Raw genomic sequence first — 56830 nt, 5'->3', positions numbered from 1 at the left:
CATCGCGTGGGCGACGGACGAGACCGCGCCCGACCGCCGGGCTGCGGCGATCCGCGAGGCCCTCGGCCGGTGGTGCGGGCCGCCCGCCGACCGCGCCGTCCACGAGCCGCAGCACGTCGAGAACGTGACCGGCGACGACCGCCCCTGGAAGGAGCGAAGGTCCTGACCACGACGACGGGGCCCGGCCGCCGCCGCGGCCGGGCCCCGTCGTCGTGCGGACGCTCTGCCGGTCAGTAGCGGCGTTCCTCGCGGCCGTAGCCGAGTTCCTCGGCCACGTCGGCGACGTTCTCGTACTCGCGTTTCGGCAGCGTCCGCAACCGCTCGACGGCCTCGTCGGGCGCGCCGCCCTCGGCGGCGTGCCTGACCAGCTCGTTCGGCCGCGCCGGATACCGGACGCCGGCCAGCATCCGGGCCAGGGCGCTGCGGCCCTCGACGTCCCGCGCGCTCATCCCGGGCGGTGAACCCTCGCGGTTCCCCGCGGACGCCGCGGTCGGGTCCGCGGGATAGTCGTCGGAGAACGGCTCGGTCTCCTTGAACTCCTCGGCGTGCGTGGGATGGCCGCCACTGACCATGCCGTGCGTCTCGCGGCTGAGCTCCTCGTCCAACTTGGCGCCGTGCTTGTCGCTCTTGTCTGGCATCGTTTTCGTCCTCCCCGCGCGTCTTCCGTGCCGGTGAGCGAAACGTTCCCGGGCGGGTGTGCCCAAACATCACGGCCGCCCGGTGGCCCGTTCCGGGGCGCGTCCGCTCAGGACTGCGACAGGCGCATCATCCGTAGGACGCGGCGTACCAACGAGGTCGACTCGTCCCCGGCGGAACCGTTCCGCTCCGGCTCCTCCTCCGCGGCGGTGGCCGGGACGGGAGCCGGGTCGTTCGCCAGCTCGTAGGTGACCGGCAGGGACCGCAGCCCCCGCATGAGGGGGGACGAGCGCCACGGAAGCTGGTCGGCGGGCAGCGCGAGCCGCAGCCCGGAGAACCGGTCGAACAGCCGCTCCACCGCGATCGTCGTGATCGTGGTGGCGAGTTCGCGGCCGAGGCAGGCGTGCGGGCCCGCGCCCCACGCCAGGTGCGCGCGGGAGCTGTAGATCGAGTCGGGCGCGGAGGTCCGGGTGAACGCCGGATCCAGGTGCGCGGCGGCGGGCGACACCAGGACCGGGTCGCCGGCCGCGATCTCGAACCGGCCGAGGCGCACGTCCGACCTCGCCCACCGGAACGCCAGATTCGCCATCGGCGGGTTCGCGGCCGCCGCCCGGTTGATCGCCTCCTGGATCATTCCCGCCGACATGCTGTCGCGGGCGCCGGTCTCGCCGATCAGGATCTCGGTGATGGTGTTGCAGATCAGCGTTCCGGTCACATCGCCGACCAGGCCCGTCATCATCGCCATCTCGCGGGTCAGCTCGGCGGCGGTCAGGTCGGGCACGGCGGCCAGCATGAACGACGGCAGGTCCTCTCCCGGGACGGCCGTCCGGTCCGCGCACACCCCCGCGACCCGGGCGACGAGGCGTTCCGACGCCTCGTGCGCCTCGGGCCCGGCGTCCAGGATCCGCCACAGGTCGATGATCAGCTCGTCGTCGCCGTCCGCGCCCTCGCCGAGCAGCCGCCCGATGACCATCAGCGGGAGCGGACGCGCGTACTGCGCCGACAGGTCGGCCCCACCGGTGCGTCCCCCCTCCGCGATGACCGTGATCAGCTCGTCGGCGTACCGGCGGACGGCCCGCTCCAGCTCCTTGGCCTCGTCGCGGGTACGGTTCTGGAACGGGCGCAGGGCCGCGCTCCAGGCGCCGCGCAGCCGGGTGGAGTCGGCGCCGTCGCGGAACGCCGAGCTGTCGGACTCGACGACCGGCAGCATCGGCCAGTCCGCGGGGACGGCGCCCTCCCGGTACGCGCGCCAGGTGTCGACCCTCCTGCTCCAGATCCCCCGGGTGTCGCGCAGCACGTCGAGGGTCTGCGAGTAGCCGATGACGAGCCACGACGGCACCCCGAGCACGTCCACCGGCGCCACCGGCCCGTACTCCTCGCGGAGCCGGGCGAAGAAGACGGCGGGACGGGACTCGTAGTCGCGGTTCAGCAGCGGCTGGACGGCGAGCGCCTCCAGCGGCGGATGACCGGGCTCTGCCTGCGGTTTCTGCGGATCCACGGGCACAAACCCTAGGAGAGATCGACCATTGTTGGCCGGTTTATACGGAATCTCCCGTGATGATCTTCACTGCGTGTGCGGATGGCCACGTTCCGCGGGGTATGTGAGGCTAGGGGTGCCCTACAAGAGCTGGAGGTCCGCATGACCGACTCGTCCGGAGAACCCGAACACGGCGAGGACGACGTGAAGCGCAAGTTCCGGGAGGCCCTGGAACGCAAGCGCGAAGAGGCGGGCAAGAACGACGGCAAGTCCGGCAAGGGCGGCTCCAAGGTGCGCGGCACGCACGGTCGTGCCGACCACCAGCGGCAGTTTCGCCGGAAGAGCGGCTGACCCGGACACGGTCCGCCGCGACGACCCGCGACCCCCGCGCGACGGGCGCGGGGGTCGACACGTCCTGCTCAGGTGTTGTACAGCCCCTTCGCGTAGGTCGCCTCGGCGTAGTAACGCTCCAACTCCTCAAGGGTCTGCTCGGGCTGCTGGACGTCCTTGATGATGCGGGCGTGGGACGGCAGCGCGTCCGGCTCCCAGGTTTCCGGCTTCCATAGCTTCGAGCGCATCAGCGCCTTGGCGCAGTGGAAGAAGATCTGCTCGATCTCGACGATCAGGGCGAGCGCCGGGCGATGCCCCTGGACGATCATCTCGTCGAAGAACGGCGCGTCCCGGACGAGGGTGGCCCGGCCGTTGATCCGCAGGGTCTCGCCGCGCCCCGGGATCAGGAACAGCAGCCCGACGTGCGGGTTGCTCAGGATGTTCAGGAACCCGTCGGCGCGGCGGTTGCCGGGCCGGTCGGGGATCGCGATCGTCGTGTCGTCGATGACGTGGACGAACCCGGGCGGGTCGCCCTTCGGTGAGACGTCGCAGTTGCCCTCGGCGTCGCTCGTGGCGATGAGGCAGAACGGCGCGCTGGCGAGCCAGTCCAGATCGCGGGCGTGCAGCCTGAGGCGCTCCTTCTTGACGGCCCGTGGCATCGGCGCGCCGAGGATCTCGCGCAGCTCTTCCGCGGAGGCGATCGCGGTGACGTCGGGGGCGACCGTCATCGCCACTCCTTTCGCCGGAGATGGGAAGCTCAGCGTAACTCGGCGATCTTCGGCGGCCCGGTGCCGGGACGCGCCGGCGACCGTGTCGTGGTCTTCCGCGACGACCACGACACGGCCGCCGGACCGCCGCGCCGGGGCCGCCCGACGCGCTTCGGGCGCCCGGAGGAAGAGCGCGGCGGCATCCCCGCCGGGGTCGTCCGTCCGGACGGCCCCGCCCCCGTCACCCGATACAGACCCGCGACCCGAAGAAAACTCATCGCTCCGGGGCGGCCGTTCCCGACCGGCGTCCGGCGGTTCAGCCGTGGCGCGCGTCGCGGTCGGCGGCCCGGCGCGCCTCCCGGGCGGCCTCCCGTGCCTCCCGGGCGGCCACCTCGGCGCGGGCCCGGTTCTCCTCGGCGCGCTCCGCCCGGCGGTCCGCCGCGTCCCGTTCGGCGACGGCCTGCTCCAGTTCGTGGCGGAGGCGACCCACCCTGGCGGACGCATCCGCGGCCTCCCGTTTCGCCGCGTCCGCGCGCTCCTCGCGCTCGGTGAGCTTCCGGTCGGCCTCGTCCGCCCGCCTCCGCAGGGTCTCGGCCCGCCGTGCCCGCGCCGCGCTCGTCCGGGTGACGTTCGACCTGGCCCGCTCGGGCGCCGCCTTCTTCTTCGGCTTCGCGTCCGGCGGTGGCTTCTCTTCGGACGCGGGTTCGGGTTCTGCCGGTGGCTTCCCTTCACGCGGTGCCAGGGGGAAACCGGCCGGGACGAAGCCGGTGTGGCTGCGCGGCTGCGCCAACCGTCCCGCGCGCACCTCGTCGGCGATCCCGGCGTCCACGGTGGCGGCCTGGAGGGTGTCCTCCACCTCCCGGACGGCCTGCTCGCGCAGCGGGTTGCCCGCGTCCGCCGCGAGGTCGCCCGCCGTCCGCACCAGCGACCCGACGAGCCGGGCCCGGCGCTGTTCCAGGTCGCCGAGCCCGCCGCCCGACCCCCACGCCGCGCGGATCTCGTCGCCGACGTCCAGCAGCCGCCCCAGCTCGTCCGCGGCGGAGCGGGCGAGCAGGTTCACCGCCCACGCCGACAGCGTCGGGCGCCGCAGCGCGCCGACGCGCTTGGCGAGCGGCGCGTCGCCCGCCGCCTTCGCGTCCTCGACCAGCCGCTTGCGCGTCGCCACGAACTCGGCGGGCCGGACGCCGTAGAGCTCGTCGGCCGCGCTGGAGAAGTCCACGACCGGATCCCTACCCCGACCGGGCGCGAAACCAGCAGGTCGGGGCCGGTCTCGACGGAACGCGCCCGGTCCCGTCGTCCGTGTCAGCGGGTGTCGAGGAAACGGTCCAGTACTCGGGTGCCGAAGGCGAGGGCGTCCAGGGGGACGCGCTCGTCCACACCGTGGAACATCCCGAGGTAGTCGAGTTCCGGGCCGAGCAGCAGCGGCGCGAAGCCGAAGCTCGTGATCCCGATGTCATGGAACGCCTTGGCGTCGGTGCCGCCCGCCATCACGTAGGGGACGGGACGGGCGAGCGGGTCCTCGGCGCGCAGGGAGTCGGCGAGCGCGGCGAACGTGGGGCCCGCCGGGTCCGCGACCGGGGCCTCCTCGTAGTTGATGAACTCGCGGGTCACCTTGGGGCCGAGGAGCCGGTCCACCGTGGCGAGGAACTCCGCGCCGGTGCCGGGCAGGTACCGGCCGTCGACCTCGGCGGTCGCCATGCCCGGCACGACGTTGACCTTGTACCCGGCGTCGAGCCGCGTCGGGTTCGCCGAGTTGCGGATCGTGCCGGTGAACAGGCGGCCGACGCCGCCGAGCCGCGCGGCCTCCGCGTCCAGCCGGTCATGGTCGATGGTGGTGCCGAGCGCGTCCGCAAGGCCGTCGAGCAGGGCCCGGACGCCCGAGGTCAGCCGGACCGGCCACGTGTGGGCGGCGATGCGCGACACCGCGTGCGCCAGTTCCGCGACGGCGTTGTCGGGCGCCGGCTTGGACCCGTGCCCGGCGGTGCCGCGTGCCGTCAGCCTCATCCACATGGTGCCGCGCTCACCCGTCGCGATCGGGTAGATCCGCGTCCCGCCCGCGTCCACGCTGAACCCGCCCGACTCGCTGATCGCCTCCGTGCAGCCCTCGAAGAACGCGCGGTGCTCGCGGGCGACGTAACGGGAGCCGTAGTCGCCGGTGCACTCCTCGTCGGCCAGAAACGCCAGCACCAGGTCCCCCCGGGTGCGCCGTCCCTCCCGCAGCCGCCGCCGGACGGTCGCCAGGGTCATCGCGAGGCTGCCTTTCATGTCGACCGCGCCGCGTCCCCACACGCACCCGTCGCGCACCTCGCCGGAGAACGGTGGGACGGTCCACTCCGCCGGATCGGCGGGCACCACGTCGAGATGCCCGTGGATCAGGAACGCCGGGGCGGACGGATCGGTCCCCGGGACACGGGCCAGCACGCTCGCCCGGCCCGGCGCCGATTCCACGATCATCGGCCGCACGCCCGTCTCGTCCAGCAGCCCCGCGACGTACTCGGCGGCGGGCCGCTCGGGGTGAGCCACCCCCTCACCACGATTCGTGGTGTCGAACCGGATGAGCTCGGCGCAGATCCGTGCCACCTCGTCCGCGGGGGTGGGCGTCGTCGCCGTGAGCCGGGTGGACGCCGTGGTCTTGAGCGGGTCGTCGTGCATCTTCACCCCGTCGGTTCCCCTTCGTGTCGAAGGTCTTATCTTCTTTCGCCGCTGGACGCTGTCAAGACGAGGGCGAACGTCTCGATCTGGTTTCGACTCCGTCAGTACCGTAGCCGTACAGTCACTCTGAGTATCGCGTTGGCGGCAGTCTAGGGAGGCAGGCGGTCGACGGTGAGTGTGGCGGGGAGGGGCAGTGTGGCGGGGAGGGGCATGGCCGGTCAGAAGGGGGCTGGGCGGGGACTTCGCGTCGGGGGCGGGGCTCTTGCACTGGTGGTGGCGTTTCTCGGGTCGTCGGGGTGTGGTGGGAACGAGGCCGGGGCGAGTGCGGGCACGTTCACGGTGGGGCATCCCGAGCCCGACCACCTCGTGCCCGCCGACACCACGAGCAGCTACTCCTTCGACGTCATCAGTGAGCTGTTCGACAACCTGATGACGCTGGACGCGGGCGGGAAGGCCGTTCCGCTGGCCGCCGAGTCCGTCACCTCCGACGACCAGAGGGTCTGGACGATCAAGGTGAGGTCGGGGCGGCGGTTCCACAACGGGGAGGCGGTGACCGCGCGGAGCTTCGCCGACGCGTGGAACAACGCGGCGTACGGGCCCGGGGGCATGGCCGCCAACGCGTACTTCTCGTACATCGAGGGCCACGAGGAGATGAATCGCGGGAACGCCGCCAAGACGCTTTCCGGGGTGGAGGTCGCCGGTCCGTACCTGTTGAGGGTGACGTTGGACGAGCCGTTCGGCCAGTTCCCGCTACTGCTCACGTATCCGGCGTACGCGCCGATGCCGAAGGCCGGGTTGAAGGACCTGAAGGCGTTCGACGAGCATCCGATCGGCAACGGCCCGTACATGATGGACGGTGACTGGAAGCGCAACAGGGAGATCGAGCTCGTCCCGTTTCCCGGGTACGCAGGGCCGCGCAAGCCCCGGAACAAGGGGGTGACGTGGAAGAGCTACTCCAGCGCCGACACCGCCTACACCGATCTGCGGGCCGGGCGGATCGACGTGCTCCAGACGATCCCGTCCGCCAAGGTCCCCGAGGCGAAGCGGCTCCTCGGCGACCGGTTCCTGGCCCGCAGGACCGGCACCGTCGACTACCTCGGCTTCCCGTTGTGGGACAGGCGGTTCGCCGACGCGGACCTGCGCAAGGCCATCTCGATGGCCATCGACAGGGAGGGCATCGACAAGGCCGTCTACAACGGCGACTTCTTCCCCGCCGATTCGCTGCTTCCCGCCATCGTCGACGGGCACCGTCCGAATGCGTGCGGCGAACTGTGCACTTACAACCCGGGCAAGGCGAGGTCGTTGTTCGAGAAGGCGGGCGGGTTCAGGGGCACGCTGGAGTTGTACTTCTCCAACGCGCAGCCGACGTACGCCCAGTGGATGCGGATCGTCGCGAACTCCCTGCGCGACAACCTCGGGATCCGGGACATCCGGTTCCGGCAGGTGCCCGCGTCCGACTACTTCTCCATGCTGCGCCAGCGGAAGGAGAAAGGCCCGTACCGGCAGAACTGGGAGGCCGACTATCCGAGCCCGCAGAACTACCTGGAGAATATGCTGGGCTCCGACAACAACCGGATGGGCTGGACGAACAAGGAATTCGACGACCTCATCGCCAAGGCCAAACGGGCGGCCGACCAGCGGGAGGCCCTCGGGTTCTACAACCGCGCCGAGGACATCGCCATCCGCGAGATGCCGCTGATCCCGCTGTGGACGTGGGCGGGCCAGGCCGGCCGGTCGCGGAACGTCGACAACGTGACGATCACTCCGTACGCGACGGGTCTCATCGCCACCGAAGTGACGGTGAGATAGCCGACGATGTGGCGGTTCGTCCTTCGGCGGCTTCTTCAGGCGGTCCCGGTCTTCCTCGGCACGACGCTGCTGATCTACGCGCTGGTGTTCGCGTTGCCCGGGGACCCGATCCAGGCGCTCGCCGGAGACAAGCCCGTCCCCGAGAACGTCCTGCGGACACTGCGCGACAGGTACAACCTGAACGATCCGCTGCTGGTGCAGTACGCGAAGTACATGTGGGGTCTCGCGCAAGGTGACCTCGGGGAGAACTACACCGGCCAGAGCGTGGCGGAGATGCTCGGCGGACGTTGGGCGGTGACGGCGCGGCTCGCGCTCACCGCCTGGATCTTCGAACTCGTGATCGGGATCGCGCTCGGGGTGTGGGCGGGCCTGCGGCGCGGGAGGTTCGCCGACACCCTCGTCCTCGGCGGGACGACGCTGGTCATCGCGGTGCCGGTGTTCGTGCTCGGCTACACCGCGCAGCTCCTCCTCGGCGTGCGCTGGCACATCCTCCCGGCCGCCGGAACCGACGACGGGTGGCCGTTGAGCTACCTCCTCCCGGGCATCGTGCTGGGGTCGCTCGGCCTGTCGTACGTGGCGCGCCTGACCCGGACGAGCCTGGCGGAGAACCTGCGGGCCGACTACGTCCGCACGGCCACGGCCAAGGGCCTGTCGCGGGCGCGGGTCGTCGGACGGCACGCGCTGCGCAACTCGCTGATCCCCGTGGTCACCTACCTCGGCGTCGACTTCGGCAACCTCATGGGCGGCGCGATCGTCACCGAGGGGATCTTCAATCTGCCCGGCGTCGGGCAGCAGGTGTTCCAGTCGATCCAGCTCAAGGAGGGGCCCGTGGTGGTCGGCGCCGTCACCGTGCTCGTACTGATCTTCCTGCTGGTGAACCTGGTCGTGGACGTGCTCTACGGGGTCCTCGACCCGCGGATCGGATACGACTGATGGGGAGGGCCTCGTTGTGGGACGACGCGTGGCACGACCTGCGGCGCCGCTGGGTCTTCTGGGGTTCTGTGGCGGTCCTGGCCGTGGTGGCGGCGATGGCGGCGGCACCGGCACTGTTCACCGACGGGGCCGCCAACGCGGGCTGTGACCCGAACGACTCCGGGCTCGGCCCGTCCGGCCGCCACTGGTTCGGCACCGACCTCGCGGGCTGCGACTACTACGCGCACGTGGTGCACGGCGCCCGGCCGACGCTGCTGATCGGTGTCGCCGTCACCGCGTGCGCGCTCCTGATCGCGGTCGTGCTCGGGTCGCTGGCGGGCTACTACGGCGGTGTCGTGGACGCGCTGATCGCGCGGCTCACCGACGTGTTCTTCGGGCTGCCGTTCGTGCTCGGCGCCACGGTCGTCCTCGTCGCGTTCCCCGGGCACGGGATCGGGGCGATGACGCTCGTGCTGGTGCTGCTCGGCTGGACGACGATGGTCCGCGTCATGCGGGGGCAGGTCATCGCCGTCCGCGACGCGGGCTATGTCCGGGCGGCGCGGCTGCTCGGCGCGTCCGACGGCCGGATCATGACCCGGCACATCCTGCCGAACGCGATCGCCCCCGTGGTCGTCGTCGCCACCCTCAACGTCGGCAACGTGATCGTGGGGGAGGCGACGCTGGACTTCCTCGGCGTCGGCCTCCAGTACCCGGAGGTGTCGTGGGGGCTCCAGCTCGGCCAGGCCAAGGACTCCTTCCTCGACCACCCCCACCTGCTGGCCTTCCCGGCCGTGTTCCTGTCGGCGACGGTGCTGAGCTTCCTGATGCTCGGCGACGCCGTCCGCGACGCCCTCGACCCGAAGCTGCGGTGACGCCATGACGACGAACGCCCGGACGGTCCCCGCGCCGCGCCCGGACGCGCCGCTCCTCCAGGTGGACGACCTGCACGTCCGGTTCCGGGTCCGGGGCCGGGACGTCCGCGCGGTGAACGGCCTGTCCTACACCCTCGCGGCGGGGGAGACGGTCGCGATCCTCGGCGAGTCGGGGTCGGGCAAGAGCGTCGCCGCGCAGGCCGTGATGGGCCTTCTCGACTCCCCGCCCGCGCACGTCGACCGCGGGTCGGTGCGGCTGCGCGGCACGGAACTGCTCGGCCTGCCGGAGCGCCGCCGCCGCGCCTACCGCGGCGAACGCATCTCGATGATCTTCCAGGACGCGTCCACCGCGCTGAACCCGGTGTTCACCGTCGGCGACCAGCTCGCCGAGATGTACCGGGTGCACCGGGGCCTCGGCCGCCGGGCCGCGCGGGACAGGGCCGTCGAGCTGATGGAGCGGGTGCGGATCCCGTCCGCCGCGCGGCGGCTCGGCGACCATCCGCACCGGTTCTCCGGCGGCATGCGCCAACGCGTCATGATCGCGATGGCGCTGGCGCTGGAGCCGGACGTCCTGATCGCCGACGAGCCGACCACCGCGCTCGACGTGACCGTGCAGGCGCAGATCATGCGGCTGCTCGCCGCCCTTCAGGACGAGCTGGCCATGGGCCTGGTCCTCATCACCCATGACCTCGGCGTCGTCGCCGGGGTCGGGGACCGGATCGTCGTCATGTACGCGGGGTCGGTCGCCGAACGGTCGCCGGTCCGTGACCTGTACGCGCGGCCCGCCCACCCGTACACGCGGGGGCTGCTCGCGTCGGTGCCGCGCCTGGGTTCGCGCGGGATGCCGCTCGTTCCGATCGCGGGGACGCCGCCCGATCCGGCGGCGCCGCCGTCCGGCTGCCCGTTCCGGCCGCGCTGCCCCCGCGCCGAGGCGGTGTGCGCGGTCGAGGCGCCGCCGCTCGTCACCGTCGCGCCGGGGCACGACTCCGCCTGCCACTTCGCCGGGGAGGTGCACGGTGCCGGAACCGTGTGAGGAGCCGATCCTGCGGGTCGAGGGCCTCGTCAAGCACTATCCGGTGACGCGCGGGGTGCTGGTGAAACGCGCGGTCGGGCAGGTCAGGGCCGTGGACGGCGTCGACCTGGAGTTGCGTCGCGGCGAGACCCTCGGCGTCGTCGGCGAGTCGGGATGCGGGAAGTCGACGCTGGCGCGGCTGCTGCTCGCCGCCGAACGTCCCACGGCCGGGACGGTCCGCTTCGACGGCCGGGACATCTTCGCGATGCGCGGTCGCGAGCTTCGGGCCCTGCGCCGCCGCGTCCAGATCGTCCTCCAGGACCCGTACTCGTCCCTCAACCCGCGCATGACCGTCGGGGACATCGTCGCGGAGCCGTTCGCGGTCCATCCGGAGGTCGCGCCGAAGGGGGAGCGGCGCCGCCGCGTCCGGGAACTACTGGAGATCGTCGGTCTCAGCCCGGACGCCCTCGACCGGTACCCGCACCAGTTCTCCGGCGGTCAACGGCAGCGCGTCGGGATCGCCCGCGCCCTCGCGCTGCGTCCCGACGTCATCGTGTGCGACGAACCGGTGTCGGCGCTGGACGTGTCCGTCCAGGCGCAGGTGCTGAACCTGCTCGCCGACCTGCGACGGGAACTCGGGCTCGCGTACGTGTTCATCGCGCACGACCTGGCCGCCGTCCGGCACATCTCCGACCGCGTCGCCGTCATGTACCTCGGTAAGATCGTCGAGACCGGCGACGAGACCCGTGTCTACGAGCGTCCCACCCACCCGTACACGCGGGCGCTGCTGTCGGCCGTCCCGGTGCCCGACCCCGACGCGCCCGACTGGACGCGGCGGACCGTCCTGGACGGGGACCCGCCGTCGCCGCTGGACCCGCCGTCCGGGTGCCGGTTCCGGACCCGCTGCCCCCAGGTCCGGGACGTCTGCGCCGAACGGGAACCCGCGCTGGAGGAACGTCCCGGCACCGACCACCCGAGCGCCTGTCACTTTCCCTAGGGTGGGGCCATGGCACGCAAGGGCAGGCGCGGACCCCGGGCGAACCTGTACCCGATCGACACGGGCGAGGCCGAGCTGCTGCGTGACGCCGACCGCGACGGCGGCTGGATGCTGCTGGTCGGCGGCGTGCCGCAGTCGTACGTCGACCTGTCCGACCCCACCTACCTCGACTTCGAGTACATGCGGCTGATGGGCGACGTCGTCGACTCGCTCGGCGTGGCCGGGCAGGCGTTCGACGCGGTCCACATCGGAGGCGCGGGCTGCACGCTGGCGCGCTACATCGCCGCGACCCGGCCGGGGTCCCGGCAGGTCGTGCTGGAGCCTGACGCGGGGCTGGTGCGGCTCGTCCGGGAGCAACTGCCGGTGAAGGGCGTGCCGGGCCTGCGGATCCGCGTCACCGACGGCCGCGCCGGTGTCGCCGCCCTCGCCGACGCCGCCGACGACCTCGTCGTCATGGACGCGTTCGCCGAGGCGTCGATGCCGCCCGACCTCGCGACCCGCGAGTTCGTCGTGGACGCGGCGCGGGTGCTGCGTCCGCACGGCGTCTACCTGGTCAACGTCGCCGACGGGTTCCGGTTGCCGTTCGCCCGCCGCGTCACCGCCACCATCCGGTCGGTGTTCCGCCACACGCTGCTGATGGGCGACCCGGGCGTGCTGCGCGGCCGCCGGTTCGGCAACCTCATCGTGGCGGGGTCACGGGAACCGCTCCCGGTGGACGTGCTGCGGCGCCGCGCCGCGGGCGGCGCCGTCCGGGCCCGGCTGCTCGACGGCGGCGACCTCGCCGCGTTCAGCGCCGGCGCCGCGCCCCTGCGCGACGGCGAGGAGATCGTCGCGCCGGTCCCGCCGCCGCAGGTCTTCGGGAAGGCGTGAGCCGCGCCGCCCGGGGAGGGGACGCGCCGGTCCTCGTCACCGGAGCGGGCGGCGCGCCCGGTCGCCCACCGACATCTGCCTACCGTTCCGTATCGGCCGCACGCGCCGCGGCCATGTCCCATAATCGAGCGATGGAGTCGTCCACCCGAATTCTGATTCTCGGCATGGATTCGTCGGGGAGGGTACTCCAGTTCGACCGCAATGCCGCGGCCGTTCTGTCCCCGGACGGGAACGGCCTGCTGGGCGCGCATCTGGACGAGATCATCCCAGGTGCGCGGGAACCGCTGCTTGGGGCGTTGAAGGCCGGACGGGAACGCACCACCATGCTCGCCATGGAGACCGCGTCCGGCGGGACGCTCGACGCGGTCGTCACCGTCCACCCGCTGAACGGCTCCGCGCCCGAGATCGCGGCGCTCGCCGTCGTCCGGGTTCCGGTGCCCCTCGCCGACCGGTTCGTCGACCCCGCCGTCATCCGCAGGGCGCTGCTGGACGACGCGCTCCCGCGCATCGGCTCCACCCTCGACCTGGAGATGCTGGCGCGCGGCCTGATGGACGTCCTGGTCCCGCACTTCTGCAACTCCGGCGGGCTGCTCCTGCTGGAGAGCCACCTCGACGCCGACGAGCAGCCGGACGGTCCGGACGGCCCGCAGCTGCGCCGGATGGCCATCGGTTTCGACGACGACGATCCGGCGTGGGACGCGACGTTCCCCACCGGCGAGTCCGTCGTGTACCCGCCCGGCACCCCGTACGCGCAGTGCGTCGTCTCCGGCGAGGCGGTGCTGCGCGCCCTCGGCGGCGACGGTGCGGCGGCCCTCGCCGCCGACCTGCGCCGCCCACCGGTCGGCGACCTGTTGAAGGGCGCCTCGATGCTGCTGCTGCCGATCACGTCGGCGGCGGGCGTCCTCGGCTTCTTCGTCTGTACGCGGACCGTCGCGCACCGCCCGTTCGACGCCTACGACGTCGAGATCGGGATGGAGTTCGCCAACCGCGCGTCCATCTTCATCGAGAGCGCCCGGCAGTACTCGCGGGAGCGTGCCACCGCCCTCACCCTCCAGCGCAGCCTGCTGCCGACGGGCCTGTCGGCGCCGTCGCCGGTCGAGGTGCACCATCGGTACCTGCCGGGCAGCCGCCTCATCGAGGTCGGCGGCGACTGGTACGAGTCGATCGCGCTGCCCGGCGCGCGGGTCGCGCTCGTCGTCGGCGACGTGGCCGGGCACGGAGTCAAGGCCGCCGTCACGATGGGCAGGCTCCGCACCGCCATCCACACCCTCGCCGGGCTGGAGCTGCCGCCCGCGGAGGCGCTGGAACGGCTCGACTCGCTGATGCGCACCCTCGGCGAACGCGAACCGCACTTCGCGACCTGCGCCTACGTCGTCTACGACGCGGTCAGCGGACGGTGCGAGGTCGCCAGCGCGGGGCATCTGCCGCCGCTGCTCGCCCCGCCCGGCGCGGAACCGGAGTACCTGCCGGTGCCGCCCGCGCCGCCGCTCGGCGTCGGCGGCGACGGGCCCATCGTCAGCCGCGAGTTCACCGTCGAGGACGGAACCCTGCTGTTCCTCTACACCGACGGGCTGGTGGAGAACAGGGCCCGCGACATCGACGACGGCCTCGCCCGCCTGCGCGGCGTGTTCGGGGGCGGCGGCGCCCGATCGCTGGACGACCTGTGCCAGGCCGCCCTCGACGGCGTCTACGACGACGAGCACCGCGACGACATCGCGATGCTCGTGGCGCGCCTGGCGCGCATCCCCGCCGACCGGCACGCCACCTGGGAGCTGCCCGCCGAGCCCGCCGCAGTCCGCCGGGCCCGCGGCCTCGTCCGCGACCGGCTGTCCCGGTGGGGCCTCGACGACCTGGCCCACCCGACCATGCTGCTGGCGTCAGAGCTCGTCACGAACGCGATCCAGCACGCGGGCGGGCGGATCAGGCTGCGGCTGATCCGGGAGGGCGGCCTGGTCTGCGAGGTCTTCGACTCCTCCGACGGCCGTCCCCGCGTCCGCCACCGCGAGGACGGCGACATGAAGGAGTCGGGCCGCGGCCTCCACGTCGTCGGGCGCCTCGCCCAGCGCTGGGGCGTGCGCCGCACCGCCGAGGGCAAGGTCGTGTGGTGCGAGCAGGAACTGCCCCGGTCGCGGATGAACTGACGCCCTCCGGCGTGCCGGGTCACGGCCCGTCGCGGCGGACGACGACCAACGCGACGTCGTCCTCCCGGTGGCCGAACTCGGCGATGATCCGGTCGCCGTACCGTTCAAGCTCGTCGTCCACGTCCGCCGCCACGGTCCGCAACCGTTCCAGGTTGTCGGCGAGCGGGATGCCGCGATCCTCGACCAGCCCGTCCGTGAGCAGCACGATGGTGCCGCCGGGCGGGACGCGGGTCTCCTCCACCGCCACCCCGTCACCGAAGCCGGGTTCGCGCGGAAAGCCGAGCAGGAGACCACCGCCGCGGCCGTAGCGGGCGTGCCCGTCGGATATGTGCAGCGGGGGAAGGTGCCCGGCGGTGGCGATGTGCGCGGCGCCGCTCCGGGGATCCAGCGTCATCACGGACATCGTGACCGTCTGGTCGTCGTGGTAGCGGTGCAGCACGTCGTTGAGCAGGCCGAGGATCGTGACGGAGTCGTGGCCCTCGGCGGCGAAGGCGCGCAGCGCGTGCCGGACCTCCGCCATGACGGTAGCGGCGTACAGGGAGTGGCCCTGCACGTCACCGATGGCGACCAGCACCCGGTCGCCGAGGTCGAGGACCTCGTAGAAGTCGCCGCCGACCTCCGCCTGGTCGCTGGCGGGCTCGTACCGGACGGCCAGCGACCAGCCGGGCACGGACGGCAGCGACGCGGGCAGCAGGCTGTGCTGGAGGGTGAGCGAGGTCAGATGCTCCTCGGTGTAGGAGCGCAGCGCCTCCATCGCGAGCGCCACCGCCTGCCCGAGCTGGCGCAGCAGGTTGGTGTCGTCCTCCGTCCGCGCGCCGCGGACGCCGACCGCGATGCCGATGGGCGGACGGTCGTGCTTGAGCCTCGACACCACGAGCATGAGGTCGTCGTCGGCGACGCTGTCGGGCAGCAGCTCCAGCCACCGCCGCAGCGGCACCCGCGCGACCTCGGTGCCGGTGTCGTCGCCGAGTCTCGTCAGCGCGGCGATCCGCGCCGGGATCTCCGGCGGGCAGTCGCGGCGCCACGGCCCGATGCCGAACTCGATGGTGCGCCGCACCCGGCCGTCCGGCGGCAGCACGAACACCGACGCCGGCACCCCGAAGATGGCGAAGGCGCCGCGGGCGGCGACCGCCGCCAGGCCGTCGAAGGACGTCGCCGCGTTGATGTCCAGGGACGTGCGGGTGAGCTCGGCCATCCGGGCGGCCATCCGTTCGGCGCGGCGCAGCGCCTGGTAGTAGCGCAGCACCGCCTCGACCGTCGCGAGGAACTCGCCGGGGTCGATCGGGTCGACCATGTAGGCGTCGGCGCCGCGCCGCAGCCCCTGGGCGCGGTCGGCGACGTCCACGGCCTGCGCGGAGATGTGGATGACGGGCAGCGCCCTGGTGTCCGGCGCCGCCTTGATCCGCTCGCAGACCTCGATTCCGCTCATGTCCGGCAGCCGCACGTCCAGCACCACGAGGTCGACGGCGTGTTCGGTGAGCCGGACCCAGGTCTCCGCCGCGGTCGTGGCCTCCACCACGGTGTGGCCCGCGCGCCGCAGCCAGCCGCCGATGGTGCACCGCTCGGTGTCGTTGTCGTCGACCACCAGCGTCGTGGTCGCGGCGGTCGTCATGGGGCGATCCGGTCGCGCCACCCGGTGCTCACCCGCCCACCGTAATCGCCGTTCCGGTTCGGGGCCATCGGGCATGACTTGGACGTTTACGTGGGATGACCGCCTTTTTGAGTTCGGTGGCTCGGTTGCTCCGTGTGGGTCAGTCCCACCAGAAAGACCAGTTCGTTTTGCCGCGTATCTCCTCGGCGTACCCGGCGAGGGTTCCCGGGCCCTGGAAGAGGATGTCGGGGCAGAACGCCCAGTGTTCGGCCGCGACATGGACGGCGTGCCGGGTCGTGATCGGTGGCGCCGCGACGCTGAGCTCCAGGGTGTTGAACCCCAGCGCGACGACGCGGGCGCCGAAACGGTCCTCCCAGCCGCGCAGGACGGCGGCGAGCGGCGCGGTCCACTCGTTGTGGTTGAGCGCGCCCTGCCAGCCGACCGCGGCCAGCGCGTCGGCGCCGCGCTCCACCGCGGCCAGGCCCAGCGACAGGCCGCGCTCGGCGAGGACGCGGGCGTACCGGTCGGCCACCGCGTCCGGGTCGTCGACCGGGACGCCGGGCGGCGCGAGCCCGGGGCAGTGCCGCCCGAACGGGGCCAGGTCGTCGAGGTCCTCGGGGGCCGCCTGCTCCGCCCAGTCCGACCACACCTCGGACATGAAGGCGTGCGGGACGTAGTTCCCGACCTCCACCACGGGCTCGGGGGCGATCTGCCCGGACGCCCACGGCTGGTCGGTCTCGTCCATCAGCAGCGGCCAGAGTCCCGAGCGGGCGTGCTCGGCGCGCAGCCCGGCCCACAGCTCACCGTGGACGGGCTCCTCGCTCAGCCAGAACGCGGGACGCAGCGGCAGCAGGCGCTGCGGATACCCGGGGTCGGGCCAGACCAGGTCCCCCTCGGGGAGCGGCACCGACAGCGTCCGCTCGGCAGCGTCGACGGCGCGGCCGCCGAGCCCGTCGCCGCGTCCCGACGGGTCGAACAGCCGCGCCAGATCGCCCGGCAGCCGCCGGACCTCCAGATCATCCATTTCACGCCGTTCCGATACAGAGCACGCCAACAGGATCTTGGCACTGGTGATGGTAACGGCGCCGGGGCCCTGCGTGTCGGCTACTCGACGCGGACGGTCACCGTCCGCCGCGAAACCGCACGGCCGATCACCGGCGTGCGCGATGATGGCGGGGCGGGTCGCCGCTCGACGGGCCACCCGCTTCGACAGCCCGACCGGGAAGAGGGACGACGCTCGAAGTGGATCTGCCGTGCGGATCGTGATCGCCGAGGAGTCATGACGGAGCGGCCCCCGGTCAGGCGCGCGGTGCGCGCCCTCCTGCTGGACGGCGACGCGCTCGTCCTGCTGCGCCGCACCCGTCCGGACCGTCCCGTCTACTGGACGACCCCCGGCGGCAAGATCGAACCCACGGACGCGAGCCCCGAGGCGGCGCTGCGACGCGAGCTCGACGAGGAACTCGGTGCCACCGCCGGGCCCGTCCGGCAGGTCTTCGCCTGCGGCGAGCAGACTCCCGAGCTGTTCCGCCTGAACACCTTCTACGTGTGCCGCCTGGTCTCGATGGACCTGTCCCGCAGGCACGGCCCCGAGTTCGACGACCCGACCAAGGGCCGCTACGACGTCGACCACGTGCCGTGCACGGCCGCCACCCTCGCACCCATCGCCCTGATCCCCGAAACGCTCGCCGCCTACCTCCAGGACCACGCCGAGGACCTTCCCTCACTCATCCCCTAGGAGGGTTGTCAGAGACGCGGGCCTGTGCGAGCTTGGCAGAGCCTTCATGATCAAGGAGATCTCGGATGTTACGTACCTCCCTGCGCATGGCCGGAGCCGCCGTGCTCGCCGCGGCCCTTCTCGCACCCGGAACGTCGTCCGCCGCGGCGGAGAACGGGCGGGGCCCGTCGGTCACCATCCGGTACACCGAGTACGGCATCCCCCACATCACCGCGTCGAGCCACCGGGCTCTCGGATACGGCACCGGCTACGCGGCGGCGAAGGACAACATCTGCCTGCTCGCGCAGGGCGTCGTCACCCTGCGAGGGGAACGCTCACGGTACTTCGGCCCGGACGCCGCCCCCGACGGGTCGCTGTCCTCCGCGTCGACGAACCTCGCCAGCGACGTCTTCTTCACCCGGATCAACGACAGCGGCATCGTCGAGCGGCTGGCCGACAGGCCCGCCCCCCACGGGCCCGCCGCGCAGGTACGCGAGCTGGCCCGCGGCTGGGCCGCCGGATACAACCGGTACCTCCGCGAAGGTGAGATCACCGATCCCGGTTGCAAGGACGCGCCGTGGCTGCGTCCCATCACCGAACAGGACGTGCACCGCCGCATGTACGCCCTGGCCGTGTTCATCGGCTCCGGCCTGGTCGCAGACGGCGCCGTGTCGGCGACCCCGCCCGGTGAGGTCGCCCCGACGCCGGACCAGCCTCGACAAGAGGCCGTCGAGGCGGCACGGAAGCTCCTCGCGGGCGCCGACATGGGCAGCAACGCGATCGCGGTCGGCGCGAAGGCCACCGCGAACCGGCGGGGCCTGCTCCTCGGCAACCCGCACTACCCGTGGCACGGCGGGCGGCGTTTCTGGCAGGCACACCAGACGATCCCCGGGAAGCTGAACGTCAGCGGCGCCACGCTCCTCGGGTCGCCACTGGTCAACATCGGCCACAACGCGACGTTCGCGTGGAGCCACACGATCGCCACCGGCCTCCCGTTCGCGTTGACCGAACTGCGCCTGGCGCCGGGCGACCCGACGTCCTACCTCGTGGACGGTGAAGCGCGGAAGATGACCAAGGACGAGGTCACCGTCCAGGTCAAGCAGCGGGACGGTTCTCTGAAGCCGGTCACCAAGACGCTGTGGCGCACTCACTACGGGCCTGTCGTGTCATCCGTCGACGACATCGAGCTTCCGTGGACGAACCAGACCGCCCACGCCGTCATCGATCCGAACGCGACCAACCTGCGGGTGGCGAACACGTCACTGGCCCTGGGCGAGGCCCGCACCACCGACGCTGCCGTCCGCGCGCTGAAACGGACTCAGGGACTGCCCTGGGTCAACACCATCGCCGCCGACGCCCGCGGCAAGGCGCTGTTCGCGCAGATCCAGGTGTTGCCCAACATCCCCGACGAGTTCGCGGGCCGGTGCAACACCCCCCTCGGCCGCGAACTGTTCCGGGCGGCCGGTCTGGCGGTGCTGAACGGCGCCGACTCGTCCTGCACCCCCGGGAAGGCCCCCGGCGCCGTTCAGCCGGGCATCCTGGGCACCGACCGCTACCCCGTGCTGACCCGCGGCGACTACGTCACCAACTCCAACGACAGTCACTGGCTGTCGAACCCGGACGAACCGCTGACCGGCTACGACCGCGTCATCGGCAGTGAGAACACGATGCGGTCCCTCCGTACGCGAAGCGGCCTGATCGCCGTCCGGGACCAGCTCGCCAAGGGCCCGTTCACCCGCGCCGACATGCAGGACCTGATCTTCGCCAACCGCAGCACCGCGGGGGAGTTGGCGGTGTCCGGCACCGTCGCCATGTGCCGCGACATGGGGCTCGGGAAGGCCTGTGACGTCCTCGCCGCGTGGGACAGGACGGTCGACTCCGGGAGTCGCGGCGCCCTGCTCTTCGACCGTTACTGGCGGAGGACCGCCGCCGAGCGGGACCTGTGGAGGACACCGTTCGACGCGTCCGACCCGGTGAACACGCCACGCGACTTCAACCCCGGCTCACCGGCGGCACGTCGGGCCCTCCGGGACGCGGTCGACGAGCTGACGTCGTCCGGCATTCCCCTGGACGCGCCGCTCGGCGACCACCAGTACGTCACGCGCGACGGCGAGAGGATCCCGATCGGCGGCGGCACCGAGGCACTCGGCATCCTCAACAAGATCGACGGGCGGTGGACGCCGGGCAAGGGCTATGTCGAGATGGCGCACGGCACCAGCTACGTGCAGGTGGTCTCCTTCGACGGTGACCGCTGCCCCGACACGCGAACCCTGCTGACCTACTCCCAGTCGGCCGACCCCACGTCCCCGCACTACGCCGACCAGACCCGCCTGTTCTCGAAGAAGACGTGGGTGACCGAACGCTTCTGCGGCCGGGAGATCGACGCGGCCCCCGGCCTGAAGACCATCGAGCTCCGCGGGCCCTGACGCCGGGGGTCAGGGCCCGCGGGACAGACCGTCCAGGATGTAGTCCAGGCCTTGGGCGAACGCGGAGTCCCACTCGTCCCCGGGTAGGTGACCGTGCGCGGCGAGCGCCGGGTACCGGGCGCGGTTGCGGGCGAGATGCTCCCGCGCCGCCTCCTCCGCGGCGGGGTCGTCGTCGTTCCGCGCGCCGATCTGCATGAGCGCCGATCCGATGACGTAGTTCGCGACGGCGTACGCGGCGGCGGCCAGCCGGGGGCCGGTCACGCCCGTGGAGGCCAGGGCGGTGTACAGGACGTCGGTGCGAGCCAGGACGTTGGGGCCGAGCAGCGGGCGCCCGCCGAGCACCGCCGCCGACCAGGGATGGTCGAGCATCGCGCGCCGCCAGGCGGACATCAGCGCGACCACGTCGGCGCGCCAGTCCGGGCCCGGGTCGCGGAGCGGGACGTCGCCGAAGATGGCGTCGAGCGCCAGTTCCAGCACGTCGTCCTTCGTCTTGACGTGCCAGTACAGCGTCGTGGACCCGGTGTCGAGCCGTTCGGCGAGCCGCCGCATCGTCAACCGGGTGGTGCCCTCCTCGTCCAGCAGTGCCACGGCCTCCTCGACGATCCGCTCGCGGGTCAGGGGCGGCGCCTCCCGTCGAGGACGCCCCTTCCGCAGCCACACGCTCTCGGTCATGCCCCGCAGACTAGTACATTGAACGAGCACCGGATCATTGATCCAGTAACTCGAACACTGTACGAGGAGTTCTGTGGGGCATATCGAGGTGAGCCGTTTGACCTACGCGCTGCCCGACGGCCGCCCCCTGCTGGGCGACGTCTCGTTCCGCGTGGGAGACGGAGCCAAGGCCGCGCTCGTCGGCCCGAACGGGGCGGGCAAGACCACGCTGCTGCGGTTGATCGCGGGGGACGTCTCGCCCTCCGACGGCGTCGTGACGAGTTCCGGCGGCCTCGGCGTCATGCGCCAGTTCATCGGCGCCCTTCGCGATGACCGCACGGTCCACGACCTGCTGCTGTCGGTGGCCCCCGAGCGGCTGCGGAACGCGGCCCGCGCGCTGGCCCGCGCCGAGGGCGCGCTGGACGAGAGCGAGCGGAGCCAACTCGCCTACGCGCAGGCCATCACCGACTACGCGGACGCGGGCGGATACGACATCGAGGTCGTCTGGGACACCTGCGCGACGGCGGCGCTGGGCCGCCACTTCGACGAGGTGAAATCCCGTGGGGTGACCACGTTGTCAGGCGGTGAGCAGAAACGTCTCGTCCTGGAGGCACTCCTGCGCGGTCCCGATGAGGTCCTCTTGCTGGACGAGCCCGACAATTACCTGGATGTGGCGGGGAAGGAATGGTTGGCCGAAAGGCTCCGCGCCACGAGCAAGACCATTCTGTTCGTGTCGCACGATCGGCAGTTGCTCGCGGACGCCGCGGACCGGATCGTCACCGTGGAATCGCGTGACGTGTGGGTGCACGGCGGCGGCTTCGCGGGCTACGCTCAGGCCCGCCGTGACCGCACCGAACGACTCCACGAGCTGCGCCGCCGCTGGGACGACGAGCACGCGCGGCTGAAACGGCTCGTCCACACTTTGCGGCAGCGCGCCACGAACAACGACGCGGTCGCGTCCTCCTACCAGGCCGCCCGGACCCGCCTGCAACGTTTCGAGGAGGCGGGGCCGCCGCAGAGCGCCCCCAAAGAACAGAATGTGCGCATGCGCCTGCGCGGAGGCCGCACGGGAAAACGCGCGCTCATTTGCGAGTCGCTCGAACTGAAGGGGTTGACGCGGCCGTTCGACGTCGAAGTCTGGTACGGCGAACGCGTCGCCGTCCTCGGTTCGAACGGCTCCGGGAAGTCGACCTTCCTGCGCCTGCTCGCGGGCGAGGACGTTCCCCACGGCGGCGCCTGTCGGCTGGGGGCGCGCGTCGTCCCCGGACACTTCGTCCAGACGCATGTGCGCCCCGATCTTCAGGGCCGCACACCCGCGCAGATCCTCATGGCGGAGAACGCGTTGACCCGCAACGAGGCCATGGCGGCGCTCGCCCGGTACGAGCTGGCCCCCGCCGGGTCGCGTCCGTTCGAGACGCTGTCCGGGGGACAGCAGGCCCGGTTGCAGATCCTGCTGCTGGAACTGTCGGGCGCGACCCTGCTCCTGCTGGACGAGCCGACCGACAACCTCGACCTGGCCAGCGCCGAGGCGCTGCAACAGGGCCTCGCCTCCTACGCGGGCACCGTCCTGGCCGTCACCCACGACCGCTGGTTCGCCGCCGACTTCGACCGCTACCTCGTCTTCGGTTCCGACGGGCGGGTGCACGAGTCGGCCACCCCGGTGTGGTCGTAGCCGACCGTTCCACGGTTGATCGTTTCGCCTCGGGGAGGCAGGCTGGGCCGGACGGCGAGGGGAGTTCGACGTGACCGACTGGCCGGGCAGTGAGCTGAGCGACGAGGAACTGGACGTCGCGTACAACGTGCGGCGGAAGGCGGGGCCGGAGCTCTTCGCACGGCACATGGCGCGATACCGGACGGAGTCCGAACGCGCCGTCGACGGCCTTCCCGGTCGTCCCGGCATCGTCTACGACGAGGAGAGCGGGGAACGGCTCGACGTCTGGGGCGTCGGCGGAGGCGAACCGCGACCGGTGTTCGTCTACCTGCACGGCGGGTACTGGATGGCACTGTCGCGGGACGTGTCGTCGTTCATGGCGCGGATGCTCCACGAGCAGGGCATCGCGACCGTCGTGCCCGACTACACGCTCGCGCCGAAGGCGACGCTGGAGGAGATCGTCCGGCAGGTGCGGGCGGCGGTCGCGTGGGTGCACCGGCGGGGCGGCGAGCACGGCCTCGACCCGGAGCGGATCGTGGTCGGGGGAAGTTCGGCGGGCGGGCATCTGACCGGCATGACGATGGTCGGCGGCTGGCAGGAGCGGTTCGGGCTGCCGGAGGACGTGGTGAAGGCGGCGATGCCGGTCAGCGGGCTGTTCGACATCCGGCCGATCACCCGGATCTACGTGAACGAGTACGTGCGGCTCGACCTGGAGCGGGCGGCGGCGTTGAGCCCCGCGCTCCTACCCGTGGGACGGCGGTGCCCGGCCGTGTTCGTCGTCGCGGAGAACGACGGGGACGGATTCCTCACGCAGTCACGGCTGTTCCAGCCGCACTGGGACGCCGGTGACCTGATGGTCGTCCCCGACCGCGATCATTTCGATGTCGTCCTCGACCTGGGCGACGCGGAGTCGGCGGTAGGCCGGGCGCTGGTGGATCTCGTGCGATCGGTGTGATCAGTCGCCCGACCCGCTGATCTCGATGGCCTCGCGGCGCAGATGGTCCAGCATCAGCCGGGCGGACGGCGTCGGCGACCGGTGCGCGGGCAGCGTGACGCCGACCTGGCGGCGGACGGTCTCCAGCGGGACGGGCAGCGGCGCGATGTCGGCGTCGGTCCGGGCCACCAGATCGGGCAGCGCGGCGATCATGTCGGTGTCGCGGACGAGGGTGCGGACGGTCAGGACCGAGGTGCACTCGACCAGGTTCCCGGGCGGGGACAGGCCCGCCGCGCGGAAGACCTGCTCCAGTTCGGCGCGCAGGGCGGTCTGCTCCAGCGGCAGCACCCACGGGTAGTCGAGCAGGTCGGCGAGGCCGAGGGAGCGCCGGGCGCGGGCGGGATGGCCGCGGCGGGCGACGAGGCGGACGGGTTCGCCGTAGAGGGTGATCTGGCGCAGCCCGCTGAGGTCGCCGATCGGGTTGAGGCGGCCGAGGATCAGGTCGATCTCGCCGTCGAGCAGCCGCGGGACCTGGGCGTCGAACGTGGCCTCCTGGACGATCACGGTGATGCCGGGACGGTCCCGCTTCAGCGCGGCGATCGCGCGGGGGAGCAGGACGTTCGACCCGGCGAGGAGCGTGCCGATGGTGACGGTGCCGACCGCTCCGTCCGCGAGGCCCGCGATGCGCTCCTCGGCGCGCCGCAGTTCGGCGAGGACGGCGCGGGCGTGCTCGATGAGGACGTCCCCGAACATCGTCGGCGTCACGCCGCGCGGCCCCCGGGTGAACAGTTCGACGCCGAGGACGCCCTCCACCTCCCGCAGGCTGCGGGTCACCGCGGGCTGCGCGAGCCGCAGGTGCTCGGCCGCCCGAAGGACGCTGCCCTGGTCGGCGATGGCGACCACGAGGACGAGGTGGCGGAGCTTCAGCCGCCCGTTGAGCAGGTCGATCGCGCGCATCTTCCCTTTGCTATCACGGTTTCGTGATAGCTCCATGGTTGATTGGTATTTGTCAGGCATAGCTTTCGGGCGGAGGATCGGACCGTCGGCCACGGGAGGGGAGCGATGAAGGCTGAGCACTACGTCGGCGGAGTGTTCCGTTCGGACGGACCGGTCTTCCCGCTCATCGGCCCCGGGGACGGCGCCGAGCTCGGCGCCGTCCCCGAGGCCACCCGGGAGGTCGTGGACGACGCCGTCACGGCGGCCCGCTCCGCCCTGCGCGGCCCGTGGGGCGCGGCGAGCGTCGAGGACCGGGCCGCCGCGCTGAGGGCCGTCGCGGACGGGATCCAGGCGCGGTTCGACGAGTTCGTCGACGCCGAGGTCGCCGACACCGGCAGGCCCAGCGAGTTCGCCAGGACGGTCGACGTCCCGCGCGCCGTCGGCAACTTCCGCGCGTACGCGGACCTGCTGTATGGACGTCCCGAACGCGCGTACACGACCCAGGTCCCCGGCTGGAGCGCGGGCACCGGGCAGGCGCTCAACTACACGGTGCGCCGACCGTTGGGCGTGGTGGCGGTCATCTCCCCGTGGAACCTGCCGCTCCTGCTGTCGACGTGGAAGATCGCTCCGGCGCTGGCGTGCGGCAACACGGTCGTGCTCAAACCGTCCGAGGAGACGCCGTCCACCGCGACCCTCCTGGCGCGGGTCATCGACGACGCGGGGCTGCCGGACGGGGTGTTCAACCTGGTGCACGGGCACGGCCCGGACGCGGCGGGCGCGTTCCTCACCGGGCATCCGGACGTGGACGCGATCGCGTTCACCGGCGAGTCCGCCACCGGCGCAGCGATCATGCGCGACGCCGCCGACCACGTCACCCCGGTCTCGTTCGAGCTGGGCGGCAAGAACCCGGCGCTGGTCTTCGCCGACGCCGACCTCGACGCCGCCGTGGACGGCACGGTCCGCTCCTCGTTCACCCACTCCGGGCAGATCTGCCTGTGCACCGAACGCGTCTACGTCGAGCGGCCGATCTTCGAGGAGTTCGTGACGCGGCTCGGAGAGCGGACGGCGGCGCTGGACGGCTACGGGCCGATGATCTCCGCCGAGCACCGCGACAAGGTCCTGTCGTACTTCCGGCTCGCCCGCGAGGACGGCGCCACGGTCGTCACCGGCGGTGGCACGCCGACGTTCGGGGACGAGCGGGACGGCGGCTTCCACGTCGAACCGACCGTCCTCACCGGCCTCCCCGAGACGTCCCGCGCCGTCCGCGAGGAGATCTTCGGCCCGGTCTGCCATGTCGCGCCGTTCGACACCGAGGACGAGGCGCTCGCCCTCGCCAACGACAGCCCGTACGGGCTCGCCTCGACGGTGTGGACGCGTGACCTGTCCAGGGCGCACCGGGTCGCGCCACGCGTCGAGACCGGGATCGTCTGGGTGAACTGCTGGAATCTCCGCGATCTGCGCACCCCGTTCGGGGGTGTCAAGGCGTCCGGAATCGGGCGGGAAGGGGGAGAGTACTCCCTGGACTTCTTCTCCGAACCCGTGAACGTGTGCATCCAGATCTGAGAGCGAACCCAGTGACCACGAACATCGAGACCGCCGCCGAACGGCTTCGCGGCGCCTACACGGACGGGGCGCCGTGCGCCCCCGTCCGCGACCTGATCACGACCGTGGACGACGCCTACGCCGTCCAGGACGCGCTGACCGGGACCTGGCTGGCCGCCGGCCGCCGCCTCGCCGGACGCAAGATCGGCCTGACGTCGCGCGCCGTCCAGGAGCAGCTCGGCGTGGACAGCCCCGACTTCGGGATGCTGTTCGCCGACATGGCCGTCCCGGACGGGGCGGAGATCCCCGCGGGCGCCGTCCTCCAGCCGCGCGCCGAGGCCGAGGTGGCGCTGGTCCTCGACCGGGACCTGACCCACGAGCGGCACACCGCCGCGGACGTGATCCGCGCGACCGCGTTCGCGCTGCCCGCCATCGAGGTCGTCGGCAGCCGGGTTCAAGACTGGGACATCACGCTCGTCGACACGGTCGCCGACAACGCCTCGTCCGGCATGTACGTGCTCGGGAACCGGCCCGTCCCGCTGAAGGACGTGGACCTGCGCCTGTGCGGGATGGTGATGGAGCGGCGCGGCGAACAGGTCTCCACCGGCAACGGCGCCGCCTGCCTCGGACATCCGCTGAACGCGGCGCTGTGGCTCGCCGACACGCTCGTCCGCGTCGGGCGCCCGCTGCGCGCCGGGGACACCGTCCTCACCGGCGCGCTCGGCCCCGTGGTCCCAGCCGCCCCCGGCGATGTGTTCGAGGCCCGCGTCGACGGCCTCGGTGACGTCCGCGTCGCGTTCGGGAAGGAGGAGGGCTGATGGTGGACGTGGACCTGCTGGCGCGGCGCCTCGACGACGCCGCCCGCGACCGCCGGACGATCGCGAAGCTCACCGACGACACCTCCCTGGACGTGCCGACCGCGTACGCGGTGCAGCGCGCCGGGATCGAGCGGCGCCGCGTCAGGGGCGAGCGGCCGGCCGGGGTGAAGATGGGGTTCACCAGCCGCGCCAAGATGGCGCAGATGGGCGTGGACGACGTCATCTGGGGCCTGCTCACCGACGCGATGCTCGCCGAGTCGTCGGTGGACGTGTCCCGCCTCGTCCACCCGCGGATCGAGCCGGAGATCGCCTACCTGATCGGCCGTGAGGTCCGCTCGGTCACCGACGTGGAGACGGCCGTGACCGGCGTCGCCGTCGGCTTCGAGGTGCTCGACTCCCGCTACCGGGACTTCTCGTTCACCCTCCCCGACGTCATCGCCGACAACGCGTCCGCCGCCCGGTTCGGGTTCGGGGCCTGGCACCCGCCGCGCGACGTGTCGAACGTGGGCCTGCTCCTGGAGATCGACGGGCGGGTCGCGCAGACGGGCTCGTCCGCCGCGATCCTCGGCGACCCGGCGCGGTCGCTGCGGGCCGCGGCCCGGCTCGCGCTCGCCGCGGGTCTGACGCTGGAACCCGGGTGGATCGTCCTCGCCGGCTCCGCCACCGTCGCCGTGCCGTTGCCGAAGGACGCGCACGTGCGGGTCACCGCCGCCGGGCTCGGCAGCGTGGAGGTGACCACATGACGGGCCGCATGACGGGCGGCGACGCGATCGTCGTCGCGGGCAAGGCCCGTCCACGGGGACGGTTCCCGCACGTGCGGCGCGCCGGTGACCTCGTGTTCGTGTCCGGGACGAGCGCGCGCCGCCCGGACGGGACGTTCGCCGGGGCGAGCACCGACGCGATGGGCGTCACCGACCTCGACATCCGGGCGCAGACCCGCGCGGTCATCGAGAACATCCGCGACCTCCTCACGGCCGCGGGCGGCGACCTGTCCGACCTCGTGAACGTCACCACCTACCTGGTCAACATGAACGACTTCGGCGGCTACAACGAGGTCTACGGGGAGTACTTCGACGAGACAGGCCCGGCCCGGACGACCGTCGCCGTCCACCAGCTCCCCCATCCGCACCTGCTCATCGAGGTTTCGTGCGTCGCGCACATACCCCCGCAAACCAGGGACCCGTAAGGAGGCCCGAGCATGAAGCTGCCGCAGTTGTCCTTCGGACGGCCGTTCAACTTCGAGTCGTGGATCGACGAGCATCGTGACCTGCTGAAGCCGCCCGTCGGCAACGTCCAGGTCTTCGACGACGCCGGACTGATCGTCATGGTGGTCGGCGGCCCGAACCAGCGGACCGACTTCCACGACGACCCGGTCGAGGAGTTCTTCTACCAGCTCAAGGGCAACATGGTGCTGCGCGTCATGGAGGAGGAGGGCCGCCCGCCGGTCGACGTGCAGATCAACGAGGGCGACGTGTTCCTGCTGCCGCCGCACGTCCGGCACTCGCCGCAGCGCCCCGAGGCCGGATCGATCGGCCTCGTCGTGGAGATCCCGAGGCCGGAGGGCACGCGGGAGGCGTTCGAGTGGTACTGCACCGAATGCCACCACCTCGTGCACCGCTCGGAACTCCAGGTCCGCTCCATCGTGGAGGACCTGCCGCCGGTGTTCCAGGGCTTCTACGACGGCGACCGCAAGTGCCCGAACTGCGGCGCCGTCCACCCGGGCAAGGAATGGCCCGCGAACATGGTGCCGACCACGGCGGCCCGGGTCTGACGGGGGCCCCGTGACGGTCATCGACGTTCACACGCACGTCTTCCCGCGCATCACCCGGAACGAGGGCGGGCTCCTCGGCGACGCGAACCGGCCGTGGCTCCGCGTGGACGGCGACGGCGCCGGCATGATGATGAACGGCGACGACGAGTACCGCCCGGTCGGGGAGGCGCTCTGGGACCCGGCCCGCCGCCTCGCCGACATGGACGCCGCGGGCGTGGACGTCCAGGCCGTCTCGTCCACCCCGCTCATGTTCGGGTACTCGGCGGAGCCGGAACGCGCCGCCGACTGGTGCGATCTGGTGAACGAGCGGATCCTCGCCTTCTGCTCCGGCGCGCCCGACCGGCTCCTGCCGCTGTGCCAGGTACCGCTCCAGGACCCGGCGCTCGCCTGCGACGTCGCGACCCGCGCGGCGGCTGCCGGGCACCGCGGCGTGCACATCGGCAACCACGTCGGCGACCGCAACCTCGACGACGACGGGATCACGGGGTTCCTCGCGCACTGCGCCCGCCTCGGGCTCCCGGTGCTGGCGCATCCTTGGGACATGTTCGGCGCCGACCGGATGCGCGACCACATGCTGCCGTGGCTGTGCGGGATGCCCGCCGAGACGCAGCTCAGCATCCTCGGGCTGATGCTGTCCGGGGCGTTCGAACGGATCCCGCCGTCGCTGCGGCTGTGCTTCTGCCACGGCGGCGGCAGCTTCGCGTTCCTGCTCGGACGGGCCGACAACGCCTGGCATCGACGCGACATCGTCCGCGCCGGTTCGCCGCGCCCCCCGTCGGAGTACGTCGACCGTTTCTTCGTGGACTCCGCCGTGTTCGACCCGCGCGCCCTGCGCCTGCTCGTCGACGTGATGGGCGCGGACCGCGTGATGCTCGGCACCGACTACCCGTTCCCCCTCGGCGAGCAAGATCCGGGAGCCACGATCCGGGCGTGCCCCGGGCTGGACGACGCCGAACGCGCCCTTCTCCTCGGCGGGAACGCGCGGGCGTTCTTCGCCGCCGCGCCCGCCGAAGGACTCCTCGCCACCGAAGGAAGCGCCCAGTGAACCTCGAACGGGAGGCGCGGCGGCTCGACGAGACCGACCCGCTGCCCACGCTGCGCGACGAGTTCCTCGTCCCGCCCGCCCCCGGCGGCGCCCACGCCGAGACGGCGTACTTCGCCGGGAACTCCCTCGGGCTCCAGCCGAGGACCGTCGCCGAACGCCTCCGCGAGGAACTGGACGACTGGGCGACGCTCGCCGTCGAGGCCCACACGCGGGGCCGCCGCCCCTGGGTGGACTACCACGAGCGGCTCCGCGAGCCCACGGCCCGCCTCGTCGGCGCGCGCCCGCACGAGGTCGTCGCGATGAACTCGCTGACCGTCAACCTGCACCTGATGATGGCGAGCTTCTACCGGCCCGCCGGGACGCGCACCCGCATCGTCATCGAGGACTCCGCGTTCCCGTCGGACTCGTACGCGGTCGCCAGCCAGGCCGTCCACCACGGCCTCGACCCGGCCCGGACGGTCGTGCGCCTCACGCCCCGCCCCGGCGAGGACGTCCTGCGCACCGAGGACGTCATCGCCCACCTCGAACGCCTCGGCGACACGGTGGCGCTCGTCCTGCTCGGCGGCGTCAACTACCTGACCGGCCAGCTCATGGGCATCCCGGCGATCACCAAGGCGGGCCGTGCCGCCGGGGCCGTCGTCGGCTGGGACCTCGCGCACGCCGCCGGGAACGTCCCGCTGCGCCTGCACGACTGGGACGTGGACTTCGCGGCCTGGTGCACGTACAAGTACCTCAACTCCGGACCCGGCGCCGTCGCGGCGTGCTTCGTCCACGAGCGGCACGTCCGGGACGCGTCCGTGCCGAAGCTGTCGGGCTGGTGGGGCACCGACCCGGCCGTGCGGTTCCGGATGGACCCGGACATCGCGCCGCCCGCGTCCGCCGACGCCTGGCAGCTGTCCAACCCGCCGATCATGGCGCTGGCGCCCGTCCTGGCCTCGCTGGAGATCTTCGACCGGGTCGGCATGGACGCGCTGCGCGCCAAGAGCGAGCGCCTCACCGGCTACCTGGCGTCCCGGCTCGCCTCCATCGAGGGTCTCGCCGTCATCACCCCTCCCGACCCGGCGGCCCGGGGCGCCCAACTGTCATTGCGGGTGGACGACGCGGGCGCCCTCGTCCGGCGGCTCGCCGAGACGCACGGCGTGGTCGCCGACGCACGCGAACCCGATGTCGTACGCCTCGCGCCCGTCCCCCTGTACTGCACGTTCCACGACTGTCACCGCGCCGCCGAAGCCCTCCACGACCTCCTCCCCTGAGCCGCGTGCGACTAGGGGAGCGGCGTCCTCGCGGGCTCGGACGCCGGTGCCGTCGTGGTGGCGCGGGGGCGGAGGGCGCCCGCTGAGAGGGTCATCACCGCGACCACGCAGATGATCATTGCGAAGGCGGCCGGGTAGGAGAGGGCTCCGGCGGTCCAGCCGGTGATGCCGGGGGCGGTCAGGGTGGACAGGTAGGTGATCGTCGCGACGCCCGCGACGCCCTCGCCGGGCGTCGAGCCGGTGTCGGCGGCGGCCGCGAAGACGAGCGGCACGACCGTCGCGACCCCGACGCCGAGCAGCGCGAACCCCACGATGGCGGGCCACGGCGACCGGGACGCCACCACCAGCACGCCGCCGAGGACGGCGACCGAGCCCCCGCACCGGACGACCGTCGCCGCGCCGACCCGCCGCACGAGGTGGTCACCGAGCAGCCGCGTGCCCGCCATGCACGACATGAAGATCGTGAAGGCGGCGGCCGCGAGGCCGGGGCCCGCGTCCGTCACCTCGGTGAGGTACACGGCGGCCCAGTCGGCGCTCGCGCCCTCGGCGAAGGTGCCGCAGAACCCGACGACGCCGATGCCGAGGACGGCCCGCGTCGGCAGCGCGAAACGGCGCGGCGCGGGGACGCCCTCGGACGACCGGTCCGCGAGCAGGTCGCGTCCGGCCAGGGCGCCCACGGCGAGCAGGACGGCGGCGACGGCGCCGAGATGGAGCCGGGCGTCCACGCGGGCGTGCGCGGCGAGGATGCCGACGCCGCCCGCCGCCAGGCTGCCGATGCACCAGAGGCCGTGCAGCCCGGAGATGATCGGGCGCTTGAGATGCCGCTCCACCCGGACGCCGTGACCGTTCATCACGACGTCGCACATGCCGGACGTCGCGCCGTACATCAGCATCACCGCGAACAACCAGACGGGCGCGGGGGCGAGCGCGGGCAGCGCGAGGACCGCGCACCACGCGGTCAGCAGGAGGCGGACGGCGCGCCGCTCGCCGATCCGGTGCGCCGCGCGGCTCGCGGTCGGCATGGCGGTGAACGCGCCGATGGACGGGCACAGCAGGGCGATGCCGAGGACGGTGGGGGAGAGGTCGAGCCGGTCCTGGATCCAGGGGATGCGGGTGGCGAGGGTTCCGGCCACGGCCCCGTGGACGGCGAACACGATGCCGATGGCGCGGTGCTGAGGATGCATGGTTCCAGAAATTAACAGGTAGGGTTCCTGATGAAAAGAGAAATACGCAGGCTCCCTGACTAATATGGTCGGCGTGAAGACCGCCGACCCGACGATGGCCCGCGCGATCAACGACCGGCTCGCGCTCGACCTGCTGCTGGAGCGCGGCCCGCTGACCGCGCCGCAGCTGCGCGCGCTGACCGGGCTGTCCCGCCCGACCGTGTCCGACCTGATCGAGCGGCTGCGCGACGCCGGGCTGATCGAGGCGGCGGGGGAGAGCGGCGCCGACCGGCGGGGCCCGAACGCGCGCCTGTACGGGCTCGTCGCGGACCGCGCGCACGTGGCGGGGGTGAACCTGCGCCGGGACGCGTTCCACGTGAGCGTCGCCGACATCACCGGGAACGAACTCGGCGTGGTGTCGCGCCGGCTGCCGGACGACCCCGATCTGGTGGCGCTCATCGCCCAGGCCATCGCCGAGGCGGGCGGCGGACGCGTCCCGCACACGGTCGTCCTCGGCACCCCCGGCCTGATCCATCCGCGCACCGGACTCGTCAACGACAGCGGGGTCCACGGCTGGCGCCCCGACCTCGGCCCGGCGCTGCGGGGGCGGCTCGACAGCCGGGTGATCCTGGAGAACGAGGTCAACCTGTCGGCGATCGCCGAGCACCGCGGCGGCGTGGCGGTGGGACGCGACGACTTCGCCCTGCTGTGGATCGACGACGGCGTCGGCGCGGCGATCGTCCTGGACGGTCGGCTGCGGCGCGGCGCGTCCGGCGGCGCGGGCGAGGTCGCGCTGCTCAGGTTCGGCGGCGAGGACTTCTGCTGCCTGATGGAGGCCGAGATCGCCCGCGACCTCGGCCCCGAGGCGCTCGCCGACAGGATCGTCCAGAGCGTGTTCGTGCTCGTCGCCGTCCTGGACCCCGGGCTGGTCGTGCTCGGCGGCGGGATCGGCCGCCGCGGCGGCGACCACCTCGCCGGGCTGGTCGCCGAACGGCTCGCCGCCATTTCGCCCGCCGCCACCGAGATACGGCCCAGCGCCGTCGAGGGCGACACCATCCTCCGGGGCGCGGTGCTGACCGCCCTCGACCTCGCCCGCGACGACGTGTTCGGCTAGCCGACCAGGCCGTTCTCGTAGGCGTAGACGACGGCCTGCGTGCGGTCGCGCAACGCCAGCTTGGTCAGCACGTGCCCGACGTGCGTCTTGACGGTCTGCTCGGCCAGCACCAGCTCGGCGGCGATCTCGGCGTTGGACAGCCCGCGGGCGATCAGCCGCAGCACGTCCAGTTCCCGTGGCGTGAGCGCGGCGGTCGCCTTCGGGCTCGGCCGCTGGTGGCGGCGGCGCCGCGCGAAGTCGCCGATCAGACGGCGGGTGATGGACGGGGCGAGCAGCGCGTCCCCGCCCGCGACGACCCGCACGCCGTTCACCAGGTCCGCCGCGGAGGCGTCCTTCAACAGGAACCCGCTGGCTCCGGAGCCGAGCGCCTCGTAGACGTACTCGTCCAGGTCGAACGTCGTGAGGATGAGGACCTTCGGCCGCGCGCCCGCCGGATTCCCGTCCGGGTCCGGCGGGCCGACCAGTTCGGCGGTGGCGGCGAGGCCGTCCATCTCCGGCATCCGGATGTCCATCACGACCACGTCGGGGTCGAGGCGGCGGGCCATCTCCACCGCCTCGCGGCCGTCGCCCGCCTGCCCGATCACCTCGATCCCGGGATCGGAGGACAGCAGCGCCGCGAGCCCGTCGCGGATCATCACCTGGTCGTCGGCGATCAGCACCCGAATCGTCACGGCGACCACACTACGGGCCCGAAGATCAGTCCGTGTCTCCGTAGGGCAGTTCCGCGACGACCGACCAACCGCCGTCGCGCGGGCCGGCGTCGAGCCGGCCGTCCAGCATCGTCACCCGCTCGCGCATCCCGACCAGACCGTGCCCGCCGCCCTGCGACTCCTCCGGTGTGCTGCGCGGCCCGTCGTCGGCGACCGACACCGTCAACGCCTCCGCGCCGTACTTGATCTCGACGTGGACCCGGGCGCCGGGCGCGTACCGGGACGCGTTGCTCAGCGACTCCTGGACGATCCGGTACGCCGACAGGTCGACCCCCGTGTCCAGTTGCCGCGGCATCCCGACCACGACGGTCGCGACCGACAGCCCCGAGCGGCGGGCGGCGGCGGTCAGGTCGTCCAGCCGTTCCAGGCCGGGCTGCGGGGTCCGCTCGGCACCCTCGTCGTCCGCGCGCAGCAGCCCCACGACGCGCCGCGTCTCGGTGAGCGCCTCGCGCGCCGCGTCCCGCACCACCCCGAACGTCTGCTTCGCGGCGTCCGGCATGTCCGGGATCTTGTAGGGGGCGGCCTCCGCCTGCATCGCGATCACCGACATGTGGTGCGCCACCACGTCGTGCAGCTCCCGGGCGATGCGGGCGCGCTCCTCCAGGACCGCCTGCCGGGCGAGGTCCTGCCGGTGCTGCTCCTCGCGCCTGCGCAGCTCCTCCACGGCCGAGTGCCGGCCGCCGACCGCGTCGCCGAACGCCAGCGCGGTCAACGTGACCCCGGCGAGGATCATGCCGAACCAGCCCGGCATCCCGAACAGCACCGCGGGCGTCAGCACCCCGCAGACCGTGACCGCGCCGACGCCGACGCTGGTCTGCCGGTCCGCGCCGACCCCGGTGAAGAACAGGATGACGACCAGGGCGAGGATCGCGGTGACGGGCCACGGCATGAAGCCCGTCCCGTGCCGGACGAACACCGTCAGCAGCAGCCCGACGGCCGCGACCCGCCACGCGGCGAGCGGCCACCGCGCCGCGAAGATCAGCGGACCCGCCTGCAGCAGGCCGAGCGGCCAGGCGAGGCCCGGTCGCACGTCGTAGTCCACGATGGCGATGGCGGTGGACCCCGCGGTGAAGCCGATCGTCATCGCGAGCAGGACCACCAGGATCGGGACGCGCAGCGCGAGCCGGCCCGGCAGCAGCAGGACGGCCGGGTCGTCCCGGCCGGGGACGACGGCCGAGCGGACACCCGCGATCAGCTGGGAGCGGGCCCCGGACGAGGTGTGGTCTGCGTCGTTCATCGTGTGGTCGAGCCTAGAACGAACGGTCCAGCGACGGCCTGCCCCGGCGGAGGGAGATCCGACCCGCCTCCCTGGTATCAGCGCGGTATCGAACGCGGAGTCGATCCCGACGCGAACGATCTTGCGATGACCGGCGGGGCGACGGAGACTGCGGGAATGAGCGACCTGAGCCATCCGATCTTCGCCCGGCTCTATCCGCGCCTGGACGCCGGGTGCGCCAAGGCGGGCGGCGACGCCAACCGCGCCGAGCTGCTCGCCGGGGCGTCCGGCCGCGTCCTGGAGGTGGGCGCCGGTTACGGCGCCAACTTCGCGCACTACCCGCCGGAGGTCACCGAGGTCGTCGCCGTCGAACCGGAGCCGCGGCTGCGCGCCAGGGCCGCCCGCGCCGCCGCCCGGGCCCCCGTCCCCGTCACCGTCCGGCCGGGCCGCGCCGAGCGCCTCGACGTGGACGACGCCTCGTTCGACGTGGCGGTGGCGTCCCTCGTGCTGTGCTCGGTGCGCGATCCCGTCCGCGCGCTAGCCGAGTTTCGGCGCGTCCTGAAACCCGGCGGCGAGCTGCGCTATTACGAACATGTCCGGGCCCGGACACCGGGGAAGGTGCGCTTCCAGCGCTACGCCGATGTGGTGTGGCCGTTCCTCGTCGCGGGCTGTCACGTGTCCCGGCCGACGGACGAGTGGATCGTCGGATCAGGTTTCACCGTCCGGGAGGAGCGCCGGTTCGAGTTCCCCACCTCCGGCCGGGCCAACCCCGCCTCGCCGCACGTCATCGGCGTCGCCGTCCGAGACTGAGGATCGGCGGCCAAGCTGCTAGAATCGGACCCATGCCGCATGTGTTCGAGACGACGACGCCGGGTCACTCCCGGCGCGACGGCGGCATGTCCTGACACTGCACGCGGTGGGGCCCCGGGAGCGATCCCGGGGCCCCACCGCTGTCCGGGCCGCCTTCCGGGACCGCCCCCGTGCCCTCCACGACGAGAGGAACGGCACATGGAAGCGGATGCGTTCAGCGCGCGACCCGAGTCGATAGCATCGGAACCCGCCGATCCATCGCCACCCGGCCCATCACTCGGCCCATCACCACGAGGAGTATCCGTGTCCGAGCTGCGCATCACCCTCGACGGGAGCGAGCGGGCGGTGCCGGCGGGCACCACCGCGGGCCAGGCGCTGGACGCCGACGGCCGCACCGTCGTCGCCGCCCGGGTCGACGGCGAGCTGCGCGACCTGGCGTCCGAGCTCCGCGACGGCGACGTCGTCGAGCCCGTCGAGATCGGCTCCGCCGACGGCCGGGCGATCATGCGGCACTCCGCCGCGCACGTCATGGCGCAGGCCGTCCAGGAACTGTTCCCCGAGGCGAAGCTCGGCATCGGACCGCCCGTGGAGAACGGCTTCTACTACGACTTCGACGTCCCCGAGCCGTTCACCCCCGAGGACCTCAAGCGCGTCGAGAAGCGGATGCGCGAGATCGTCAAGCAGGGGCAGCGGTTCTCCCGCCGCGCCGTCTCCGACGACGAGGCCCGCGCCGAACTCGCCGCCGAGCCTTACAAGCTGGAGCTCATCGGGCTCAAGGGTTCCGGCTCCGCCGAGGACGCGGCCGAGGGCGCGAGCGTCGAGGTCGGCGGCGGCGAGCTGACCATCTACGACAACCTCGACGCCAAGTCCGGCGACCTGCGCTGGAAGGACCTGTGCCGCGGGCCGCACCTGCCGTCCACCCGGGTCATCCCCGCGTTCAAACTGATGCGGTCCGGCGGCGCCTACTGGCGCGGCAGCGAGAAGAACCCGCAGCTCCAGCGGATCTACGGCACCGCGTGGGAATCCAGGGAGAAGCAGGACGAGTACCTGCGGTTCCTGGAGGAGGCCGAGAAACGCGACCACCGCAGGCTCGGCGCCGAACTCGACCTGTTCTCCTTCCCGCCCGAGATCGGCAGCGGCCTCGCCGTCTTCCACCCGAAGGGCGGCGTCGTCCGCCGCGTCATGGAGGACTACTCCCGCAGGCGGCACGAGGAGAGCGGCTACGAGTTCGTCAACACCCCGCACATCACCAAGGGCGACCTGTTCGACACCTCCGGGCACCTCGGCTGGTACAAGGACGACATGTTCCCGCCCATGGAGGTCGACGGCGGCGACTACTACCTCAAGCCGATGAACTGCCCGATGCACAACCTGATCTTCAGGGCGCGCGGGCGTTCCTACCGCGAACTGCCGCTGCGGCTGTTCGAGTTCGGCTCGGTGTACCGGTTCGAGAAGTCCGGTGTCGTGCACGGCCTCACCCGCGTCCGCGGCATGACCCAGGACGACGCGCACATCTACTGCGCGCAGGAGCAGATGGTCGACGAGATCAAGGCCCTGCTCACCTTCGTCCTCGACCTGCTGCGCGACTACGGGCTGAACGAGTTCTACCTGGAGCTGTCGACCCGCGACGAGTCGGAGAAGTTCATCGGCTCCGCCGAGGACTGGGCGGCCGCCACCGCAGCGCTGGAGGAGGCCGCCGCGGACTCCGGGCTCGAACTCGTCGCCGACCCCGGCGGCGCGGCGTTCTACGGACCGAAGATCTCCGTGCAGGCCAAGGACGCCATCGGCCGGACCTGGCAGCTGTCCACCATCCAGGTCGACTTCAACCAGCCCAAGCGGTTCGGGCTGGAGTACCAGGCGGCGGACGGCACCCGCAAGCAGCCCGTCATGATCCACCGAGCGCTGTTCGGCTCGATCGAGCGGTTCTTCGGCGTGCTGCTGGAGCACTACGCGGGCGCGATGCCGCCGTGGCTGGCGCCGGTGCAGGCCGTCGGCATCCCGATCGGCGACGCCCACGTCCCGCACCTGCGGAGGGTCGCCGCGGAGCTTCGCGAGCGCGGCGTCCGCGTCGAGGTGGACGCCTCCTCCGACCGGATGCAGAAGAAGATCCGCAACGCGCAGAAGCAGAAGATCCCGTACATGCTGCTCGCGGGCGACGACGACGTGGCCAAGGACGCCGTGTCGTTCCGGTACCGCAGTGGCGAGCAGAAGAACGGCGTCCCGATCGCCGAGGCGGTCGACGAGATCGTCAAGGCCGTCGAGGCCCGCGTCCAGATCTGACGCCACGCACTGTTCGAAGGACGGCGGACATGAGGTCCAGCGGGCCGGTGCCGAGGGCCCGGCCCGGCTGGGCCCGGTCCGGCTGGTTCCGGGTCGCGGGCTACGGCGGCGCGGCGCTGCTCGCGGTGGCCGCCCTGGTGGTCCTGCTCATGCCCCTGATGGACGACGGGACGAGCGGCACCACGACCGGGACCGTGAGATCGGCGGGCCCGTCCGGCGACCGGGCGGCCGTCCCCGGCAGCGCCGTCCCGGTGCCCCCGACCGTTCCCGCGCCGCGCCGCGACCGTGGCGGGGAACCGTACCCGGGCGGGCGCGGCGGCGGGCCCCCGATCCCCGAGCAGGGCCGTTCGGCCGCCCTCGCCCCCTGCCCGCGGGGGACGGCGTACTACCGCGCCGCCCCCGGCGGCGTGGACGTCGTCGTCAGCGTCTCCGCCGGCGGCGCGATCCGGGCCGAACTGTCCCTGCGCGGTGGCGGGACGCCGGAGTCGCGGCAGGCCACCGTCCGGGGCCGCGGGCCGCACACGTTCCGTTTCCGGGGCGTCGCGCCTCGGCTCGTCCAGCGTGTCAAGGTCACGGCGATCTCCATCGGGGTCGCGATGCAGACGTGCTACGCCCGCGCCGTCGCGTGATCGCCCGGCACGCGCACATCCTCGACGGACACGTTGACGGCCGTGACCCGCGTGCCGAGCATCAGCCCGGTCACCCGCGCCACGTTCCCCATCACCACCCTGGCCACGTCCTTGACGACGCTGCCGTACTCGACGGCGATGGCGAGGTCGAGCCTGACCTCGTCCGCGTTCTCGTCGAGGTCGACGCGCACACCCGTCGCCGCCCGCCGCGCGTCCGGCTCCGGGCCCGCGGCGCCGGGAAGCGGCACGAGCGCGGCGACACCGGCGACCTCCAGCGCGGCCAGCGCGGCGATCTTCCCGATGACCCCGTTCTCGATCGTGACGCGGCCGTCCACCGGGGTCGTGATGTCCTCCGAGGAGCCGTGCAACGTCAACGGCAGCGCGTTCGCCCCCGAGCCGGGGGTGGACGTCACCGCGGCGGGCGGGGCGGGCGGGGCGGGCAGCGGCGGTCCCGGGAAGAACGGCCCGCCCTCCGGCCTCGGCCCGCCGGCGCCGGTGAAGCCCCTGTCAAGCCCGGTCATGATCGCTCCCCACGGTTCGGTCGGGTGACCATCGTGGCGGAGGAATCCGCGGGGCGTCACGCGAAGTCGGATACGCGTGCGCGTCCCGGGACCCCGCGCGGACGGGGGTGCGCGGGCATCCCGCCTACTGCCCCACGGCCCCTTCTCTCTATGCTGCTGGTCAGGCAGTGAACAAAAGGAGACCGCCGCCTTGAGCGCAGAGAACGAGCGGACGCCCCGCTCCGAGGAGGAGACGGGCGGCGCCGGCGCGCCCGACAACTTCCAGCGGCTGTGGACCCCGCACCGGATGGCCTACATCAAGGGGGAGAACAAGCCGACGGGGGCGGGGTCGGACGACGGGTGCCCGTTCTGCGACATCCCGAAGATGCCCGACGAGGAGGGCCTCGTCGTCGCTCGCGGCGAGTCGGTGTACACGGTGCTGAACCTCTACCCCTACAACTCCGGGCATCTGATGGTCGTCCCGTACCGGCACGTCGCCGACTACGCCGACCTGGACGAGCCGGAGTACACGGAGCTGGCCGTGTTCACCCAACGGTCTCTCACGGCGCTGCGCAAGGCCAGCGGCGCGCAGGGCTTCAACGTCGGCATGAACCTCGGTCTCGTTGCGGGCGCGGGGATCGCGGCGCACCTGCACCAGCACGTCGTGCCCCGCTGGGGCGGCGACACCAACTTCATGCCGGTCGTCGGGCACACCAAGGTCCTGCCGCAGCTCCTGCGCGACACCCGCCAGCTGCTCGCCGACGCCTGGCCCGCCCCCTGACCGGCCAGGCAGCCGGCGGTCGCGGTCAGGCCCCGCGTGCCTGGACGGGCGCGGGCGGCGGGCCCGCCGCCATCATCAGCTCGGAGACCGTCACGAACTCGAAGCCCCTGGCGCGCAGGCCGCGGATCATCGGGACCAGGTTCCGCAGCGCGACCAGGCGGTCCTCGTTGCCGGTGTCGTGGGCGAGGACGATCGCGCCCGGCCGGGTGTTGTTGACGATGTAGTCGACGAGCTGCGGCGGATCGTGCTGGTACGTCTTCTCCAGCATCTTGATCGACCAGATGGTGAGGTCGTAGCCGAACTGCCCGGCGGCGCTGAGGGTCGCGCCGCCCAGCCGGCCGAACGGCGGCCGCAGATGCCGGGGCTCCTTGCCGGTGATCGTCGCGATGGCGTTGTGCGCCCGGCGGACCTGCCGGCAGACGTCCTGGTGGGGGAGCGCGGCCAGGTCCACGTGCGTCCAGGTGTGGTTGCCGGCCTCGTGGCGGTCCATCCGGCCGTGCACCAGCCGCGCGTTGCGGACCACCCGCTGGCCCACCATGAAGAACGTCGCCTTGACGCGTTCGGCGTCGAGGATGTCGTGGACCATCGGCGTCCACTTCGGCATGGGGCCGTCGTCGAACGTCAGCGCCACGAGTTTCTGCGAGGTGTCGACGGACCAGGTCACGTCCACATGGCCGTGGGAGGGGCTCCAGGGTCGGGCGTCCGGGACGGCCATCGCCGGTTCCTCGCCGTCCTCCCGCGGCGCCGCGGCGGCGATCCCGCCGCCGAGCGCGAGGCCGCTCGCGGCGATCCCCAGCCCCTTGATGACCTTGCGGCGCGTCGGCGCGGCCGCCGCGTCCCCGTCCCCCGTTTTTCTCATGGCGAAACGAGGTTCCCACGGACATACCCGGCGCGGCCTCCGCCTCAGGACCGAATCATGATCAGCCCGGGGGATGAGCTCCGGTACGGGTTCTCCCCGTACCGGAGCAGTTCCCGAGGTGGAGTTCAGCCCTCCCTGGACTCGGCGGCGACCTTGTCGGCCAGATGCGACGGGAGCGGCTCGTAGCGGAGGAACGCCCGGCTGAACGTGCCGGTGCCCTGCGACATCGACCGCAGGTCGATCGCGTACCGCACGATCTCCAGCTGCGGCACCTCCGCCTTGATCATGGTGCGGCCGCCGGGCACCGCCTGGGAGCCGAGGACCCGGCCGCGCCGCGACGACAGGTCGGACATGATCGGGCCGACGTACTCGTCGGCGACGAGCACGTCCACCTCGTCGACGGGCTCCAGCAGCAGGATCGGCACCTGGCCCGCCGCGTCCTTGAGCGCGAGCGCCCCGGCGGCCTGGAACGCCATGTCGGACGAGTCGACCGAGTGGGCCTTCCCGTCGTGCAGGGTGACCTTGATGTCGACCAGCGGGTACCCGGCGGACACGCCGCGGGCCATCTGCTGCCGCACGCCCTTCTCGACCGACGGGATGAACTGCCGGGGGATCACCCCGCCGACGATCTTGTCGACGAACTCGAAGCCCTCACCGGACGGCAGCGGCTCGACGTCGATGTGGCAGATGCCGTACTGGCCGTGCCCGCCGCTCTGCTTGACGTGCCGTCCGAGGCCCTTGGCGGCCCCGCCGAACGTCTCCCGCAGCGGAACGCGCAGGTCGACCCGCTCCACCTCGACGCCGTAGCGGGACCGCAGCCGGTCGATCAGGACGTCGGCGTGGGCCTCGCCCATGCACCACAGCACGAGCTGCCGCGTCTCGGAGTTGTTCTCCAGCCGGAGCGTGGGGTCCTCGGCGACGAGCCGGCCGAGGGCCTGGCTGAGCTTGTCCTCGTCCGCCTTGGACCTGGCCCGGATCGCCACTGGCAGCAGCGGGTCGGGCATCGACCAGGGCGCCATGATCATAGGGGCGCCGGGATCGGACAGCGTGTCGCCCGACTCGGCGCGGGTGAGCTTCGCGACGGCGCAGATGTCGCCCGCGACGCAGGACGAGACCGTGCGCTGCGTCTTGCCGAGCGGTGAGGTGAGCGCGCCGACCCGCTCGTCGACGTCGTGGTCCTCGTGGCCGCGGTCCTCCATGCCGTGCCCGGAGACGTGCACGGTCATGTCCGGGCGCAGCGTCCCGGAGAACACCCGCACCAGCGAGATCCGCCCGACGTACGGGTCGGACGTCGTCTTGATCACCTCGGCGATCAGCGGGCCGTCCGGGTCGCAGGCGACCTCCCGCGGCGGTCCGCCCTTCACCGGGGTCACGGAGGGAATGCCGTGTTCGAGCGGGGACGGGAACGCCTGGGTGATGACCTCCAGCAGCTCCCGCATGCCGACGACCGGGCCGGGATGGTCGCCGTGGGGGACGGAGGTCGCGAGGACGGGGTAGAAGCTGCCGCGCGCCACCGCGGTCTCCAGGTCCTCGATGAGCGCCTTGACGTCGATGTCCTCACCGGACAGGTACCTGTCCATGAGGGACTCGTCCTCGCTCTCCTGGATGATCCCCTCGATCAGGGTGGCGCGCTGCTCCGCGATCTGGTCCAGGTACTGGGGGTCGGGGTCGCACTCGGTGCGCTGCCCGGAGGAGTAGTCGAGGCAGCGCTGCGTCAGCAGCCCGATCAGTCCCTTCAGCCCGTCCCCGCCGCCGACCGGGAAGTACAGCGGCGCGACGCCCTCCCCGAAGACGTCCTGGCAGGACATCACCACGTCGTCGAAGTCGCCGCGCTGCTGGTCGACCTTGGTGATGACGACCGCGCGGGGCATCCCGACCGCGGCGCACTCCTCCCACAGCATCCGGCTGAGACCGTCGATGCCGTCCACCGCGGAGATCACGAAGAGTGCCGCGTCGGCGGCGCGGAGCCCGGCCCGCAGGTCGCCGACGAAGTCGGCGTAGCCGGGCGTGTCGATGAGGTTGACCTTGATGTCGCCGTGGCTGAACGGCGCGAGCGTGAGGTTCACCGAGCGCTGCTGGCGTACCTCGACGTCGTCGTAGTCGCTGACCGTGGTGCCGTCCTCGACCTTTCCCGCCCGTTGCACCGTGCCCGCGGCGGCCAGCAGCGCCTCCACGAGCGTCGTCTTTCCGGCCCCGGAATGGCCGACCAGCGCGACATTGCGCACCTTGTCGCACCCGCCGGCCTCCGGTGCCCTGCCGGGGGCTCCCGAGTGGCCTCCCTTGTCCGCCATGCCTACCTCCTCGGACGGGTCTCCGCGCGTGTCTCCCGCGTGCAGGCCCGCGTGCGGTTGGGGGCCCGGCCCCCGCGCGGGGTCAGGCCCTGACGTCCGAGTGCGGCGTCCGACCTCGTCCAAACGGGTGACCGACGTCACACCCGTACCACCACCTTTTCCCGTGGCGCGCGGGACCACAAGGGGTGAAGGGCAAACAACCGTGATCTGTCCCTGGCGTGCGGTCGCAAACCCGGCCGCGAACCGGTCCGCAATCCCGGCCGCCGTGATGGTCCCGTGTCCGGACGGGAGTTCGGTCGCGCCACCGGAACCCGCCGGTCGGACTACGATTGGGCGCCCCGAGAACACGAGAACGGACGGCGATGCTCAACAACATCAGGCCCGCGCTGGAACGCGTCCTCAAACCCGTCGGCACCGTGGTCGCGCGGACGAGGCTCTCGCCCAACGCCATCACCGTCGTCGGCACGCTCGGTGTCGCCGCGGGCGCGCTCGTGCTGTTCTCGCGCGGCGAGTTCTTCTGGGGCACGATGGTCATCACCGCGTTCGTGCTGTTCGACATGCTCGACGGCGCCGTCGCCCGCGTCACCGGCAAGATCTCCAAGTTCGGAGCGTTCCTGGACTCCACGATGGACCGGGTCGCCGACGCCGCGATCTTCTCCGGGCTGATGATCGGCCTGTACCGGGACGGGCAGGAGCCCCTCGCCGGGGTCGCGCTGTACTGCATGGTCGCCGGGGTCGTGGTGTCGTACGCCAAGGCACGCGCCGAGGGACTCGGGTACACCTGCAACGTGGGCATAGCCGAGCGCGCGGAACGCCTCATCGTCGCCCTCGTCGCCGCCGGGCTCGACGGGCTCGGGGTTCCCTACATCCTCGCGGTCGCGCTGTGGGCGCTCGCCGGGCTGAGCACGGTCACGATCGGGCAGCGGTTCGCCACCGTCTACGCGCAGGACAGGGCCGCCGCCCGGCCGAGGGATCCCGCGCCGGAGCCGCGCGCATGAACGCGAGCCGTCCGCGGTCGCGTGCCGCGGACCTGCGGGACGAGGTGATGGACGCCGCGTTCACGGTCGGCTGGACGATCGTCCGGAAGTCGCCCGAGCGCGCGGCCCGGGTCGCGTTCACCGCCCTCGCCGACCACACCTGGCACCGGCACGGCGCGGGCGTGCGGCAGTTGGAGAGGAACCTGTGCCGCGTCGTCGGCAAGGACGCCGTCGACGACGAGGTCCGGGTGCTCAGCAAGCGGGTGCTGCGCTCCTACTTCCGCTACTGGCTGGAGGTCTTCCGGCTGCCCGAGTACGACCGGGCGCGGATCCTCGGCCGGATGAGGGTCACCGGCGAGAAGAAGATCTTCACCAATCTCGACGCGGGGCGCGGCGTCATCCTCGCGCTGCCGCACATGGGCAACTACGAGCACGCCGGCGCGTGGCTCGTGCACTGCGGGTACCCGTTCACCACGGTCGCGGAACGGCTCAGGCCCGAGTCGCTGTTCGACCGGTTCGTCAAGTTCCGGGAGGGCCTCGGGATGGAGGTCCTCGCGCACCGGGGCGCGTCCGCGTACGGGCGCATGGCCCAGCGTCTCCGCGCCGGCAGGCCCGTGTGCCTCGTCGTCGACCGCGACCTCACCGAAAGCGGGATCGACGTGGAGTTCTTCGGCGCCACCGCCCGGATGCCCGCCGTCTCGGCGGCGCTCGCGCTCCAGACCGGCGCCGCCCTCATTCCCGTGACACTCTGGTATGAGGGCGAGTACTGGGCGGCGCGCGTCCACGAGGAGATCCCCGTGCCGGAGGAGGGCCGCAGACAGGAGAAGATCCAGGCCATGACGCAGGAGCTCGCGCGAATCTTCGAGCGGGGCATCGCCGCCCACCCCGAGGACTGGCACATGCTGCAGAAGGTCTGGGTGGACGACCTGTCAGAGGGTGGCCGGTGAGAGTCGGCTCATGAAGATCGGCCGCATGAAGATCGGCATCGTCTGCCCGTACACGTGGAACGTGCCGGGCGGCGTCCAGCAGCACATCGGCGACCTCGCCGAGGCGCTGATCGCGCACGGCCACGACGTGTCGGTCATGACGCCCGCCGACGACGACGCGCGGCTGCCGCCGTACGTGGTGTCGGCGGGCCGCGCCGTGCCCGTGCCCTACAACGGCTCGGTGGCCCGGCTGGCGTTCGGGTTCCGGTCGGCGGGCCGCGTCCGGCGCTGGATCCGCGAGGGCGGCTTCGACGTCCTGCACGTCCACGAGCCGGCGGCGCCGTCGCTGGGCCTGCTCGCCTGCTGGGCCGCGGACGGCCCGATCGTCGGCACCTTCCACGCGTCGTATGTGAGATCGCGGGCGCTGTCGGTCATGTCGCCGGTGCTGAGCAGTGCGCTGGAGAAGATCACTGGGCGGATCGCGGTGTCCGAGGCCGCCCGCACCAGCCTCGTCGAGCATCTCGGCGGCGACGCCGTGCTGATCCCGAACGGCGTCGCGACCGAACGGTACGCGATGGCCGAGCCGCTGCCGGGCTGGCCCGGACGCGCCGCCTCGGCCGAGGCGGACCCGTCCGTGCCGCGCGGCGACGGCGGCGCCCTCGGGTTCCTCGGCCGGATGGACGAGCCGCGCAAGGGCCTGGACGTGCTGCTGCGCGCGTTCGAGATCCTCGGGCGGCGCCGGCCCGGACTGCGGCTGCTGATCGCCGGACCGGGCGACGCCGACGACGTGACGGCCCGCGTCTCCCCGGAGCTGCGCGACCGGGTCGTCGTCCTCGGCCTCGTCAGCGAGGAGGACAAGGTCCGCGCCTACCATTCGGTGGACGTGTTCGTCGCGCCGAACCTCGGCGGCGAGAGCTTCGGCATCGTCCTCGCCGAGGCGATGTCGGCGGGCGCCCCCATCCTGGCCAGCGACATCGAGGCGTTCGAGCGGGTGCTGCGCGGCGGGCGCGCCGGGGCGCTGTTCCCGGCGGGCGACCACGAGGCCCTCGCGGCGGCGGCCGGGGAGCTGCTCGACGACCCGGCGCGCCGCAAGCAGCTGTCGGCGGAGGCCCGCGCCGCCGTCCGCGCCTACGACTGGTCGGCGGTGGCCCGCGACGTGCTGAGGGTGTACGAGACGGTCACGCTCGGCGGCGCGGGCGTCGTCGAGTCGGGACTCGGCGCGTAGGGGGCGGGTCGCGATGTACGACTGGATCATCGACGTCCTGTTCTGGGTCGCCGTCGTGTTCCTGGTGGCCGTGTACGTGTCGTGGCGCGCGACCCGGCTCGACCGGCTGCACGTGCGCGTCGAGACGGCGCGGGCGGCGCTGGACGCGGCCCTGGTCAGGCGGGCCGCCGCCGCGCTGGAGCTGGCCGCCTCGCGGCTCCTGGACCCGGCCGCGAGCCTGGTCCTGGCCACCGCGGCGCACGAGGCCCGCACCGCCGACGCCGACAACCGGGAGTTCGCCGAGAGCGACCTGTCGCGGGCGCTGCGGGCCGTCGTCGACCAGCCCGAGTTCGTCGGCACGCTCACCGCGGACGGCGCCGGGGAGGGCGCGGCGATGCTGGACGAGCTGTCCTCGTCCGCGGCCAAGGTCGCCTACGCCCGCCGCTTCTACAACGACGCCGTCGCCCAGGCGAGGATCGCCCGCCGCAAACCCCTCATCCGGATCCTGCCGCTCGCGGGCCGCGCGCCCCTTCCCGACTTCTTCGAGATCGACGACGACCCGCCCGGGATCTGAGCGGGGCGCGGTGGCACCGACCGCGTCGCGACCCGCTCAGATCCCGGGCGGGCGCGTTCGCCGGTGTTCGCTACCCTCTGGCAGACCGGTCAAGGGAGGGGCAAAACGTGCGATCCGAATGGGCCGAAAGGGGCCTGTGGGGAACCATCGTCCGGCGGAGGGCGGGTGCGTGGCTCGGCGTCCTCGTCCTCGGCGCCGCCGCGCTGCCCGCCTGCTCGGACTCCGGCGGCCCCGCGTCGGCGCCCCCGCCGACCGGTACCGGCGGGCCGGTGGAGTCCGCGACGCCCGCGCCCACGCCCGCGACGCATCCGTTCACCGGCGGGACGAAGGGCCTCACCAACCCCGTTCTCGCCGTCAAGATCGAGAACACGAGCCCCGCGCTGCCGCAGAGCGGGGTGGCGGCCGCCGACATCGTGTACGTCGAGCAGGTCGAGGGCGGCGAGACCCGGCTGATGACGGTGTACTCGTCGCGGTTGCCGAAGCGTGTCGGGCCCGTCCGCAGCGCCCGGATCTCCGACCTGCACATCCTGCCGCAGTTCGGCCGCCCCGCCTTCGCGTTCTCCGGCGTCCAGAGCAAGATGAAGAAGCACGTCCGCGCGGCGCCGGTGTACGACGTCTCCCACGAGAAGACGGGCGCCGCCTACTTCAGGTCCAGCGCCAAGCCGATGCCGTACAACCTCTACGCCGACCCGAGGGCACTGCTGAAGCAGGCGCCGAACGCGCAGGGGCCGCGTGACATCGGGTTCCGCTTCGGCCCCGCGCCCGCGGGCGGCAGGCCGATCAAGTCCTTCACCGCCAGGTGGCCGGCCGCGCGGATGGGGTTCACCTGGTCGGCCAAGCAACGGCGCTGGCTCGCCAGCTGGGGCGGGCGCCCCGACCACGCCGCCGAGGGCGGGGTGCTGGGCGGCCGGACGATCGTCGTCCAGTACGCCAGGACGACCCGGTCGAAGTTCCACGACTTCCTCGGCAGCTACACCCCGCTGATCCACACCACCGGAACCGGACGGGCCCTCGTCCTGCGCGATGGGAAGGCGTACAAGGCCAGGTGGGCGCGGCCGTCCGAGGACCGGGGCACCACCTTCACCACCGCGTCCGGCGAGCCGATGACCTTCGCGCCGGGGCAGGTCTGGGTGGTCATCGTCAACGACGGCAAGCCCTACATCCCGTAAGGCACCGAGCCCGGGTCGTTGACACTGTGCCGGGTCGAACGCTCATACGAGCAGGGAATACCATGGAAGGCGACTTATCGCCCGTTCTCGTGAGGTATGCCCGTGTCCACTTCCAGTTCCGCCCCCGAGACCACCACGCCGGAGACGGCGCCGGAGACGGGGACCGCCCGCGTCAAGCGCGGTATGGCGGAGATGCTCAAGGGCGGCGTGATCATGGACGTCGTCACGCCCGAACAGGCGAAGATCGCCGAAGACGCGGGCGCGGTCGCCGTCATGGCCCTGGAGCGGGTGCCCGCCGACATCCGCGCCGAGGGCGGCATCTCCCGGATGAGCGATCCCGACATGATCGACGGGATCATCAACGCGGTGTCCATCCCGGTCATGGCCAAGGCCCGCATCGGCCACTTCGTCGAGGCGCAGGTGCTCCAGGCGCTCGGCGTCGACTACATCGACGAGTCCGAGGTGCTCACCCCCGCCGACTACGAGCACCACATCGACAAGTGGGCGTTCACCGTCCCGTTCGTCTGCGGCGCCACCAGCCTCGGCGAGGCGCTGCGCCGCATCACCGAGGGCGCGGCGATGATCCGCTCCAAGGGCGAGGCCGGCACCGGCGACGTCTCCAACGCCACCACCCACATGCGCCGGATCCGCCAGGAGATCCGGCGGCTCCAGTCCCTCCCCGAGGACGAGCTGTACGTCGCCGCCAAGGAGCTCCAGGCCCCCTACGAGCTGGTCAGGGAGGTCGCCGAGGCCGGGAAGCTGCCCGTCGTCCTGTTCACCGCGGGCGGCATCGCCACCCCCGCCGACGCGGCCATGATGATGCAGCTCGGCGCCGAGGGCGTCTTCGTCGGCTCCGGGATCTTCAAGTCCGGCAACCCGGCGCAGCGCGCGGAGGCCATCGTGAAGGCCACCACCTTCCACGACGACCCCGGCGTCATCGCCAAGGTGTCCCGCGGTCTCGGCGAGGCCATGGTCGGCATCAACGCCGCCTCGCTCGGCGAGGACCAGAAGTTCGCCGGACGGGGCTGGTAGCCGATCGGGTACCCCGCTCTCCACAGCACGCCCTGACAGGGTTTACGCTGACGGCGCGGCCGGTGACCGGGGCCTTGTCGGGGGCTGGGGGCGTTCCCCGGAACGAGGCGTCCGGGGCGGCGCCCGGCCGTGGGAGGGGAGAGCATGGCTTGGTCGGTCGCGCTGGCGTGCGCGAGGGTGGGCGAGTCCACCGAGGTGTTCCGCCCGGGTCTCGTACCCGACCCGGACGAGGCGGCGGCGATCGCCCGCCGCCTCTACCCGGCGGACACCCTCACCGAGACCGGCGACACCGTCCTGGACTTCGCGCTGTGGCCCTACGAGGACGAGCTGTTCGTCGGCGCGTTCGAGCGGGCTCTGCTGCTGTGCGACCGGCGGCTGTTCTACCTCGACGACGACGCCCGCCGGATCGCCGACACCGCCGCCGCCGCGCTGCCCGGCTCCCACTGCGGCGTGCTCGTCCTGCACACCGTCATCCGCGGCTGCTGGTTCCGCTGGTACGAGTCGGGCGAGCTGCTCCGCGACGTGTTCGTCACGGCCGAGGACGGCGTCGTCGTCGACCAGGGTGAACGCCTGCCCGCCGAACGGCCGTTCTGGCGGCCGATCGACGAGGGCGTCCCGGACGTCCCGCTGCCGTTCGACCAGGAGGAGTTCGGGCTCGCGCTCGCCGAGGCCCACATGTTCGGCCGTGGCATCGCCGACCGCGGCGAGGACGGGTTCCTACCACTCGAACTGCCGCTGCGGCGCTTCAAGCACGTTTGACGCGGCGGCCGGCGCGCGCCGGCGCGGGAAGATCCACCGATTGGGAGGACGTTGTACGGAACGTCTAGGGTTGGATGATCCCCACGCGCCTCCCGGAAGGTTCTCCGTGACAGCTGTGCCGACGATCGGTGTCCTCGCTCTCCAGGGCGACGTGCGCGAGCACGCGCACGCGCTGGAGACGGCCGGGGCACGCGCGGTGCGCGTGCGCCGTCCCGACGAACTGGAACGGGTCGACGGGCTCGTCCTGCCCGGCGGGGAGTCCACCACCATGTGGCGGCTGGCGCGCTCGTTCGACATGCTGGAACCGCTGCGCAAGCGGATCGAGGCCGGGATGCCCGCCTACGGCTCCTGCGCCGGCATGATCATGCTGGCGGACCGGATCCGGGACGGCGTCGCGGGCCAGGAGACGGTCGGGGGCATCGACATGACCGTGCGCCGCAACGCCTTCGGCAGGCAGGTCGACTCGTTCGAGTCCGACGTTCCGCTGGTCGGTATGGGCGACACGCCGTACCACGCGGTTTTCATCCGCGCCCCCTGGGTGGAGTCCGTCGGGGACGCCGTCGAGGTCCTCGGACGGGCCGAGGGCGGCCCGAACGCCGGTAGGATCGTCGCCGTCCGCCAAGGGCGCCTGATGGCGACCGCGTTCCATCCGGAGTTGACAGGCGACTTCCGCGTGCACCACTACTTCGCCGATCTGGTGCGCCGGACGACAGAGGAGGAATGACAGCATGTCCGGCCATTCCAAATGGGCGACGACCAAGCACAAGAAGGCGGCACTCGACGCCAAGCGCGGCAAGCTCTTCGCCAAGCTGATCAAGAACATCGAGGTCGCGGCCCGCACCGGCGGCGGGGATCCCGACGCCAACCCGACCCTCTACGACGCCATCTACAAGGCGAAGAAGAACTCCGTCCCCAACGACAACATCGAGCGAGCGCGCAAGCGCGGCGCCGGTGAGGAGGCGGGGGGCGCCGACTGGCAGACCATCACCTACGAGGGGTACGCGCCCGGCGGCGTCGCCGTCCTCATCGAGTGTCTGACCGACAACCGCAACCGGGCCGCCTCCGAGGTCCGCGTCGCCCTCACCCGCAACGGCGGATCCCTCGCCGACCCGGGCTCGGTGTCCTACATGTTCAACCGCAAGGGCGTCGTGATCGTCCCCAAGTCCGGCACCACCGAGGACGAGGTGATGATGGCCGTCCTGGACGCCGGCGCCGAGGAGGTCAACGACCTCGACGGGGACAACTTCGAGGTCGTCAGCGAGGCCGGCGACCTGGTCGCGGTCCGCTCCGCCCTGGTCGAGGCCGGGATCGACTACGACTCGGCCGAGAGCAAGTTCCTGCCGAGCGTCACCGTCCCTCTCGACGAGGACAACGCCAAGAAGGTCTTCCGGCTCCTCGACGCCCTGGAGGACTCCGACGACGTCCAGGACGTCTACGCCAACTTCGACGTGAGCGACGAGGTCCTCGCCACCCTCGACTGAGCCGCCCTCGACCGACCCCGCGGGTCCTCCGGCGACACGCCCGGCTCACTTGGACGGCGCGCGTGAACAGGCGCGCGCCGAGTTGGTAGCGTGTCGGCCGAACAGATGATCGAAGGAGCGGCCGTGCGGGTGATGGGGGTGGACCCCGGGCTCACCCGGTGCGGGGTGGGCGTCGTCGAGGGCGCCCCGGGCAAACGGCTCCATCTGGTGCACGTGTCCGTCGTGCGGACCGCGCCCGACGAGGACCACCCCCTGCGCCTGCTGGGCATCGAGTCGGGCATCGAGGCGCTCGTCGACGAGCTGCGCCCCGATGCCGTCGCCGTCGAGCGGGTGTTCTCCCAGCACAACGTCCGCACCGTGATGGGCACCGCGCAGGCGGCCGGGATCGCGATCCTCGCGGCGGCCCGGCGCGGGCTGCCCGTCGCGCTGTACACCCCGAGCGAGGCCAAGGCCGCCGTGACCGGGAACGGCCGTGCCGACAAGGCGCAGATCACCAGGATGGTGACGCGGCTGCTGTCCCTCGACACAGCGCCGAAGCCCGCCGACGCCGCGGACGCGCTCGCGCTCGCCATCTGCCACGTGTGGCGCGGCGGCGCCCAGCATCGCCTCGCCCACGCCCGGCGGTCGCGGATCGAGGAGGCGGCGCGGGCCGAGCGGGAGCGGCTCGCCGCCCGGAGCAGAGGAGGAAGCAGCGAATGATCGCCTTCGTCAGCGGCCGGGTGGCCGCCGCCGGGCCCGACGGGGCGGTGATCGACGTGCACGGCGTCGGGCTGTCGGTGCAGTGCACGCCCGCCACGCTCGCCGGGCTGCGGGTCGGGGAGCAGGCGACGGTCCCGACCTCCCTGGTCGTCCGCGAGGACTCCCTCACCCTGTTCGGTTTCGCCGACGACGACGAGCGCGCCGTTTTCGAACTGCTGCAGACCGCGAGCGGCGTCGGGCCGCGCCTCGCGCTGGCGATGCTCGCCGTGCACACCCCCAACGCGCTGCGCCACGCGATGGCCACCGAGGACGTCACCGCGCTCACCAAGGTCCCCGGCATCGGCAAGAAGGGCGCCCAGCGGATCGTCCTGGAACTGCGGGACCGCCTCGGCGGCCCGGTCGGGGACGGCGCGGCCGACGTCCGGACGTCCACCCGCGCCGAACCGTGGCGCGAACAGGTCCAGATGGGCCTGATCAACCTCGGCTGGTCCGCCAAGGACGCCGACGCCGCCGTGGACGCCGTCGCCGCCGATCTCGACGGTGGTGAGACGCCGCCGGTCGCGTCGCTGCTGCGGTCGGCGCTGAAGAAGCTGAGCAAATGAGCGCCGCGGGCGACCCGGAGCGGCTGGTGTCGGCGGACGCGGACGGGCCCGAGGAACAGGTGATCGAGGCCGCGCTGCGGCCTAAGCGGCTCGACGACTTCATCGGGCAGGAACGCGTCCGCGAGCAGCTCTCGCTCGTGCTGCACGGCGCGCTGCGGCGCGGCCGGACGCCCGACCACGTGCTGCTGTCGGGCGGGCCCGGCCTCGGCAAGACCACCCTCGCCATGATCATCGCGGCGGAGCTCGGGCAGCCGCTGCGGATCTCGTCCGGACCCGCCATCGAGCGGGCCGGGGACCTCGCGGCTGTGCTGTCGACCCTCGCCGAGGGCGAGGTGCTGTTCCTGGACGAGATCCACCGGCTGGCGCGGCCCGCCGAGGAGATGCTCTACATGGCGATGGAGGACTTCCGCGTCGACGTCGTCGTCGGCAAGGGCCCGGGCGCCACCGCGATCCCGCTCGACATCGCGCCGTTCACGCTGGTGGGCGCCACGACCCGGGCGGGGATGCTGCCGGGGCCGCTGCGCGACCGGTTCGGGTTCGTCGCGCACATGGACTTCTACGAGCCCGCCGAACTGGAGGTCATCGTCCGCCGGTCGGCGCGGCTGCTCGACGTGGAGATCACCGACGACGGCGCCGCCGAGGTCGCCGGACGTTCCCGGGGCACGCCCCGCATCGCCAACCGGCTGCTGCGCCGCGTCCGCGACTACGCCGAGGTCCGCGGCGACGGGAAGGTCGACAGGGAATCGGCTCGGACGGCACTCGCGTTGTACGAGGTGGACGAACGGGGCCTCGACCGGCTCGACCGGGCCGTCCTCGGCTCGCTGCTGCGCAAGTTCGGCGGTGGGCCGGTCGGCCTGTCGACGCTGGCGGTGTCGGTCGGGGAGGAACCGGAGACCGTGGAGGTCGTCGCGGAACCGTTCCTCGTCCGGCAGGGCCTGCTGGCCAGGACGCCGCGGGGCCGGGTCGCCACGGGCGCCGCGTGGGCGCATCTCGGGCTGACCCCGCCGCCGACCGCGCCGCTGACCGGGACGCTGTTCGACCTGGGCGACGACCCGGGCGAGAAGGCCGATCCCACCGAACAGTGATCATTCGGGTAACGGGTTGGGAACTTCCCGGCGTCGCCGGTCGTCGCGTCGTTGCCGGGGTCTCGCGTACTCTCTAGACTCCGGGACTTGGTTCACCGTCTCCAGCCGGCGGTCCCGTGAACGTGACCGGTCCGGTCACAGGCTGGGCAAACGACATCGGAAGGATGCCCCGGTAATGGGCAGCGAAGTTATTCTCGCGGCGGAGTCGGGCGGGAGCGGGGCTTTCAACCTGCTTCTGCTCCTCGCCGTTCCCCTGGTCTTCTACCTCCTGCTGATCCGTCCGCAGAGCAAGCGCCGCAAGCAGCAGTTGGAGATGCAGAACGCCATCGAGCCCGGCGCTCGGGTGGTGACGACCAGCGGTATGCGCGCGACGGTCGTGGCGGTCGACGACGACGGTGTGGTCCTGGAGATCGCCGACGGCGTCGAGGTCCACTTCCTTCGTCAGGCCGTCATGCAGGTCCTCAAGGACGACGAGCCTGAGGAACTCGACGACGACCAGGACGACGACGAGGGCCGCGTCGACCTCGCCAAGGACGCGACCGAGGACGCGACCGGCGACGAGGCCGCCGAGGACGAGGCCGCCAAGGACGACCGGACGGACGAGACGGGCAAGGCGGAGGCGTCGGGCCAAGACGACGAGGCCGCGGAGTCCAAGCCCAGGAGGAGGCTGAAGGTCAAGGCCGCGGACAAGCCGTCCGCCTGACCCTCCGCCGGTGACGACTCAAGACGGGAAGTACGACGACAAGTGGCCCCGCCCAGTAACGCTCCCAAGCCCGGGCGCACGCTTCTCGCGCTCTTCGCAACCCTGCTGGTCCTCGCCGGCGTAGCGGTCTGGCAGGGCCAGACCACGCCGAAGCTGGGGCTCGACCTCGCCGGCGGGACGACCGTGACGCTCACCGCCAAGACGACGAGCGGCAAGAACCCGCCGACCGAACAGATGGACCAGGCCGTCAAGATCATGACCCGGCGGGTCAACGGCCTGGGCGTGTCGGACGCGGAGGTCACCAAGCAGGGCAGCAACAACATCGTGGTGAACGTCCCCGGCGAGGGGCAGAGCCGCGTCGTCAGCCTGATCGGCACGACGGCGAAGTTGCAGTTCCGCCAGGTGTTCGCGATCGCCGACGGCAAGCCGTCGACCGGCCCGGCGCCGGCCCCGTCGGCGAGCCCGTCCGGCAAGCCGAAGAAGGGCGACAAGAGCCCCTCGCCCTCGGTATCGCCGTCCACGAGCGCCAAGCCGTCGCCGTCGGCCACGGCGCGTGGCAGGGCGCTGTCGGGGGCGCTCACGGCGCCGACCCCGACACCGTCCGGGGCGCCGAGCCCGTCCGCGCCGGCCTCGCCGTCGTCGCCGCTGGTGCCGCCGTCCGGCGCGCCCGTGCCCCCCGCGCAGGACTACGCCGGGGTGACCGACCCGGCGGTCATCAAGCAGTTCGAGGCCCTCAACTGCTACCGGGGCGACCGGCGCGCGCCCGGCTCCAACGACCCGAACCGCAAGTTCGTCGCCGCCTGCGACCAGGACGAGGAGTCCGACCAGGTCGCCAAGTACATCCTCGGCCCCGTCCGGGTGCTCGGCGAGAACGTCGACGAGGCCAACGCGATGCCGCCGGACGCCCAGCAGGGTCAGGCCAGCTGGTCGGTGGCGCTGGACTTCGACGGCAAGGGCGCCCGCCAGTTCGGCGAGGTCACCACCGACGCGTACGGGGCCTACCAGCAGGACCCGTCGTCCCCGCGGGCGCAGGTCGCGATCGTCTTGGACGGCAGGGTCGTCTCGGCGCCCAGCATCCGCGAGGGTGCGATCACCGGCGGCACCGCCAGCATCGACGGCCCGCCCGACAGCTTCGACCAGCGGTACGCCACCGACCTCGCCAACGTCCTCAAGTACGGGGCGCTGCCGCTGGAGTTCACGCAGAGCTCCATCGACGAGGTGTCGTCCACGCTCGGGTCCGACCAGCTGACCGGCGGCCTCATCGCCGGAGCGATCGGCCTCGGCCTCGTCGTCCTCTACTGCATGTTCTACTACCGGGGCCTCGGCCTGGTCGCGGTCGCCAGCCTGATCGTGGCCTCGGCCATCACCTACGTCTCGGTCGTGATCCTCGGTGAGGGGATGGGCTTCCGGCTCTCCCTGCCCCACATCATCGGCCTCATCGTGTCCATCGGCATCACCGCCGACTCGTTCATCGTCTACTTCGAACGGCTGCGGGACGAGCTGAGGGCCGGGCGCAGGCTGCGGCCGTCGGTGGAGAGCGCCTGGAAGCGGGCGCGGCGCACCATCCTGGTCGCCGACGCCGTGACCTTCCTCGCCGCGCTCGTGCTGTACTTCCTCGCGGTCGGCGGCGTCGCCGGGTTCGCGTTCGCGATGGGGCTGACGACGCTCATCGACATCGTCGTCGTGTTCTTCTTCACCAAGCCGCTGGTCGCGCTGCTGTCGCGGACGAACTTCTACGGCCGCGGCCATCCGCTCTCCGGCCTCGATCCGCGCAAGCTGCACCGCGCGACGCAGAGGTCGTCCGCCGCCACCGCCGGCACGAGCCAGGAGGCCTGACCATGGGACTGCGCGCCGTCACCTCGCGAATCTACCGCGGCGAGATCAGCGCCGACATCGTCGGCCGGCCCCGGCTCTGGACCGCGATCTCCGGGTTCCTGCTGGTGCTGTCCATCGCGGGACTGATCGTCCAGGGGCTCAACTTCGGCGTCGAGTTCAAGGGCGGGTCCGTCTTCACGTTCAAGGCCTCCAGCGCCTCGATCGAGGACGTCCGCGGCGCCGTCTCCGCCGGCGGCGCCCACCAGGTCATCGTGCAGAAGGCCGGCGGGGACTGGCGGGTCACGACCGAGAGCCTGTCCTCGGACCACGTCACGCGGGTCAAGTCGAGCGTGGGCAAGGAGTTGAACGTCCCCACCGACAAGATCAGCACTCAGGTCGTCGGCGCGTCGTGGGGCGGCGAGATCCAGGAGAAGGCGTGGCAGGCGCTGGTCGTCTTCATGGTCCTGATCATCCTGTATCTGTCGCTGGCGTTCGAATGGCGGATGGCGCTGGCCGCCGTCGTCGCGCTGGTCCACGACCTGGTGATCACGGCGGGCGTGTACGCCTGGTCCGGGTTCGAGGTCACTCCGGCGACGCTGCTCGGCTTCCTGACGATCCTCGGGTACTCGCTGTACGACGCGGTCGTCGTGTTCGACATGATCAAGGAGGTCACCAAGCCGCTCGGCCCGACCTCCAAGACGACC

General features: G+C 72.3%; 55 protein-coding genes (2 of these 55 cut by a window edge). 40 read left to right on the top strand and 15 right to left on the bottom strand.

All coding sequences use genetic code 11. From position 1 onward, the window contains the following. On the top strand, positions 1-166 hold the final stretch of the coding sequence (locus D0T12_RS33930) for an FAD-dependent monooxygenase (RefSeq protein WP_117405077.1). Its footprint begins 1400 nt before the window's first position; 166 of the gene's 1566 nt are visible here — the last part of the coding sequence; the start codon falls outside the window, past its left edge; its stop codon occupies positions 164-166. A 64-nt stretch (positions 167-230) separates the two neighbouring features. Here the strand turns inward: D0T12_RS33930 and D0T12_RS33925 are convergent, their stop codons facing one another. Together D0T12_RS33925 and D0T12_RS33920 are read right to left on the bottom strand one after the other, a co-directional pair. Beyond that, complete coding sequence (locus D0T12_RS33925; protein ID WP_117405075.1) at positions 231-638, bottom strand: DUF2795 domain-containing protein; 408 nt, start codon at positions 636-638, stop codon at positions 231-233. Between the two features lie 107 nt (positions 639-745). Next, positions 746-2134 (bottom strand): cytochrome P450, encoded by a 1389-nt coding sequence (locus tag D0T12_RS33920; protein WP_233526460.1) that lies wholly within the window; start codon positions 2132-2134, stop codon positions 746-748. 141 nt (positions 2135-2275) lie between these two features. Here D0T12_RS33920 and D0T12_RS33915 point away from each other — a divergent pair, with 141 nt between their 5' ends. Next, positions 2276-2464, top strand: coding sequence for a DUF5302 domain-containing protein (locus tag D0T12_RS33915; protein ID WP_117405071.1), 189 nt, complete (start codon positions 2276-2278; stop codon positions 2462-2464). 68 nt (positions 2465-2532) lie between these two features. Here the strand turns inward: D0T12_RS33915 and D0T12_RS33910 are convergent, their stop codons facing one another. From D0T12_RS33910 to D0T12_RS33900, 3 genes are all read right to left on the bottom strand, one after another. Continuing rightward, on the bottom strand, positions 2533-3171 hold the full coding sequence (locus tag D0T12_RS33910) for a pyridoxamine 5'-phosphate oxidase family protein (RefSeq protein ID WP_117405069.1): 639 nt from the start codon (positions 3169-3171) through the stop codon (positions 2533-2535). 295 nt (positions 3172-3466) lie between these two features. Next, positions 3467-4369, bottom strand: a complete 903-nt coding sequence (locus D0T12_RS33905) for a hypothetical protein (RefSeq protein WP_117405067.1) — start codon at positions 4367-4369, stop codon at positions 3467-3469. 83 nt (positions 4370-4452) lie between these two features. Next, complete coding sequence (locus D0T12_RS33900; protein WP_117405111.1) at positions 4453-5802, bottom strand: M20/M25/M40 family metallo-hydrolase; 1350 nt, start codon at positions 5800-5802, stop codon at positions 4453-4455. Positions 5803-6141: 339 nt separating this feature from the next. Between D0T12_RS33900 and D0T12_RS33895 the strand changes: the two genes are divergently transcribed. The 7 genes from D0T12_RS33895 (at position 6142) to D0T12_RS33865 (ending at position 14415) form a co-directional block, all read left to right on the top strand. Continuing rightward, a complete protein-coding gene (locus D0T12_RS33895) occupies positions 6142-7611 on the top strand; it encodes a peptide ABC transporter substrate-binding protein (protein ID WP_158581728.1) in 1470 nt (489 codons plus the stop codon). Between the two features lie 6 nt (positions 7612-7617). Further along, on the top strand, positions 7618-8544 hold the full coding sequence (locus D0T12_RS33890) for an ABC transporter permease (RefSeq protein ID WP_117405063.1): 927 nt from the start codon (positions 7618-7620) through the stop codon (positions 8542-8544). Further along, complete coding sequence (locus tag D0T12_RS33885; protein WP_117405061.1) at positions 8544-9395, top strand: ABC transporter permease; 852 nt, start codon at positions 8544-8546, stop codon at positions 9393-9395. Before D0T12_RS33890 ends, D0T12_RS33885 begins: the two co-directional genes overlap by 1 nt. Before the next feature lie 4 nt (positions 9396-9399). Beyond that, positions 9400-10428: an ABC transporter ATP-binding protein gene (locus D0T12_RS36890; RefSeq protein WP_117405059.1), complete on the top strand. Its 1029-nt coding sequence runs from the start codon at positions 9400-9402 to the stop codon at positions 10426-10428. Then, positions 10412-11404, top strand: coding sequence for an ABC transporter ATP-binding protein (locus D0T12_RS33875; RefSeq protein ID WP_233526459.1), 993 nt, complete (start codon positions 10412-10414; stop codon positions 11402-11404). Before D0T12_RS36890 ends, D0T12_RS33875 begins: the two co-directional genes overlap by 17 nt. 9 nt (positions 11405-11413) lie before the next feature. Then, positions 11414-12274 carry a spermidine synthase gene (locus tag D0T12_RS33870; protein WP_117405055.1) on the top strand — a complete coding sequence of 287 codons (861 nt, stop codon included), beginning with the start codon at positions 11414-11416 and terminating at the stop codon, positions 12272-12274. A 131-nt stretch (positions 12275-12405) separates the two neighbouring features. Next, complete coding sequence (locus tag D0T12_RS33865) at positions 12406-14415, top strand: ATP-binding SpoIIE family protein phosphatase (RefSeq protein ID WP_233526458.1); 2010 nt, start codon at positions 12406-12408, stop codon at positions 14413-14415. A 19-nt stretch (positions 14416-14434) separates the two neighbouring features. Here the strand turns inward: D0T12_RS33865 and D0T12_RS33860 are convergent, their stop codons facing one another. Both D0T12_RS33860 and D0T12_RS33855 read right to left on the bottom strand, forming a co-directional pair. Next, positions 14435-16027 (bottom strand): SpoIIE family protein phosphatase, encoded by a 1593-nt coding sequence (locus D0T12_RS33860; protein ID WP_117405054.1) that lies wholly within the window; start codon positions 16025-16027, stop codon positions 14435-14437. A 139-nt stretch (positions 16028-16166) separates the two neighbouring features. Beyond that, positions 16167-17030, bottom strand: a complete 864-nt coding sequence (locus D0T12_RS33855; RefSeq protein ID WP_117405053.1) for a DUF4253 domain-containing protein — start codon at positions 17028-17030, stop codon at positions 16167-16169. A 255-nt stretch (positions 17031-17285) separates the two neighbouring features. Between D0T12_RS33855 and D0T12_RS33850 the strand changes: the two genes are divergently transcribed. Then, on the top strand, positions 17286-17741 hold the full coding sequence (locus tag D0T12_RS33850) for an NUDIX hydrolase (RefSeq protein ID WP_117405052.1): 456 nt from the start codon (positions 17286-17288) through the stop codon (positions 17739-17741). A 65-nt stretch (positions 17742-17806) separates the two neighbouring features. Beyond that, positions 17807-20146 (top strand): penicillin acylase family protein, encoded by a 2340-nt coding sequence (locus D0T12_RS33845; protein WP_117405051.1) that lies wholly within the window; start codon positions 17807-17809, stop codon positions 20144-20146. 9 nt (positions 20147-20155) lie between these two features. Here the strand turns inward: D0T12_RS33845 and D0T12_RS33840 are convergent, their stop codons facing one another. Beyond that, a complete protein-coding gene (locus tag D0T12_RS33840; RefSeq protein WP_117405048.1) occupies positions 20156-20818 on the bottom strand; it encodes a TetR/AcrR family transcriptional regulator in 663 nt (220 codons plus the stop codon). A 73-nt stretch (positions 20819-20891) separates the two neighbouring features. Here D0T12_RS33840 and D0T12_RS33835 point away from each other — a divergent pair, with 73 nt between their 5' ends. Next, a complete protein-coding gene (locus D0T12_RS33835) occupies positions 20892-22469 on the top strand; it encodes an ABC-F family ATP-binding cassette domain-containing protein (protein WP_117405047.1) in 1578 nt (525 codons plus the stop codon). Positions 22470-22539: 70 nt separating this feature from the next. Continuing rightward, positions 22540-23403 carry an alpha/beta hydrolase gene (locus D0T12_RS33830; protein WP_233526457.1) on the top strand — a complete coding sequence of 288 codons (864 nt, stop codon included), beginning with the start codon at positions 22540-22542 and terminating at the stop codon, positions 23401-23403. Here D0T12_RS33830 and D0T12_RS33825 read toward each other — a convergent pair whose 3' ends face one another. Next, positions 23404-24339 (bottom strand): LysR substrate-binding domain-containing protein, encoded by a 936-nt coding sequence (locus D0T12_RS33825; protein WP_117405046.1) that lies wholly within the window; start codon positions 24337-24339, stop codon positions 23404-23406. A 105-nt stretch (positions 24340-24444) separates the two neighbouring features. Here D0T12_RS33825 and D0T12_RS33820 point away from each other — a divergent pair, with 105 nt between their 5' ends. Genes D0T12_RS33820 through kynU form a run of 7 tightly spaced genes read left to right on the top strand, consistent with a single transcriptional unit; the run spans position 24445 to position 30747 of the window. Beyond that, the gene (locus D0T12_RS33820) at positions 24445-25881 is read left to right on the top strand and encodes a 2-hydroxymuconic semialdehyde dehydrogenase (RefSeq protein WP_117405045.1); all 1437 of its coding nucleotides are present in this window, start codon (positions 24445-24447) and stop codon (positions 25879-25881) included. An 11-nt stretch (positions 25882-25892) separates the two neighbouring features. Then, entirely contained in the window at positions 25893-26678 is a 786-nt protein-coding gene (locus tag D0T12_RS33815; RefSeq protein ID WP_325050863.1) for a 2-keto-4-pentenoate hydratase, read from the top strand. After that, positions 26678-27421 carry a 2-keto-4-pentenoate hydratase gene (locus D0T12_RS33810; protein WP_117405043.1) on the top strand — a complete coding sequence of 248 codons (744 nt, stop codon included), beginning with the start codon at positions 26678-26680 and terminating at the stop codon, positions 27419-27421. The genes D0T12_RS33815 and D0T12_RS33810 overlap by 1 nt, the downstream gene beginning before the upstream one ends. Beyond that, positions 27418-27864, top strand: coding sequence for a RidA family protein (locus D0T12_RS33805; protein ID WP_233526456.1), 447 nt, complete (start codon positions 27418-27420; stop codon positions 27862-27864). Before D0T12_RS33810 ends, D0T12_RS33805 begins: the two co-directional genes overlap by 4 nt. 12 nt (positions 27865-27876) lie before the next feature. Beyond that, a complete protein-coding gene (locus D0T12_RS33800) occupies positions 27877-28449 on the top strand; it encodes a 3-hydroxyanthranilate 3,4-dioxygenase (RefSeq protein ID WP_117405042.1) in 573 nt (190 codons plus the stop codon). Between the two features lie 10 nt (positions 28450-28459). Then, positions 28460-29494: an amidohydrolase family protein gene (locus tag D0T12_RS33795; protein ID WP_117405040.1), complete on the top strand. Its 1035-nt coding sequence runs from the start codon at positions 28460-28462 to the stop codon at positions 29492-29494. Beyond that, positions 29491-30747 (top strand): kynureninase, encoded by a 1257-nt coding sequence (gene kynU / locus D0T12_RS33790; RefSeq protein WP_117405038.1) that lies wholly within the window; start codon positions 29491-29493, stop codon positions 30745-30747. Before D0T12_RS33795 ends, kynU begins: the two co-directional genes overlap by 4 nt. 11 nt (positions 30748-30758) lie before the next feature. On the opposite strand, the gene D0T12_RS33785 is transcribed toward kynU, so the two are convergent. Beyond that, complete coding sequence (locus D0T12_RS33785; protein WP_117405036.1) at positions 30759-31931, bottom strand: MFS transporter; 1173 nt, start codon at positions 31929-31931, stop codon at positions 30759-30761. A 73-nt stretch (positions 31932-32004) separates the two neighbouring features. On the opposite strand from D0T12_RS33785, the gene D0T12_RS33780 reads away from it, so the two are divergent. Then, positions 32005-33024 carry an ROK family transcriptional regulator gene (locus tag D0T12_RS33780; protein WP_233526455.1) on the top strand — a complete coding sequence of 340 codons (1020 nt, stop codon included), beginning with the start codon at positions 32005-32007 and terminating at the stop codon, positions 33022-33024. Here D0T12_RS33780 and D0T12_RS33775 read toward each other — a convergent pair. Further along, complete coding sequence (locus D0T12_RS33775) at positions 33021-33695, bottom strand: response regulator (RefSeq protein ID WP_117405103.1); 675 nt, start codon at positions 33693-33695, stop codon at positions 33021-33023. The genes D0T12_RS33780 and D0T12_RS33775 overlap by 4 nt on opposite strands. A gap of 25 nt (positions 33696-33720) precedes the next feature. Further along, a complete protein-coding gene (locus D0T12_RS33770) occupies positions 33721-34971 on the bottom strand; it encodes a sensor histidine kinase (RefSeq protein ID WP_117405032.1) in 1251 nt (416 codons plus the stop codon). Positions 34972-35127: 156 nt separating this feature from the next. On the opposite strand from D0T12_RS33770, the gene D0T12_RS33765 reads away from it, so the two are divergent. The 3 genes from D0T12_RS33765 to D0T12_RS33755 all read left to right on the top strand — a co-directional run bounded on the left by D0T12_RS33765 (position 35128) and on the right by D0T12_RS33755 (position 38669). After that, positions 35128-35760, top strand: coding sequence for a class I SAM-dependent methyltransferase (locus D0T12_RS33765; RefSeq protein WP_117405029.1), 633 nt, complete (start codon positions 35128-35130; stop codon positions 35758-35760). Between the two features lie 303 nt (positions 35761-36063). Continuing rightward, on the top strand, positions 36064-38040 hold the full coding sequence (thrS, locus tag D0T12_RS33760; RefSeq protein ID WP_233526454.1) for a threonine--tRNA ligase: 1977 nt from the start codon (positions 36064-36066) through the stop codon (positions 38038-38040). Between the two features lie 29 nt (positions 38041-38069). Then, entirely contained in the window at positions 38070-38669 is a 600-nt protein-coding gene (locus D0T12_RS33755) for a hypothetical protein (protein WP_117405025.1), read from the top strand. Here the strand turns inward: D0T12_RS33755 and D0T12_RS33750 are convergent. After that, positions 38648-39190: an Asp23/Gls24 family envelope stress response protein gene (locus D0T12_RS33750; protein WP_117405023.1), complete on the bottom strand. Its 543-nt coding sequence runs from the start codon at positions 39188-39190 to the stop codon at positions 38648-38650. The two genes, D0T12_RS33755 and D0T12_RS33750, sit on opposite strands and share 22 nt — an antisense overlap. A gap of 190 nt (positions 39191-39380) precedes the next feature. Here D0T12_RS33750 and D0T12_RS33745 point away from each other — a divergent pair, with 190 nt between their 5' ends. Continuing rightward, the gene (locus tag D0T12_RS33745; protein WP_233526453.1) at positions 39381-39950 is read left to right on the top strand and encodes an HIT family protein; all 570 of its coding nucleotides are present in this window, start codon (positions 39381-39383) and stop codon (positions 39948-39950) included. Between the two features lie 25 nt (positions 39951-39975). Here the strand turns inward: D0T12_RS33745 and D0T12_RS33740 are convergent, their stop codons facing one another. Then, positions 39976-40809, bottom strand: coding sequence for a polysaccharide deacetylase family protein (locus tag D0T12_RS33740; RefSeq protein ID WP_199487859.1), 834 nt, complete (start codon positions 40807-40809; stop codon positions 39976-39978). 125 nt (positions 40810-40934) lie between these two features. Continuing rightward, on the bottom strand, positions 40935-43100 hold the full coding sequence (locus tag D0T12_RS33735) for an elongation factor G-like protein EF-G2 (RefSeq protein ID WP_117405021.1): 2166 nt from the start codon (positions 43098-43100) through the stop codon (positions 40935-40937). A 362-nt stretch (positions 43101-43462) separates the two neighbouring features. On the opposite strand from D0T12_RS33735, the gene pgsA reads away from it, so the two are divergent. The 15 genes from pgsA to secF all read left to right on the top strand — a co-directional run. Further along, complete coding sequence (pgsA, locus tag D0T12_RS33730; RefSeq protein ID WP_117405019.1) at positions 43463-44098, top strand: phosphatidylinositol phosphate synthase; 636 nt, start codon at positions 43463-43465, stop codon at positions 44096-44098. Continuing rightward, a complete protein-coding gene (locus D0T12_RS33725; RefSeq protein WP_117405017.1) occupies positions 44095-45024 on the top strand; it encodes a phosphatidylinositol mannoside acyltransferase in 930 nt (309 codons plus the stop codon). The genes pgsA and D0T12_RS33725 overlap by 4 nt, the downstream gene beginning before the upstream one ends. Before the next feature lie 25 nt (positions 45025-45049). After that, complete coding sequence (locus D0T12_RS33720) at positions 45050-46228, top strand: glycosyltransferase family 4 protein (RefSeq protein ID WP_117405097.1); 1179 nt, start codon at positions 45050-45052, stop codon at positions 46226-46228. Positions 46229-46241: 13 nt separating this feature from the next. Next, on the top strand, positions 46242-46781 hold the full coding sequence (locus D0T12_RS33715) for a LemA family protein (RefSeq protein WP_117405015.1): 540 nt from the start codon (positions 46242-46244) through the stop codon (positions 46779-46781). Between the two features lie 107 nt (positions 46782-46888). After that, positions 46889-47950 (top strand): DUF3048 domain-containing protein, encoded by a 1062-nt coding sequence (locus D0T12_RS33710; RefSeq protein ID WP_233526452.1) that lies wholly within the window; start codon positions 46889-46891, stop codon positions 47948-47950. A 102-nt stretch (positions 47951-48052) separates the two neighbouring features. Beyond that, positions 48053-48982 (top strand): pyridoxal 5'-phosphate synthase lyase subunit PdxS, encoded by a 930-nt coding sequence (pdxS, locus tag D0T12_RS33705; RefSeq protein ID WP_407642141.1) that lies wholly within the window; start codon positions 48053-48055, stop codon positions 48980-48982. Positions 48983-49126: 144 nt separating this feature from the next. Beyond that, the gene (locus tag D0T12_RS33700) at positions 49127-49741 is read left to right on the top strand and encodes a DUF6928 family protein (protein ID WP_117405011.1); all 615 of its coding nucleotides are present in this window, start codon (positions 49127-49129) and stop codon (positions 49739-49741) included. A 106-nt stretch (positions 49742-49847) separates the two neighbouring features. After that, positions 49848-50465, top strand: coding sequence for a pyridoxal 5'-phosphate synthase glutaminase subunit PdxT (gene pdxT, locus D0T12_RS33695; RefSeq protein WP_117405008.1), 618 nt, complete (start codon positions 49848-49850; stop codon positions 50463-50465). Between the two features lie 4 nt (positions 50466-50469). Continuing rightward, positions 50470-51222: a YebC/PmpR family DNA-binding transcriptional regulator gene (locus tag D0T12_RS33690; protein WP_117405007.1), complete on the top strand. Its 753-nt coding sequence runs from the start codon at positions 50470-50472 to the stop codon at positions 51220-51222. 105 nt (positions 51223-51327) lie between these two features. After that, positions 51328-51921, top strand: a complete 594-nt coding sequence (ruvC, locus tag D0T12_RS33685) for a crossover junction endodeoxyribonuclease RuvC (RefSeq protein ID WP_233526451.1) — start codon at positions 51328-51330, stop codon at positions 51919-51921. Beyond that, positions 51918-52523, top strand: a complete 606-nt coding sequence (gene ruvA / locus D0T12_RS33680; protein WP_117405005.1) for a Holliday junction branch migration protein RuvA — start codon at positions 51918-51920, stop codon at positions 52521-52523. The genes ruvC and ruvA overlap by 4 nt, the downstream gene beginning before the upstream one ends. Then, positions 52520-53608 (top strand): Holliday junction branch migration DNA helicase RuvB, encoded by a 1089-nt coding sequence (ruvB, locus tag D0T12_RS33675; RefSeq protein ID WP_117405003.1) that lies wholly within the window; start codon positions 52520-52522, stop codon positions 53606-53608. The genes ruvA and ruvB overlap by 4 nt, the downstream gene beginning before the upstream one ends. 175 nt (positions 53609-53783) lie before the next feature. Then, positions 53784-54311: a preprotein translocase subunit YajC gene (yajC, locus tag D0T12_RS33670; protein WP_117405002.1), complete on the top strand. Its 528-nt coding sequence runs from the start codon at positions 53784-53786 to the stop codon at positions 54309-54311. A 42-nt stretch (positions 54312-54353) separates the two neighbouring features. Continuing rightward, positions 54354-56147 (top strand): protein translocase subunit SecD, encoded by a 1794-nt coding sequence (secD, locus tag D0T12_RS33665; RefSeq protein ID WP_233526450.1) that lies wholly within the window; start codon positions 54354-54356, stop codon positions 56145-56147. 2 nt (positions 56148-56149) lie between these two features. Then, positions 56150-56830, top strand: partial view of a protein translocase subunit SecF gene (secF, locus tag D0T12_RS33660; RefSeq protein WP_117405000.1) — the 5' portion only. Its footprint extends 513 nt past the window's final position; 681 of the gene's 1194 nt are visible here — the first part of the coding sequence; it begins with the start codon at positions 56150-56152; its stop codon lies beyond the right edge, outside the window.

The organism is Actinomadura spongiicola, from assembly GCF_003432485.1.
In the GTDB taxonomy this organism is placed as follows: Bacteria; Actinomycetota; Actinomycetes; order Streptosporangiales; family Streptosporangiaceae; genus Spirillospora; species Spirillospora spongiicola.
Note: the sequence above shows the minus strand (reverse complement) of the source record. Positions and strands in the feature narration are given on the sequence as shown.

Bases quoted from the DNA above. Each gene is read 5' to 3' on its own strand.
- yajC (WP_117405002.1), top strand. From the start codon at position 53,784: ATGGGCAGCGAAGTTATTCTCGCGGCGGAGTCGGGCGGGAGCGGGGCT.
- D0T12_RS33870 (WP_117405055.1), top strand. From the start codon at position 11,414: ATGGCACGCAAGGGCAGGCGCGGACCCCGGGCGAACCTGTACCCGATC.
- D0T12_RS33860 (WP_117405054.1), bottom strand. From the start codon at position 16,027: ATGACGACCGCCGCGACCACGACGCTGGTGGTCGACGACAACGACACC.
- D0T12_RS33770 (WP_117405032.1), bottom strand. From the start codon at position 34,971: ATGAACGACGCAGACCACACCTCGTCCGGGGCCCGCTCCCAGCTGATC.
- D0T12_RS33735 (WP_117405021.1), bottom strand. From the start codon at position 43,100: ATGGCGGACAAGGGAGGCCACTCGGGAGCCCCCGGCAGGGCACCGGAG.
- D0T12_RS33900 (WP_117405111.1), bottom strand. From the start codon at position 5,802: ATGCACGACGACCCGCTCAAGACCACGGCGTCCACCCGGCTCACGGCG.
- D0T12_RS33845 (WP_117405051.1), top strand. From the start codon at position 17,807: ATGTTACGTACCTCCCTGCGCATGGCCGGAGCCGCCGTGCTCGCCGCG.
- D0T12_RS33800 (WP_117405042.1), top strand. From the start codon at position 27,877: ATGAAGCTGCCGCAGTTGTCCTTCGGACGGCCGTTCAACTTCGAGTCG.
- D0T12_RS33855 (WP_117405053.1), bottom strand. From the start codon at position 17,030: ATGGATGATCTGGAGGTCCGGCGGCTGCCGGGCGATCTGGCGCGGCTG.
- D0T12_RS33765 (WP_117405029.1), top strand. From the start codon at position 35,128: ATGAGCGACCTGAGCCATCCGATCTTCGCCCGGCTCTATCCGCGCCTG.
- D0T12_RS33865 (WP_233526458.1), top strand. From the start codon at position 12,406: ATGGAGTCGTCCACCCGAATTCTGATTCTCGGCATGGATTCGTCGGGG.
- D0T12_RS33755 (WP_117405025.1), top strand. From the start codon at position 38,070: ATGAGGTCCAGCGGGCCGGTGCCGAGGGCCCGGCCCGGCTGGGCCCGG.
- ruvA (WP_117405005.1), top strand. From the start codon at position 51,918: ATGATCGCCTTCGTCAGCGGCCGGGTGGCCGCCGCCGGGCCCGACGGG.
- D0T12_RS33805 (WP_233526456.1), top strand. From the start codon at position 27,418: ATGACGGGCCGCATGACGGGCGGCGACGCGATCGTCGTCGCGGGCAAG.
- D0T12_RS33915 (WP_117405071.1), top strand. From the start codon at position 2,276: ATGACCGACTCGTCCGGAGAACCCGAACACGGCGAGGACGACGTGAAG.
- D0T12_RS36890 (WP_117405059.1), top strand. From the start codon at position 9,400: ATGACGACGAACGCCCGGACGGTCCCCGCGCCGCGCCCGGACGCGCCG.
- D0T12_RS33740 (WP_199487859.1), bottom strand. From the start codon at position 40,809: ATGAGAAAAACGGGGGACGGGGACGCGGCGGCCGCGCCGACGCGCCGC.
- D0T12_RS33810 (WP_117405043.1), top strand. From the start codon at position 26,678: ATGGTGGACGTGGACCTGCTGGCGCGGCGCCTCGACGACGCCGCCCGC.
- D0T12_RS33825 (WP_117405046.1), bottom strand. From the start codon at position 24,339: ATGCGCGCGATCGACCTGCTCAACGGGCGGCTGAAGCTCCGCCACCTC.
- D0T12_RS33720 (WP_117405097.1), top strand. From the start codon at position 45,050: ATGAAGATCGGCATCGTCTGCCCGTACACGTGGAACGTGCCGGGCGGC.
- D0T12_RS33925 (WP_117405075.1), bottom strand. From the start codon at position 638: ATGCCAGACAAGAGCGACAAGCACGGCGCCAAGTTGGACGAGGAGCTC.
- D0T12_RS33840 (WP_117405048.1), bottom strand. From the start codon at position 20,818: ATGACCGAGAGCGTGTGGCTGCGGAAGGGGCGTCCTCGACGGGAGGCG.
- D0T12_RS33850 (WP_117405052.1), top strand. From the start codon at position 17,286: ATGACGGAGCGGCCCCCGGTCAGGCGCGCGGTGCGCGCCCTCCTGCTG.
- D0T12_RS33715 (WP_117405015.1), top strand. From the start codon at position 46,242: ATGTACGACTGGATCATCGACGTCCTGTTCTGGGTCGCCGTCGTGTTC.
- ruvB (WP_117405003.1), top strand. From the start codon at position 52,520: ATGAGCGCCGCGGGCGACCCGGAGCGGCTGGTGTCGGCGGACGCGGAC.
- ruvC (WP_233526451.1), top strand. From the start codon at position 51,328: ATGATCGAAGGAGCGGCCGTGCGGGTGATGGGGGTGGACCCCGGGCTC.
- D0T12_RS33890 (WP_117405063.1), top strand. From the start codon at position 7,618: ATGTGGCGGTTCGTCCTTCGGCGGCTTCTTCAGGCGGTCCCGGTCTTC.
- pgsA (WP_117405019.1), top strand. From the start codon at position 43,463: ATGCTCAACAACATCAGGCCCGCGCTGGAACGCGTCCTCAAACCCGTC.
- D0T12_RS33910 (WP_117405069.1), bottom strand. From the start codon at position 3,171: ATGACGGTCGCCCCCGACGTCACCGCGATCGCCTCCGCGGAAGAGCTG.
- D0T12_RS33785 (WP_117405036.1), bottom strand. From the start codon at position 31,931: ATGCATCCTCAGCACCGCGCCATCGGCATCGTGTTCGCCGTCCACGGG.
- D0T12_RS33690 (WP_117405007.1), top strand. From the start codon at position 50,470: ATGTCCGGCCATTCCAAATGGGCGACGACCAAGCACAAGAAGGCGGCA.
- D0T12_RS33725 (WP_117405017.1), top strand. From the start codon at position 44,095: ATGAACGCGAGCCGTCCGCGGTCGCGTGCCGCGGACCTGCGGGACGAG.
- D0T12_RS33750 (WP_117405023.1), bottom strand. From the start codon at position 39,190: ATGACCGGGCTTGACAGGGGCTTCACCGGCGCCGGCGGGCCGAGGCCG.
- D0T12_RS33820 (WP_117405045.1), top strand. From the start codon at position 24,445: ATGAAGGCTGAGCACTACGTCGGCGGAGTGTTCCGTTCGGACGGACCG.
- D0T12_RS33885 (WP_117405061.1), top strand. From the start codon at position 8,544: ATGGGGAGGGCCTCGTTGTGGGACGACGCGTGGCACGACCTGCGGCGC.
- D0T12_RS33700 (WP_117405011.1), top strand. From the start codon at position 49,127: ATGGCTTGGTCGGTCGCGCTGGCGTGCGCGAGGGTGGGCGAGTCCACC.